53 protein-coding genes (2 of these 53 cut by a window edge) are annotated in these 57,490 nt (G+C 58.4%); 38 read left to right on the top strand and 15 right to left on the bottom strand.

Annotated features, from left to right (window positions below):
• Both KEHDKFFH_RS11770 and argF read right to left on the bottom strand, forming a co-directional pair.
• Positions 1 to 1,041, bottom strand: the 5' portion of a protein-coding gene (locus tag KEHDKFFH_RS11770; protein ID WP_104322100.1) for an ABC transporter ATP-binding protein. 33 nt of this gene lie to the left of the window's left edge; only the first 1,041 of its 1,074 coding nucleotides appear in the window; its start codon is at positions 1,039 to 1,041; its stop codon lies off the left edge, out of view.
• A 4-nt stretch (positions 1,042 to 1,045) separates the two neighbouring features.
• Positions 1,046 to 1,960, bottom strand: coding sequence for an ornithine carbamoyltransferase (gene argF / locus KEHDKFFH_RS11765; protein ID WP_104322099.1), 915 nt, complete (start codon positions 1,958 to 1,960; stop codon positions 1,046 to 1,048).
• A gap of 237 nt (positions 1,961 to 2,197) precedes the next feature.
• On the opposite strand from argF, the gene grxD reads away from it, so the two are divergent.
• Complete coding sequence (gene grxD, locus KEHDKFFH_RS11760; RefSeq protein WP_008176261.1) at positions 2,198 to 2,524, top strand: Grx4 family monothiol glutaredoxin; 327 nt, start codon at positions 2,198 to 2,200, stop codon at positions 2,522 to 2,524.
• A 12-nt stretch (positions 2,525 to 2,536) separates the two neighbouring features.
• On the opposite strand, the gene KEHDKFFH_RS11755 is transcribed toward grxD, so the two are convergent.
• The 5 genes from KEHDKFFH_RS11755 to KEHDKFFH_RS11735 all read right to left on the bottom strand — a co-directional run bounded on the left by KEHDKFFH_RS11755 (position 2,537) and on the right by KEHDKFFH_RS11735 (position 8,656).
• A complete protein-coding gene (locus KEHDKFFH_RS11755) occupies positions 2,537 to 3,289 on the bottom strand; it encodes an energy transducer TonB family protein (protein ID WP_104322098.1) in 753 nt (250 codons plus the stop codon).
• 5 nt (positions 3,290 to 3,294) lie between these two features.
• Entirely contained in the window at positions 3,295 to 5,520 is a 2,226-nt protein-coding gene (locus KEHDKFFH_RS11750; protein WP_104322097.1) for a DUF1631 domain-containing protein, read from the bottom strand.
• A 195-nt stretch (positions 5,521 to 5,715) separates the two neighbouring features.
• Positions 5,716 to 6,318, bottom strand: a complete 603-nt coding sequence (locus tag KEHDKFFH_RS11745; RefSeq protein ID WP_064227100.1) for a Yip1 family protein — start codon at positions 6,316 to 6,318, stop codon at positions 5,716 to 5,718.
• A gap of 159 nt (positions 6,319 to 6,477) precedes the next feature.
• On the bottom strand, positions 6,478 to 7,764 hold the full coding sequence (locus KEHDKFFH_RS11740; RefSeq protein ID WP_104322096.1) for an HlyC/CorC family transporter: 1,287 nt from the start codon (positions 7,762 to 7,764) through the stop codon (positions 6,478 to 6,480).
• 85 nt (positions 7,765 to 7,849) lie between these two features.
• Entirely contained in the window at positions 7,850 to 8,656 is an 807-nt protein-coding gene (locus tag KEHDKFFH_RS11735; RefSeq protein WP_104322095.1) for a cytochrome C assembly family protein, read from the bottom strand.
• Between the two features lie 182 nt (positions 8,657 to 8,838).
• On the opposite strand from KEHDKFFH_RS11735, the gene ffh reads away from it, so the two are divergent.
• The 13 genes from ffh (at position 8,839) to ung (ending at position 22,398) form a co-directional block, all read left to right on the top strand.
• Positions 8,839 to 10,230, top strand: a complete 1,392-nt coding sequence (gene ffh, locus KEHDKFFH_RS11730) for a signal recognition particle protein (RefSeq protein WP_104322094.1) — start codon at positions 8,839 to 8,841, stop codon at positions 10,228 to 10,230.
• A gap of 163 nt (positions 10,231 to 10,393) precedes the next feature.
• A complete protein-coding gene (rpsP, locus tag KEHDKFFH_RS11725) occupies positions 10,394 to 10,633 on the top strand; it encodes a 30S ribosomal protein S16 (protein ID WP_064227103.1) in 240 nt (79 codons plus the stop codon).
• 27 nt (positions 10,634 to 10,660) lie between these two features.
• On the top strand, positions 10,661 to 11,188 hold the full coding sequence (rimM, locus tag KEHDKFFH_RS11720) for a ribosome maturation factor RimM (RefSeq protein ID WP_104322093.1): 528 nt from the start codon (positions 10,661 to 10,663) through the stop codon (positions 11,186 to 11,188).
• Between the two features lie 3 nt (positions 11,189 to 11,191).
• Positions 11,192 to 11,938: a tRNA (guanosine(37)-N1)-methyltransferase TrmD gene (trmD, locus tag KEHDKFFH_RS11715; protein ID WP_104322092.1), complete on the top strand. Its 747-nt coding sequence runs from the start codon at positions 11,192 to 11,194 to the stop codon at positions 11,936 to 11,938.
• 37 nt (positions 11,939 to 11,975) lie between these two features.
• Entirely contained in the window at positions 11,976 to 12,332 is a 357-nt protein-coding gene (gene rplS / locus KEHDKFFH_RS11710) for a 50S ribosomal protein L19 (RefSeq protein WP_048495327.1), read from the top strand.
• Between the two features lie 109 nt (positions 12,333 to 12,441).
• Positions 12,442 to 13,344, top strand: coding sequence for a site-specific tyrosine recombinase XerD (xerD, locus tag KEHDKFFH_RS11705; protein WP_104322091.1), 903 nt, complete (start codon positions 12,442 to 12,444; stop codon positions 13,342 to 13,344).
• A gap of 135 nt (positions 13,345 to 13,479) precedes the next feature.
• On the top strand, positions 13,480 to 14,205 hold the full coding sequence (locus tag KEHDKFFH_RS11700) for a DsbC family protein (RefSeq protein ID WP_422385693.1): 726 nt from the start codon (positions 13,480 to 13,482) through the stop codon (positions 14,203 to 14,205).
• Positions 14,206 to 14,350: 145 nt separating this feature from the next.
• A complete protein-coding gene (locus KEHDKFFH_RS11695) occupies positions 14,351 to 15,652 on the top strand; it encodes a homoserine dehydrogenase (protein WP_104322089.1) in 1,302 nt (433 codons plus the stop codon).
• Between the two features lie 11 nt (positions 15,653 to 15,663).
• Positions 15,664 to 17,064 (top strand): threonine synthase, encoded by a 1,401-nt coding sequence (thrC, locus tag KEHDKFFH_RS11690; protein ID WP_104322088.1) that lies wholly within the window; start codon positions 15,664 to 15,666, stop codon positions 17,062 to 17,064.
• Between the two features lie 6 nt (positions 17,065 to 17,070).
• Complete coding sequence (gene recJ, locus KEHDKFFH_RS11685) at positions 17,071 to 18,807, top strand: single-stranded-DNA-specific exonuclease RecJ (protein ID WP_104322087.1); 1,737 nt, start codon at positions 17,071 to 17,073, stop codon at positions 18,805 to 18,807.
• Between the two features lie 170 nt (positions 18,808 to 18,977).
• Positions 18,978 to 20,073, top strand: a protein-coding gene (prfB, locus tag KEHDKFFH_RS11680) for a peptide chain release factor 2 (protein ID WP_104322086.1) whose coding sequence is annotated in 2 segments (ribosomal slippage) — positions 18,978 to 19,049 and positions 19,051 to 20,073 — 1,095 coding nt in all. Because the reading frame shifts where the segments join, the coding sequence is not laid out codon by codon here.
• Positions 20,074 to 20,124: 51 nt separating this feature from the next.
• The gene (gene lysS, locus KEHDKFFH_RS11675) at positions 20,125 to 21,660 is read left to right on the top strand and encodes a lysine--tRNA ligase (RefSeq protein WP_104322085.1); all 1,536 of its coding nucleotides are present in this window, start codon (positions 20,125 to 20,127) and stop codon (positions 21,658 to 21,660) included.
• Positions 21,661 to 21,663: 3 nt separating this feature from the next.
• The gene (gene ung, locus KEHDKFFH_RS11670) at positions 21,664 to 22,398 is read left to right on the top strand and encodes a uracil-DNA glycosylase (protein ID WP_104322084.1); all 735 of its coding nucleotides are present in this window, start codon (positions 21,664 to 21,666) and stop codon (positions 22,396 to 22,398) included.
• 165 nt (positions 22,399 to 22,563) lie between these two features.
• Here ung and KEHDKFFH_RS11665 read toward each other — a convergent pair whose 3' ends face one another.
• The 5 genes from KEHDKFFH_RS11665 to nadB form a co-directional block, all read right to left on the bottom strand.
• On the bottom strand, positions 22,564 to 23,397 hold the full coding sequence (locus tag KEHDKFFH_RS11665; RefSeq protein WP_104322083.1) for an HDOD domain-containing protein: 834 nt from the start codon (positions 23,395 to 23,397) through the stop codon (positions 22,564 to 22,566).
• Between the two features lie 125 nt (positions 23,398 to 23,522).
• On the bottom strand, positions 23,523 to 24,518 hold the full coding sequence (gene ygfZ, locus KEHDKFFH_RS11660) for a CAF17-like 4Fe-4S cluster assembly/insertion protein YgfZ (protein ID WP_104322082.1): 996 nt from the start codon (positions 24,516 to 24,518) through the stop codon (positions 23,523 to 23,525).
• A gap of 21 nt (positions 24,519 to 24,539) precedes the next feature.
• On the bottom strand, positions 24,540 to 25,004 hold the full coding sequence (locus KEHDKFFH_RS11655) for a hypothetical protein (protein WP_104322081.1): 465 nt from the start codon (positions 25,002 to 25,004) through the stop codon (positions 24,540 to 24,542).
• The gene (locus KEHDKFFH_RS11650) at positions 24,988 to 25,260 is read right to left on the bottom strand and encodes an FAD assembly factor SdhE (RefSeq protein WP_104322080.1); all 273 of its coding nucleotides are present in this window, start codon (positions 25,258 to 25,260) and stop codon (positions 24,988 to 24,990) included. The genes KEHDKFFH_RS11655 and KEHDKFFH_RS11650 overlap by 17 nt, the downstream gene beginning before the upstream one ends.
• Before the next feature lie 40 nt (positions 25,261 to 25,300).
• The gene (gene nadB / locus KEHDKFFH_RS11645; protein WP_192875781.1) at positions 25,301 to 26,905 is read right to left on the bottom strand and encodes an L-aspartate oxidase; all 1,605 of its coding nucleotides are present in this window, start codon (positions 26,903 to 26,905) and stop codon (positions 25,301 to 25,303) included.
• 134 nt (positions 26,906 to 27,039) lie between these two features.
• On the opposite strand from nadB, the gene rpoE reads away from it, so the two are divergent.
• From rpoE to pdxJ, 13 genes are all read left to right on the top strand, one after another.
• On the top strand, positions 27,040 to 27,726 hold the full coding sequence (gene rpoE / locus KEHDKFFH_RS11640) for an RNA polymerase sigma factor RpoE (RefSeq protein WP_277872179.1): 687 nt from the start codon (positions 27,040 to 27,042) through the stop codon (positions 27,724 to 27,726).
• Positions 27,727 to 27,741: 15 nt separating this feature from the next.
• Positions 27,742 to 28,302, top strand: a complete 561-nt coding sequence (locus KEHDKFFH_RS11635; RefSeq protein ID WP_104322078.1) for a sigma-E factor negative regulatory protein — start codon at positions 27,742 to 27,744, stop codon at positions 28,300 to 28,302.
• 20 nt (positions 28,303 to 28,322) lie between these two features.
• Positions 28,323 to 29,342, top strand: coding sequence for a MucB/RseB C-terminal domain-containing protein (locus KEHDKFFH_RS11630; RefSeq protein ID WP_241956486.1), 1,020 nt, complete (start codon positions 28,323 to 28,325; stop codon positions 29,340 to 29,342).
• Positions 29,339 to 29,788, top strand: a complete 450-nt coding sequence (locus KEHDKFFH_RS11625) for a SoxR reducing system RseC family protein (RefSeq protein WP_104322077.1) — start codon at positions 29,339 to 29,341, stop codon at positions 29,786 to 29,788. The genes KEHDKFFH_RS11630 and KEHDKFFH_RS11625 overlap by 4 nt, the downstream gene beginning before the upstream one ends.
• A 135-nt stretch (positions 29,789 to 29,923) precedes the next feature.
• Positions 29,924 to 31,348 carry a DegQ family serine endoprotease gene (locus tag KEHDKFFH_RS11620; RefSeq protein WP_104322076.1) on the top strand — a complete coding sequence of 475 codons (1,425 nt, stop codon included), beginning with the start codon at positions 29,924 to 29,926 and terminating at the stop codon, positions 31,346 to 31,348.
• Positions 31,349 to 31,476: 128 nt separating this feature from the next.
• Positions 31,477 to 34,203 carry a bifunctional diguanylate cyclase/phosphodiesterase gene (locus tag KEHDKFFH_RS11615; protein WP_104322136.1) on the top strand — a complete coding sequence of 909 codons (2,727 nt, stop codon included), beginning with the start codon at positions 31,477 to 31,479 and terminating at the stop codon, positions 34,201 to 34,203.
• A gap of 104 nt (positions 34,204 to 34,307) precedes the next feature.
• Entirely contained in the window at positions 34,308 to 36,110 is a 1,803-nt protein-coding gene (lepA, locus tag KEHDKFFH_RS11610) for a translation elongation factor 4 (RefSeq protein ID WP_104322135.1), read from the top strand.
• A gap of 12 nt (positions 36,111 to 36,122) precedes the next feature.
• Entirely contained in the window at positions 36,123 to 36,929 is an 807-nt protein-coding gene (gene lepB / locus KEHDKFFH_RS11605; protein ID WP_104322075.1) for a signal peptidase I, read from the top strand.
• Positions 36,930 to 36,955: 26 nt separating this feature from the next.
• Positions 36,956 to 37,345 (top strand): DUF4845 domain-containing protein, encoded by a 390-nt coding sequence (locus tag KEHDKFFH_RS11600; protein WP_064227123.1) that lies wholly within the window; start codon positions 36,956 to 36,958, stop codon positions 37,343 to 37,345.
• Complete coding sequence (rnc, locus tag KEHDKFFH_RS11595) at positions 37,342 to 38,031, top strand: ribonuclease III (protein ID WP_064227124.1); 690 nt, start codon at positions 37,342 to 37,344, stop codon at positions 38,029 to 38,031. The genes KEHDKFFH_RS11600 and rnc overlap by 4 nt, the downstream gene beginning before the upstream one ends.
• Entirely contained in the window at positions 38,031 to 38,948 is a 918-nt protein-coding gene (gene era, locus KEHDKFFH_RS11590; protein ID WP_008176182.1) for a GTPase Era, read from the top strand. Before rnc ends, era begins: the two co-directional genes overlap by 1 nt.
• 7 nt (positions 38,949 to 38,955) lie before the next feature.
• A complete protein-coding gene (gene recO, locus KEHDKFFH_RS11585) occupies positions 38,956 to 39,684 on the top strand; it encodes a DNA repair protein RecO (protein ID WP_104322074.1) in 729 nt (242 codons plus the stop codon).
• Positions 39,674 to 40,414, top strand: coding sequence for a pyridoxine 5'-phosphate synthase (pdxJ, locus tag KEHDKFFH_RS11580; protein WP_104322073.1), 741 nt, complete (start codon positions 39,674 to 39,676; stop codon positions 40,412 to 40,414). The genes recO and pdxJ overlap by 11 nt, the downstream gene beginning before the upstream one ends.
• Before the next feature lie 12 nt (positions 40,415 to 40,426).
• Here pdxJ and KEHDKFFH_RS11575 read toward each other — a convergent pair whose 3' ends face one another.
• Positions 40,427 to 43,300 (bottom strand): ATP-binding protein, encoded by a 2,874-nt coding sequence (locus tag KEHDKFFH_RS11575; RefSeq protein ID WP_104322072.1) that lies wholly within the window; start codon positions 43,298 to 43,300, stop codon positions 40,427 to 40,429.
• A gap of 225 nt (positions 43,301 to 43,525) precedes the next feature.
• Between KEHDKFFH_RS11575 and cysM the strand changes: the two genes are divergently transcribed.
• The 5 genes from cysM to KEHDKFFH_RS11550 all read left to right on the top strand — a co-directional run bounded on the left by cysM (position 43,526) and on the right by KEHDKFFH_RS11550 (position 49,425).
• Positions 43,526 to 44,419, top strand: coding sequence for a cysteine synthase CysM (gene cysM / locus KEHDKFFH_RS11570; RefSeq protein WP_104322071.1), 894 nt, complete (start codon positions 43,526 to 43,528; stop codon positions 44,417 to 44,419).
• Positions 44,420 to 44,445: 26 nt separating this feature from the next.
• A complete protein-coding gene (rlmD, locus tag KEHDKFFH_RS11565; protein WP_104322070.1) occupies positions 44,446 to 45,795 on the top strand; it encodes a 23S rRNA (uracil(1939)-C(5))-methyltransferase RlmD in 1,350 nt (449 codons plus the stop codon).
• A 57-nt stretch (positions 45,796 to 45,852) separates the two neighbouring features.
• A complete protein-coding gene (gene relA, locus KEHDKFFH_RS11560) occupies positions 45,853 to 48,090 on the top strand; it encodes a GTP diphosphokinase (protein WP_104322134.1) in 2,238 nt (745 codons plus the stop codon).
• Positions 48,087 to 48,944, top strand: coding sequence for a nucleoside triphosphate pyrophosphohydrolase (gene mazG / locus KEHDKFFH_RS11555; RefSeq protein WP_104322069.1), 858 nt, complete (start codon positions 48,087 to 48,089; stop codon positions 48,942 to 48,944). Before relA ends, mazG begins: the two co-directional genes overlap by 4 nt.
• A 136-nt stretch (positions 48,945 to 49,080) precedes the next feature.
• Complete coding sequence (locus KEHDKFFH_RS11550) at positions 49,081 to 49,425, top strand: hypothetical protein (protein ID WP_008176163.1); 345 nt, start codon at positions 49,081 to 49,083, stop codon at positions 49,423 to 49,425.
• Between the two features lie 31 nt (positions 49,426 to 49,456).
• On the opposite strand, the gene KEHDKFFH_RS11545 is transcribed toward KEHDKFFH_RS11550, so the two are convergent.
• Positions 49,457 to 49,690, bottom strand: a complete 234-nt coding sequence (locus tag KEHDKFFH_RS11545; RefSeq protein WP_104322068.1) for a hypothetical protein — start codon at positions 49,688 to 49,690, stop codon at positions 49,457 to 49,459.
• 104 nt (positions 49,691 to 49,794) lie between these two features.
• On the opposite strand from KEHDKFFH_RS11545, the gene ppc reads away from it, so the two are divergent.
• The 6 genes from ppc (at position 49,795) to KEHDKFFH_RS11515 (ending at position 56,840) form a co-directional block, all read left to right on the top strand.
• Complete coding sequence (gene ppc / locus KEHDKFFH_RS11540) at positions 49,795 to 52,440, top strand: phosphoenolpyruvate carboxylase (protein ID WP_104322067.1); 2,646 nt, start codon at positions 49,795 to 49,797, stop codon at positions 52,438 to 52,440.
• A 111-nt stretch (positions 52,441 to 52,551) separates the two neighbouring features.
• Positions 52,552 to 53,922 carry an HDOD domain-containing protein gene (locus tag KEHDKFFH_RS11535; protein ID WP_104322066.1) on the top strand — a complete coding sequence of 457 codons (1,371 nt, stop codon included), beginning with the start codon at positions 52,552 to 52,554 and terminating at the stop codon, positions 53,920 to 53,922.
• A gap of 201 nt (positions 53,923 to 54,123) precedes the next feature.
• The gene (gene adk / locus KEHDKFFH_RS11530; RefSeq protein WP_008176153.1) at positions 54,124 to 54,777 is read left to right on the top strand and encodes an adenylate kinase; all 654 of its coding nucleotides are present in this window, start codon (positions 54,124 to 54,126) and stop codon (positions 54,775 to 54,777) included.
• Between the two features lie 34 nt (positions 54,778 to 54,811).
• On the top strand, positions 54,812 to 55,507 hold the full coding sequence (gene tsaB, locus KEHDKFFH_RS11525) for a tRNA (adenosine(37)-N6)-threonylcarbamoyltransferase complex dimerization subunit type 1 TsaB (protein ID WP_104322065.1): 696 nt from the start codon (positions 54,812 to 54,814) through the stop codon (positions 55,505 to 55,507).
• A 134-nt stretch (positions 55,508 to 55,641) separates the two neighbouring features.
• On the top strand, positions 55,642 to 56,004 hold the full coding sequence (locus KEHDKFFH_RS11520) for a UDP pyrophosphate phosphatase (protein WP_104322064.1): 363 nt from the start codon (positions 55,642 to 55,644) through the stop codon (positions 56,002 to 56,004).
• On the top strand, positions 56,004 to 56,840 hold the full coding sequence (locus KEHDKFFH_RS11515; protein ID WP_104322063.1) for a class I SAM-dependent methyltransferase: 837 nt from the start codon (positions 56,004 to 56,006) through the stop codon (positions 56,838 to 56,840). The genes KEHDKFFH_RS11520 and KEHDKFFH_RS11515 overlap by 1 nt, the downstream gene beginning before the upstream one ends.
• Before the next feature lie 6 nt (positions 56,841 to 56,846).
• Here the strand turns inward: KEHDKFFH_RS11515 and plsB are convergent, their stop codons facing one another.
• A protein-coding gene (gene plsB, locus KEHDKFFH_RS11510; protein WP_104322062.1) for a glycerol-3-phosphate 1-O-acyltransferase PlsB crosses the window boundary here: on the bottom strand, positions 56,847 to 57,490 show its 3' portion. Its footprint extends 1,825 nt past the window's final position; only the last 644 of its 2,469 coding nucleotides appear in the window; the start codon falls outside the window, past its right edge; its stop codon occupies positions 56,847 to 56,849.

The raw sequence follows: 57,490 nt of genomic DNA, 5'->3' as shown, positions 1-57,490 counted from the left end.
CGCCTCGACCCGCACCGGGACATGCTCGCCCAGATTGAAATCCAGATGGCTTCGGAACAGGGCCTCGAACTCGGTGTCCTCGGAACATCGGAAACGGTACAGGGTTGAAGTGCCGGCAAAGGTTTTCTCAACCACCTTCGGTTGCAGATCCGAGTCGGGGTCATGAACGATGTCATCAGGGCGGATCAGGACGTCAACCAGAGTGCCGGGCTCCCATTTGTAGGCCCGGTTACCATGGATAACCCCCAGCTCGGACTCAATGGTGTCCGGCCCAAGGGCCGTGCCGGGGATAAACCCACCCTGGCCCACGAAGCTGGCAACGAACCGATTCGCTGGTTCGTGGTACAGGTTGTAGGGGACGTCCCACTGCTGGATCCTGCCATCGCGCAACACCGCGACCTGATCGCACATGGCAAAGGCTTCCTGCTGGTCGTGGGTGACCAGGATAGCGCTGATACCCAGAGTCTTCAGGATTTCGCGAACATCCAGGCTCAGCCGCCGGCGCAGATCTGCGTCCAGGTTGGAAAACGGCTCATCCAGCAGGATCAGGGTGGGCTCGGGTGCCAGGGCGCGGGCCAGCGCAACTCGTTGCTGCTGACCGCCGGACAATTCATGGGGGTAATTGTCGGCCAGGTCCTGCAAGTGCACGACATTAAGCTGCTCCATAACCTTCTGGCGCTTTTCCACCTTGTTCAGATTACGCAGGCCAAACCCCACGTTGTCGGCAATGGTCAGGTGCGGAAACAGGGCATAATCCTGAAACACCATGCCAATCCGCCGTTTTTCCGGGGGCAGGGTGCGCCCGGGCAGGCTGATGGCCTGGGACTGCAGGCAGATTTCGCCGCCGCTCAGTGGCAGAAAGCCGGCGAGGGCGCGCAGTATCGTGCTTTTGCCGCAGCCGCTGGGGCCGAGCAGACAACCGATGTCGCCATGACTCAGGGCAAAACTCACATCCTTGACCACGGAATCCCCGCCGTAGCCGCAGGACAGGTTGTTGACCTCAAGCAGCCAGTCTGCCGGAGATTGCGCGGTTATGCTCATGAAGTCAGTCCAGCCGGTTCAGGATGAGAAATTCAAGCAGGGCCTTCTGTGCATGCAGGCGGTTTTCGGCCTCGTCCCAGACCACGGAAGCGGGATGTTCCATCATATCTGCCGAGATTTCCTCGCCCCGGTGGGCAGGCAGGCAGTGCATGAAGAGCGCATCTTTGTCGGCTACAGCGAGTAGCTCCGGGTTGATCTGGTAGCCGCTGAACGCTTTTTCACGGGCCTTCTGCTCGTCTTCCTGGCCCATGGAGGCCCAAACATCCGTCACCAGGAGCTGGGCGTTACGTGCCGCCTCTGCCGGATCCCGAAACACGTTGACCCGGTCTTCGTGGCTTTTGATCAATGACTCGGCCGGTTCGTAGCCTTCGGGGCAGGCAATGTTCAGATTGAAATCAAACTGGGCGGCGGCGTTGATGTACGAGTGGCACATGTTGTTCCCGTCGCCGATCCAGGCCACCGTGGCACCACGAATGCTGCCACGGTGTTCGCGGTACGTCTGCATGTCGGCCAGCAGCTGGCAGGGATGAAAATCATCGGTCAGGGCGTTGATAACTGGCACCCGGGATGCAGCGGCGAAGCGCTCCACGGTTTCATGGGCAAAGGTGCGGATCATCACGGCATCCACCATGCTGGAGATAACGATGGCAGAATCTTCAATAGGTTCGCCGCGACCAAGCTGGGTGTCCCTCGGCGACAGGAACATTGCGGAGCCGCCGAGCTGGGCCATGCCGGCTTCGAAAGAAACCCTCGTTCGCGTGGACGATTTCTCGAAGATCATCGCCAGGACCCGGTTTTTCAGGGAGTCCCGAGCCTTGCCTTGCCGCCATTCGTTGCGCAATGCCGAGGCATGATCAACCAGGCTTTCAAGCTCGGTGGTTGTCATGTCATTCAATGTCAGAAAATGTCTTGCCGCCATGCAATGGCCCTTATCTCAACGAACCCCGCAGCTGGCGGGATTGCGTGAACGTTGGCTGAAAAATGGGGCATCAAGTCTAGCCCTTCGGGGCAGGTATGACAACGCTGTAACGGGGCTGGAACTGCCGGTGTTGCGCGAGGTCAAATCAAGGTGTTTGGTGAGGGGTTCAGCACCCGTGTACAATGACGTCAAGAAAATTGCCGTGTGGCAAGACTGTTCCAACAGAGGTGAATGTTCATGGATATCAATGAAACCATTAAAAGCCAGCTCGAAGAGAATCCGATTATCCTGTACATGAAGGGCAGCCCCCAGGCACCCCAGTGTGGCTTCTCGGCCAAAACCGTTCAGGCTGTAATGGCTTGCGGCGAGCGCTTTGCCTTTGTGAATATCCTGGATAACCAGGAGCTTCGTGAGGCCCTGAAGGTATATTCCAGCTGGCCGACCTATCCCCAGCTCTATATCAACGGTGAGCTGGTTGGCGGTTGTGACATCGTTCTGGAAATGTCCGAGAGCGGTGAACTGGCCAAGCTCGTGAAAGAGGCGGCGAAGCAGGCAGAGGCCTGAGATCGTCGCTGGTCAGAGCCGTTTCGGGGTGAACAGCAGTTCGACCTCGAAGCGGTTCCGACTCCCGCCATTTCTCGGTGGTTGGGGGTAGGGGCTTGCCGCCAGAGCGGCCCGGTATGCAGCCTCGTCAATATCCTTGATACCCGTCGATCTCAGTACCCTTGCCCGGGTCAGGGCGCCATTTCCGAGCAGTTGCAGTTCCACTTCCATGGCCACTGTCTTGGTCAAATCCCGCATTGCCGGCACTCTCAGCTTCTCCAGCTCCCGGGCCAGGTGGATGGCCAGCTTGACCACGTAAGGGTCCAGTTCAGCCGGTGACTCCGTTATCCGTGTAACCTTCTGTTCCGGGTTTTCCGGAGACGGTTCTGATTCTGCTCCAGCAGAGGCGTTGGTGGTTGACTGTGAAGCTTGGCTGTCCGGGGTACTGGTATTGGCTTGCTCACTCGGCGCGGGGGTTTCCGTTTGACGGGTGGTGATAATCTCGGGTTCCGGTGGAGATGCGGGTCGAGGGGGATCAACCTCAAAAGGCGGGATCCGCGCTGCGTCCTGGCTCGGGCTGGGGTTTTCAGGCATGTTGGCGACGGTTTTAAGTGCGCCTCGGGGCACCAGCTCAAAACGGACACTTTCCTTGTGAGTGGCTGCCTGTTCTTCCATGGGAGTCGGGATGCCCGACAGCAACAGGGTGTGAAGGAAGAGTGCCAGAGATACTGCAAGCCCCAGCCGGTACGTGGCCGGCAGGGCATTGGGACTGCTGTTGTCAGGCATTGGCGTCAGGCGGTCTTGCTCCGCAGGGTGCCGACGACCGCATCCAGGGCCCGATCAATCAGTGCGCCCTGCTCAAGCAGGGTCAACCGGCCGCGCCGCATTTCGTGAGCCAGTTCAATCCGGGTTTTCTCAATAACCTTCAGCCCCATCCGGTTCACAAAGACGAAGCAGTCTGCTTCCTCGATGATCGCTGATAGCTTGCACCGGAAGCTGGCACCATTGACGAGACGGAACTCTACCCAGTTGCCGATTTCTATACTGTCAATCTGGGCCACGTACTCGGAGATAGCAGCCTCTTCCAGCTCCTGCTGACGTTCAACAGCCGTCTGGTGAACGGTGGCAATCTCCTCTTCTTCCGGCTCTTCAGGCGAATCCTGAAGTGCTTCAATGGCGGCATTGGTGCGGAATGCTTCGGCCAGTTGATGCTTGAGCTGGCCCATCATTTCATCCAATCTGGATGAGTTATAGGACACTTCTTCCAGTCCTGATCGCAGCGACTTCAGCAGGCCCGGCACTACACGCACCCACTGGTCTCTCTCATCGTCTTCCTGATGAGGGTGAAGGCACCAGATAAGATCGTCGACAACCTTGACGGTTGCGTTCCATCGATGCTCCACATCGTCCCGGAGATAGGCAAGAAACATCACACGGCTCCAGCCATTCATCAGGATGTCATGGATGGATTCCGGCAGTTTATAGCGGGAGACTTTCTGCTTGAGAAGGTTGTCGACGGTTTGTTGGGCTGTCTGGGATTTGATTCGACCCCGCTCTGATTCCCGGGTTCGCTGCTCCACCAGTGACGCCTTGCGGTTCTCACGTTCGAGAAATTGCTCGAATTCCTGGTTCAGGGTTTCAAACAGCGCAACGTCGCCGTCAAATTCGTTGAGAATCCTTTGCACAATGTTGTGAATCTGTCCGTAGAGTTTGTCTTTGGTTTTTTCGTCGCTGCTACTCCAGCCGATGCCTGCTCTCGCCAGCGAATTCAGAAGCCGTCTGGCCGGGTGCGTAGCCTGGCTGAAGAAACTCTTGTCCCGGATAACCACTTTCAGGATTGGAATCTGCAGCCGGCTTATCAATACCTGAACCGGAGCCGACAGGTTGTAATCATCGAGAATGAACTCGAACAGCATGGAGACGAGGTTAATGAGGTCTTCATCAATCTCGTTAAGCGCCGGTTTTCGGCCATCTCCAGTATCGGTCTGGGAAAGGAGCTGTTGTACCAGCTGACGCAGATCAACGCTGACCGGTTCGCCAGCGCTCAGGTTGCCCCGATCCTGCCGGGTGCCTGACAGCGGCAACGAATTCAGAAGACTTGCCAGCTCGGAGTCGCCCACTACCCTTACATTCGGGTCTGACGCGCGGGGAGGTATGCCCGCATTGGCCCGCTGAAGCGCCAGCATTTGTCTGATCTGTTCAAAAACCGCGCTACTGCTACCGGCCTGTCCTGTCCGTTCTGTCGCTGAGGCGTCCGGCGCTTTCTCCTCTTTCGGCGCATCGGCCGACTGGGCCTTGGAGGCGTCATGTTGCTGTCCGGCTTTGCCGTGATAACGGAAGTTGGGAATAATGCCGGCCTGGATCAGTATACGGTTGGCTTCGTCCAGAAGCATGCCCAGGTTGGAGACAACGTAGCGGTCAAACTGTTTGAGCAGAATCAGGCGTTCCCGAATCTGGATTTCCAGAGCCTGTATGGCTTCAGTGAACGCACTGCACAGGTGTTCTGGCGCCATGGGATTCACCGGTGATTCGTCGGTGGCTTCCGGATACACCTGGCTGAAGCGGGTCTGGAGTTGAAGCAGCGGCCCCTGAAAGTGCGCTTTCGCCTTGGTGATCATGGCATTGAGCGCAACCTGCTCTTCGAGGTCGTCATTACCGACCAGGGCGAGGGTGTCTGCGCTGGCCTGCTTGCTCAGGTTTTCTTCCTGAAGCGGGCCAGTATGAGGAGGGTTGGCGAAGTACTGAGCAACCGTGTTCTGAAAATGCCGCTCTACACCCTTCCGTTTGATGCGTATTTCACGCATCGCTTCGAAATACCGGTTCTGTTCATTGTTGCTGCGGGCATTGTTGGCCAACTCGAACAGTGAATCGTCGACGGCGTCGAAGGCGCCCTGCAGCAAATCACCGAGTCCGGCGACAACGGTGTCCCGGATGCGGGTGACCTCCGCAGGAACCGGTCTGTTACTTCCGGCTTCCCTGTGCTCACGGAGGTAATGTATGCCGGACTGCTTGTTCATGGCAGACTCCTGTTTACGCCTCAACCGGATACATGACCGAGCGGGTAATCCTTGAATTCTCGTTATTGGTTAAATTTACCGCATTTTTCCCAAAGTTAACATGACCAAACGCTAACCTGGGAGCAAATTCAAAAAAACAAGGGGTGCCGAAAAGGCACCCTCATGCATATTACTGACTTGCCGAAGGATTTGTTTTCAGCTCACATAAACCGGACCGATGCCCATGCTCCAGATGACGACGCTGATAGCAAGCAGAGCGACAAACATAACCAGGCCTACTGTCAGGACCGCAGAGGCGAACATGAAGCCCTTGTCCGCCGGTATCTTCATCAGGATAGGGAGGCCTTCGTACAGCAGGTAGACGGCGTAGGCAACCGCCACCAGGCCTGCCAGCATGTTTACCCAGATGTTCGGATAAGCGGCGATGACTCCGATCAGGAAAATGGGGGTCGCCGTATAGGCGGCGAGGGCCACACCTCTGGGAGTTCGCTCGACCGCGTCATAAGTGGCCGCAAAGAAATCGATGAACTTGCCCAGTACAAAAATCCCGGCAAGCATGGCGCCATAAAAGAGCACCGATAGCTGCAGCGCGCTCGTCATCGACAGTTTTGTAATCTGGCCGTCTCCAATCTGCCAGCCCACCTGGGTTGTTCCGAAGAAGCCGGCAACGGCGGGAATCAGTGCCAATAACAGAATGTGACCTGCGTATAGTTTCGTGACGGACTCGGATTCATTGCGAATCGCCTCCCATTCCTGATCAGGATGGGCGAGCAGGCCAAACGTGTGTGTCAGACTCATGGACGTATTCCTTGTGATTGTTTTTGTTTCGCACGCTCCTTCAGTGTTGGTGGGGGATCAGCGGGGGTCAAGCTGGCGGTTAAATTTTGATCTTTCAAGAACAGGAGGCGCTATAACCGAAGGGTCTATAGCGCCAATCGGAGGGAAGTCTTCGGGAATCTAATGTTTAAGTGAAAGTGAGCGCTTTTTACGCTTTTTCGGGTGCACGATGGCTGCTTTTACAACGTTGTCCTTGATTTGCAACACCTCTACCCGATGACCGTCCACTTTCAGGCAGACGTTGGTGTCGGGAATGTTCTCCAGGGTTTCTGTAATCAGGCCATTGAGGGTTTTCGGTCCGTCGGTGGGGAGCTTCCAGCCCAGGGTCTTGTTGATGGTTCGAACGGCAGAGGTGCCGTCGATAATAAAAGTGCCATTATCCTGGGGAATAATGTCCGGGCTGGTGGCGGCGTAATCCGTTGTGAAGTCGCCGACGATCTCTTCAAGTATGTCCTCAAGGGTGGCCAGGCCCAGAACGTCGCCATATTCGTCTACTACCACACCAAACCGGCGGCGACCCTTCTGGAAGTTGATCAGCTGGGTGTTCAGGGGCGTGCTTTCCGGAACGAAATAGGGTTCCTGGCAAAGCTGCATGATCATGGCCTTGTTGATCTCCTCCTGCTGAAGCAGCTTCGAAGCGCTGCGCAGGTGGAGTATGCCCTGGATGTTGTTGATGTCGCCCTTGTAAACCGGAAGCCGGGTGTGCTGGCTGCTGCGCAATTGACGCAGGATTGTGTCAGTGTCGTCCTCCAGATCGATCCCTACGACCTCGTTGCGTGGCACCATGATGTCGTTCACGGTGACTTTTTCGAGATCCAGGATGCTGACCAGCATATCCTTGTGCTTGGCCGGAATCAGGGCTCCGGCCTCGTTCACCAGTGTTCGGAGTTCTTCGCGACTCAGGTGGTCGTTTGCAGCATCCGCAGCAGAAACGCCCAGCAGCTTGAGAATGCCTCCGGTAAACAGGTTTACTGCCCAGACAATCGGATAGAGGATCTTCAGCAGGGGCCCCAGTATGTAGCTGGCGGGAAATGCGATTTTCTCGGGAAACAGCGCTGCCAGGGTTTTCGGGGTGACTTCCGCGAAAATCAGAATCACGATGGTCAGCAGGATGGTGGCGATCGCGATGCCGGCATCGCCCCAGACCCGTATCGCGATAACGGTCGCAATCGACGAAGCAAAGATGTTGACGAAGTTGTTGCCGATCAGGATCACGCCGATAAGCTGGTCGGTGCGTTGCAGCAAACCCTGGGCGCGCTTCGCACCCTTGTGGCCAGTTTTGGCCATGTGTTTGAGGCGATATCGGTTGAGGGACATCATTCCGGTTTCGGAGCTTGAGAAGAAACCGGAGAGCAGGATCAGTCCGACCAGGAGAATAAACAGCGCGGTGAGCGATGTTTCGTTCAAAAGAGGTGTCCTTATATTGCTGACAAGTAGCGAAAATAGGGTTTTGGCGAGCGTTGTGTCAAGAGAATACCGGGAGTTCCGGGGGTCAGCCGCCGCGCTGGAAGATCAGTTCCAGCACAAACTTGCTGCCGTAGAAGGCCAGCATCAGCAGTGCGCAGCCTGCGAGGGTCCATCGGCTTGCAGTAATGCCACGCCAGCCTTTTGTGTAACGGCCGATCAGTAGCGCTACGAAAACCAGCAGAGAGAGGATGGAGAACAGGGTCTTGTGAGCGAGGTTCTGGGCAAAAAGGTCCTCTATAAAGAGGGCCCCCGTCACGATTGCCAGAATCAGCATTACTACACCGGCCCAGACCATTTCAAACAGTAGCGATTCCATGGTCTGCAATGGCGGCAGGTTGCGAACCAGTAGGCTGTTGTAGTTGTGCTTGAGTTGGCGATTCTGGAAATATAGAAGAACCGCCTGGATGGCCGCCAGGGTAAAGAGGCTGTAGGCTGTGACTGAAAGTGCAATGTGGGAGAGCATGCCGTAGCTTTGCTCTGACACAAGTCTCGAAGGTCCATGGGTGACCAGGGCAAGTATGATGGTGAGGCCGGCCAGGGGATAGACACCCAGGAACAGGCTTTGTACTGGTTTTTTGAGGTTGAGGCCCAGCAACAGGAACACGATCAGCCAGGAAATCAGAACCGAGCTTTTGAAAAAGCTGAAATCGAAACCGCCGTCATGGTGGACCGTCTGGCCAATGAGAAGTCCGTGGCTGGTCAGGGCGAGAACGCCAATCAGGGTGGTAATGGCAAGATTGCTCTGAACCCGGCCCCTGAAATGCAGGGCCTGCAGCGCGGTACCGACGCTGTAAAGAAAAAGAGAGGTGACCGCGAGAATCAGCGTTCCCATGACTTCCTTATTAACCACTGTTCTGACTGGGGATCGGCGCTGGTTTCCGCCGATTTGACCGGGCTGGTCGTTTCAGGGCGATAGTCTGGTTATAATGTCGCGATTATGCAACTGGAATCAAGGAGTCGTCGCCGGCTCTGTCGATTCACGCACTCAATTTATCCGGGGTACGGAAGAGCAACATGTTTGAGAACCTCCAAGACCGACTTTCCGGCAGTCTGCGCAAGATTTCCGGCCAGGCGCGCCTCACTGATGACAATATAAAGGACACTCTCCGGGAAGTGCGGATGGCGCTGCTGGAGGCGGATGTCGCCCTGCCGGTGGTGAAGGACTTTGTGGAGGGCGTCCGCAAGCGAGCCATTGGCCAGGAAGTGCAGCGTAGCCTGACGCCGGGCCAGGTCTTCGTAAAAGTTGTCCAGCAGGAGCTGGAACGGGTGATGGGCGAGGGCAACGAATCCCTCAACCTGAACGTCCAGCCGCCGGCAGTGATTATGATGGCCGGTCTGCAGGGTGCGGGTAAGACCACCACGGTCGCCAAGCTTTCCCGCTTCCTCAAGGAGCGGCAGAAGAAGTCCGTGCTGGTGGTCAGTGCTGACGTCTATCGCCCTGCCGCGATTCGTCAGTTGGAGACTCTTGCTGGCGAGGTGGGTGTCGAGTTCTTCCCGAGCAGTGCCGATCAGGATCCCGTGGATATCGCCGAGGGCGCGATTGCGGCTGCCAGGAAAAAGCACATTGATGTGGTGATTCTTGATACCGCCGGCCGGCTGCATGTCGATGAACAGATGATGGGCGAGATCGGCCGGCTGCATAAGGCGGTCAATCCGGTTGAGACCCTGTTCGTGGTTGACGCCATGACCGGTCAGGATGCGGCCAACACCGCCAAGGCGTTTAACGATGCCCTGCCACTGACGGGTGTGGTTCTGACCAAAACCGATGGCGATGCCCGTGGCGGTGCCGCCCTGTCTGTTCGTCATATTACCGGCAAGCCGATCAAGTTCCTGGGTGTGGGTGAAAAGTCCGATGCCCTTGAGCCGTTCTACCCGGACCGGGTCGCGTCCCGGATCCTTGGCATGGGGGACGTGCTCTCACTGATCGAAGAGGCGGAGCGCAAGCTGGACCAGAAAAAGGCCCAGAAGCTCAGCAAGAAAATCAAGAAGGGCAAGAGCTTTGACCTGGAGGATTTTCGCGATCAGCTGCAGCAGATGAAGAACATGGGTGGCATCGGCGGCCTGCTCGATAAGCTGCCGGGTATGGGTCAGATGGCACAGGTGGCCCAGCAGCAGGTTAACGACAAGTCCATGGGGCAGATGGAAGCCATTATTTGCTCGATGACCCCGAAAGAGCGTCGTTATCCGGATGTGATCAACAATTCCCGCAAGCGTCGGATTGCCACCGGGTCTGGAACCCAGATCCAGGATGTGAATCGTCTGCTGAAACAGCACAAGCAAATGCAGAAGATGATGAAAAAGTTTGGCAAGAAAGGCGGTATGGCGAATATGATGCGCGGCATGGGTGGCATGATGCCCCCGGGCGGCGGTGGGGGAGGCGGTATGCCTCCGTTTGGCCGTATGTAAAAAGCCTTACATGGAAAACGGGGAAACAACTGGTTTTGCTGTTTTCTTTGGCGCTTTTTTAGCATAGAATAGCGCCCCTTTCGAGTATGGGTCTTCGCGTCAGCTGGTGTTCAGCAGGCGTGAATCGTACAAAGTTCGTTCAACAGAACAGGATATTGGTTAAATGGTAATTATCCGTTTGGCTCGTGGTGGCTCTAAGAAGCGCCCGTTCTACCATCTGACAGTCACCGACAGCCGCAAATCCCGCGACGGTCGTTTCATTGAGCGTGTAGGTTTCTTCAACCCGGTTGCCCGTGGTCAGGAAGAGAGCCTTCGCGTCGATCGTGAGCGTGTCGATTTCTGGCTCGGTCAAGGCGCGCAGACCAGCGAGCGCGTTGCACAGCTGCTGAAGGCTGCTGGGTAAGACAGTACTGATACCGGGGTTTATGGCATGACACAGAATTCGCAGGAAACTGTGATCGGCCGCATTACCTCGGTGTTTGGGGTCAAGGGGTGGCTCAAGGTCTTCTCCTACACCGATCCCAAGGATGGGATACTTAACTATCCCGATTGGACGCTTGATCTGGATGGCAAACGTATTCCGGCCAAGCTTGAGGAGGGTCGCCGCCAGGGGCAGGGGATCGTCGTCAGGCTGAAAGGTATTAACGACCGTGATCTGGCCCGCACATACTGCGGTGCTGAAGTCAGGGTTTCGACAGCTGAGTTGCCGGAACTCCCTGAAGGGGAGTTTTACTGGTTTCAGCTGGAAGGTCTTGATGTGTATACGGTCGATGGTGAGTGCCTTGGTAAAGTGCACCATCTTATGGAAACCGGATCCAACGATGTTCTGGTGGTACAGGCCACGGCAGGTTCCATCGATCAACGTGAGCGTCTGATCCCTTATCTGCCTGGCGAGGTGGTCCAGAATGTTGATCTGGATTCAAAGCGCATGGTGGTGGACTGGGATCCGGAGTTCTGACGGGTGTGGATTGGCGCAGTCAGTCTGTTCCCGGATATGTTCAGTGCGGTAACGGACTACGGGATTACGGGAAGGGCAGTCCGGGATGGTCTTTTGACTTTCCGGAGCTGGAATCCCCGTGAGTTTACCCACGACCGGCATCGCACGGTAGACGACCGGCCATATGGCGGTGGCCCGGGTATGCTGATGAAAATTCAGCCTCTCCGGGACGCAATCCATGCGGCAAGGGAAGCGGCACCCGGAAAACCCTGTGTGGTTTACCTCTCGCCTCAGGGCGAGACGCTGACTCAGTCCGTTGTTGAGTCGCTTGCGGCAGAGCGGCAGCTGATTCTGGTAGCGGGCCGGTACGAGGGTGTTGATGAGCGCCTGATAGCGACAGAAGTCGATCGGGAAGTGTCACTGGGTGATTTCGTGCTTTCCGGTGGCGAACTGGCAGCGATGGCTGTTATCGATGCGGTTACACGCCTCATCCCCGGAGCGCTGGGTCATGCGCAGTCGGCAGAGCAGGATTCTTTCGCCGACGGTTTGCTGGATTGTCCGCACTACACCCGGCCCGAGGTTTACGAAGGTCAGGCGGTGCCGGATGTTTTATTGGGCGGTCACCATGATCAGATCCGGCGTTGGCGGCTGAAGCAGTCGCTGAGGCGAACCCGGGAGCGACGCCCCGACCTGCTGGAAAAGCGGGTGTTTACGGACGAAGAGCGTGAGCTGCTGGAAGAGATTTTGAACGAACCGGGTGCCTCTGAATGATCAGGGCATTAACAGATTGGGTATCAGGAGCATTACGATGAGCGGCAAGAACAACATCATCAGTCAACTTGAAGCAGAACAGATGACCAAGGAAATCCCTGCGTTTGCGCCGGGCGATACCGTGGTCGTTCAGGTTCGCGTAACCGAGGGTAACCGTGAGCGTCTTCAGGCGTTCGAGGGTGTTGTCATCGGCAAGCGTAACCGTGGCATGAACTCCTCTTTCACCGTACGTAAGATTTCCTACGGTGTTGGTGTTGAGCGTACCTTCCAGAGCTTCTCCAAGCTGATCGACAGCATCAGCGTGAAGCGCCGTGGCGATGTTCGCCAGGCCAAGCTCTACTACCTGCGCGACCTGTCTGGTAAGGCAGCTCGTATCAAGGAAAAGCTGGGCTGATCAGCAAAGCGCTGAACAGCAGGCAGAAAAAGGCAGCCCCTGGCTGCCTTTTTTGTGTCTGAGGTTCCGGTATGCTTGTCGTGAGACGTTCGTAGTCTGGGAGTTTGCCATGAGAGCGGAAGATGAGTCAGTCATTGTCCGGTTTGTTGATGCCATCTGGCTGGAAGACGGGCTGGGCGAAAAGACACGGCAGGCCTACCGGAGTGATTTGTCTCGATTGGCGGAATGGCTGGAGAATCAGCCTGGCAAACCCGCATTGACCGATGTTCGCCGAACCGATCTTCTGGCGTGGATGTCGCGGGGGCTGGCGGAAGGGGTCAAGAGCTCCACGGCGGCCAGGCGGCTGTCCGGACTTCGGCGTTTTTACCGCTTCCTGCTGCGCGAAGGGCTGATCGCTGAAGACCCGACCCTGCGGATCGACAGCCCCAGGTTGCCCCGGCGTCTTCCGGATTCGCTGACGGAAGAAGAGGTGGATGCGCTGCTGTCCGAGCCGGATCCAGCCGTTGCCATTGAGCTTCGGGACAAGGCCATGCTCGAGATACTCTATGGTTGTGGCCTGAGGGTTTCCGAGCTGACAGAGCTGCGGGTTGATCAGGTAAATCTGCGCCAGGGCGTAGTTCGGATCACTGGTAAGGGTGACAAGGAACGGCTCGTGCCCCTGGGGGAGGAGGCGGTGGATTGGCTGTTGCAGTACATGAAGGAAGGCCGGCCGGAGCTTCTGAAAGGCCGCTCCTGCGACGCGCTTTTCCCTGGCAATCGGGCGGCGGCGATGACCCGCCAGACGTTCTGGCATCGCATCAAGCATTACGCCGTGCGAGTTGGTATTCGCAAACACCTGTCACCCCACACGCTCAGGCACGCGTTTGCAACGCATCTGCTCAATCATGGCGCGGATCTGCGGGTTGTCCAGATGCTGCTGGGTCACTCGGACCTGTCAACAACCCAGATCTATACCCATGTGGCCCGTCAGCGGCTCCAGTCGCTACATCAGGCACATCATCCCAGGGGTTGATGGACCGGCTGTTTGCGCTGGCGGAGGTGAACTTTCCTTTCATGTACTTGTCGCATTGAATTGATTCCCGGCCTGTGCCAATACTGCCCGGGTGTTTTAACTGCTCTCTGAAAAAGGTTGTTTGTCAGAATGAAAATGAAAACTGCGGTTGTGGCATTTGCCTTCGGTTTCGGCTCACTGATGATGGCGAATGTCAGTGCCGGTGAAGTCGAAGATCGGATTTCCGAGCGCCTGACCGAGGCCGTCCCGGGCCTTCAGGTGATGTCGGTAAAGGAGTCCGAGGCAAAGGGGCTCTACGAAGTCCAGAGCAATAATGGCGACACGATTTACGCGACCGAGGATGGCCAGTATCTGATGACGGGGGATCTTCTGAAGATTACCGATCAGGGCATCGCCAATGTCACGGAAGCGGTCCGCACGGAGGCCCGTCGCGAGATGATGGCGGATTTCGATGCCAATGGAGTGATCAGCTTCCCTGCGGAAAACGAAAAGGCGGTCGTGAGTGTGTTCACTGATATCGACTGTCCTTATTGCCGGAAGCTGCATGACGAGGTTCCGCAGCTCAACGACTATGGCATTACCGTCAATTACTATGCATTCCCCCGGTCCGGGCCCAATACCGCTTCTTTCAGAAAATACGAGTCGGTCTGGTGCGCTGACGATCAACAGGCGGCCATGGACGCAGCCAAGGCAGGCCGAAAGGTCGCCGACGCAAGCTGTGAAAACCCGGTGCGTGAGCAGTTTGAGCTCGGTGGTCGGGTTGGCGTAACCGGCACGCCCGCCATTGTGCTGGAAGACGGCAACATGGTTCGTGGCTATGTCCCGGCGCAGCGTCTGGCCGAGGGGCTCGGGCTGCTCTGATAGCCGTCCGGACACGCCGTCCGGGCTTCGTTCTACGGTATTTACGATGGATCCGATTCAGGGCTTATTCAGGGAGGCCTGAATCGGTATACTATGCCCGCCTAACATAATTCATCAGCACCCCTTCGGGATCAGAGGTGAGAGTTTGAAAGACGTCAGTGTCGGAATCTGCGGATTGGGAACCGTCGGCGGCGGTACCTTTAATGTCTTGACCCGCAACGCCAGGCTGATTGCCGGCCGGGCCGGGTGCAATATCCGGATTACCCGGATTGCCAGTCGACGGGCCCGCGAGGATATGGACCTCGGGGATGTGCCCTTCAGCACCGACATTTATGACGTGGTGAACGATCCCGGCGTCGATATCGTGGTGGAGCTCATTGGTGGCTATGACGCCGCGCGGGAGCTGGTGCTCGCGGCTATCCGTAACGGCAAGCATGTGGTTACTGCCAACAAGGCCCTCATCGCTGTCCACGGTAACGAAATTTTCGAAGCGGCCGAGAAAGCTGGCGTTGTGGTGGCCTACGAGGCGGGTGTTGCCGGTGGTATCCCGGTCATCAAGGCCGTACGTGAAGGCATGGCGGCAAACCGCATCGACTGGATTGCCGGCATTATCAACGGTACCGGGAACTACATTCTGACCGAAATGCGTGCCGGTCGGGAATTTTCCGAAGTTCTCAAGGAAGCCCAGGACCTGGGTTACGCGGAAGCGGATCCGACCTTTGATGTGGAAGGCATTGATGCCGCCCACAAACTGACCATTCTGGCATCCGCCGGATTTGGTGTGCCCCTGCAATTCGAAAAGGGCTTCACCGAAGGCATTTCCAAGATTACCCCTTACGATATTGCTCACGCTGAGCTACTGGGCTATCGCATCAAGCACCTCGGCATTGCCCGTCGTCGGGATGATGGCATTGAACTTCGCGTTCACCCGACCCTCGTGCCCCAGAGCCATCTGATTGCCCAGGTTGATGGCGTCCTTAACGCTGTCCTGGTGGATGGCGATGCCGTTGGTCAGACTATGTATTACGGTCCTGGCGCAGGGGATGAAGCAACAGCGTCGGCTGTCATTGCGGATATCGTTGATGTTGCCCGTGCCGTGGCGACAGAAAGCAGCCTCCGTGTGCCATATCTTGGTTTCTCACCGGATGCCATGGAAGACCTCGATGTGCTGTCGATGGAAGACATCCAGTCTGCCTACTACCTGCGCATTACTGCACTGGATCGTCCGGGCGTGCTGGCAAAGATTGCCTCCATTCTGAGCGAGCATGGCATCAATATCGAGTCGATCATGCAGAAGGAATCCGAGCTGAAAGACGGTCGTATTCCGGTGATCATCCTGACCCACACCGTTCAGGAACGGCAGATCAACCGTGCGATTGAAGAGCTGGAAGCCCTGTCCGATACCGATGGCCAGGTTGTTCGCATCCGCGCTGAAAACTTCAACTGACAGGTACGAACGTGAGATACATCAGTACGCGGGGTGAAGCGCCCGCACTGGGCTTTGAGGATGTTTTGCTGACCGGTCTGGCGACAGACGGCGGCCTCTACGTTCCCGAATCTCTGCCACATTTCAGTCTGGAAGAAATCCGAAGCTGGCGCGGGCTTTCCTATAGTGAGCTGGCGTTCAAGGTCATGCATCCCTTCGTGGATGACGCCGTTCCCGCAGACGATTTTCGCAAGATGCTGGACGAGACCTATGCGGTCTTCGCCCACAAGGCCGTGGCCCCGCTGGTCCAGCTGGATACCAACGAATGGGTCATGGAGCTGTTCCGCGGCCCGACCCTGGCGTTCAAGGATTTCGCCCTGCAGCTGTTGGGGCGCCTGCTGGACTATGTTCTGGAAAAGCGCAAGCAGCACGTGGTTATCATGGGGGCGACCTCCGGTGATACCGGCTCGGCCGCCATCGAAGGCTGCCGTCGTTGCGAGCACGTGGATATTTTCATCCTGCATCCGCACCAGCGTGTGTCCGAAGTCCAGCGCCGCCAGATGACCACCGTTCAGGGTGACAACATCCACAACATTGCGGTGCGTGGCAACTTCGACGATTGCCAGCGCATGGTGAAGGAGAGCTTCGGCAATCAGTCGTTCCTGGGTGGCAAAACCCAGCTGGCAGCCGTGAACTCCATCAACTGGGCCCGGATCATGGCCCAGATTGTTTACTACTTCCACGCCTCTCTGGCCCTTGGCGGTCCGGATCGCAGCATGGCGTTTTCGGTGCCCACCGGGAACTTCGGCGATATCTTCGCTGGTTACCTGGCCAAGAAGATGGGGCTGCCGATCTCCCAGCTGGTCATTGCCACCAACCGTAACGACATCCTGCATCGTTTCATGAGTGGCAATAAATACGAGCAGCATCAGCTGGAGCACACCCTGTCCCCGAGCATGGATATCATGGTGTCGAGCAACTTCGAGCGTCTGCTGTTTGATCTGCATGGCCGTGACGGCCTGGCGGTAAAAAACCTGCTGGAAAATGCCGCCAAAGGCCCGGTCAGCATTGAGGACTATCGCTGGAAGCACGCACGCAAGCTGTTCGACAGCGACGCGGTGGATGACAAGACCACCTGCGATACCATTCGCGAGATATACGAACAGAACGAGTATCTGCTTGATCCTCACACTGCCATCGGGGTTCGTGCTGCGCGCAACTGTCGCCGTGATCACGCGGTACCGATGATCACCCTGGGTACTGCACACCCGGCCAAGTTCCCGGATGCTGTAGCCGAGTCCGGCCTGAGCGTTAAGCCGCCTCTGCCGGCTCATATGGCCGACCTGTTCGAGCGGGAAGAGCGCTACACCGTGCTGGATAACAACATTGCCGGTGTGCAGGAGTTTATTGCCAAGCACTGGAAAAACGCCTGATCGGGTATGACACCAAAAAAGATCCTGCGTCGCCCCCAGCCCGAGTCATTCCCGGACTGGGGGCAAAACCTGCCTCCCTTGCTTCGCCGCCTGTACGCCGCCCGTGGCGTAACCTCTGATGAGCAACTGAGTTACACCCTCAAGCACCTTGCTTCACCATTGTCACTTCGGGGCATCGACCGGGCTGTTGAGCTTCTTGCCGAAGCTATCAACCAGCAACAGCGGGTTCTTGTGCTCGGAGATTTTGACGCCGATGGCGCCACCAGCACGGCCGTCGCGATGCTTGGCCTTTCAATGCTGGGTCTGCAGAGCATCGATTTTCGCGTCCCGAGCCGGTTTGCCGATGGCTATGGCCTGACGCCAGGGATAATTGAGCGTTTGCGTGATGAGGGTCAGCTTCCAGACCTGATGGTTACCGTTGATAACGGTATATCCGCCGTTGAGGGTGTCAGAGCGGCAAAAGAACTTGGCGTGAAAGTGGTGGTGACGGATCACCACCTGGCCGGTGAAGAGCTCCCGGATGCCGATGCCATCGTAAACCCCAACCAGCCGGGCTGTCCTTTCCTGAGCAAGAACGCCGCCGGTGTTGGTGTCATGTTTTACGTGCTCACCGCGTTGCGCAAGCAGCTCCGTGAAACCAATCGCCTGCCTGACCCGGAACCCAATCTTGGAAGCCTGCTCGATCTGGTGGCCCTGGGCACGGTCGCAGATGTCGTCCCCCTCGATCACAACAACCGGATCTTCGTGGAGCAGGGCCTGCGCCGGATACGTCAGGGCGAGGCCCGACCGGGCATCTTAGCGCTGCTGGAAATTGCGGGCCGCGACCACACTGCGATCAGCTCAACGGACCTTGGATTTGTGGTTGGGCCCCGTCTGAATGCGGCGGGCAGGCTTGACGACATGAGTATCGGCATTGCCTGCCTGCTGGCAGACAGCCCGGACGAGGCCCGGCGACTGGCCCGGGAGCTGGACACCTTCAATCGGGAGCGCCGGACCATCGAGAAGGATATGAAAGCCCAGGCTCAGGATCTGCTGGCTTCCATGTCTCTGGATCTTGAAGGGCTACCCTGGGGCCTCGCCCTGTTTGATCCTGACTGGCATCAGGGGGTCATCGGCATTCTCGCGGCCCGAATTCGAGAACAGACCCACAGACCAACCATTGCCTTTGCTCCGGACGACAATGGCGAAGACATCAAAGGCTCTGCTCGCTCCATTCCCGGCTTGCACATCCGGGATGTGCTCGCGGTGGTCGATTCCCGCCACCCCGGCATGATGAAAAAGTTTGGTGGCCACGCCATGGCTGCCGGCATGACCCTCGCCAAAGCGGATCTGGATGCCTTCTCCGAAGCCTTCGATCACGCCGTTCGCGACACGTTGTCGGCGGAAGATCTGGAAGCCGCGATCACCACCGACGGGCCTCTTGGGCCAAACGAACTTTCGCTGGACACCGCGGCATTGCTCAAGCGGGCCGGCCCCTGGGGGCAACATTTCCCGGAACCCCTGTTCGACGGCGAATTCCGGGTGGTCAGCCAGCGAATCGTTGGGGAGAACCACCTGAAACTGGTACTGCAACCAGCTGAGGGCGGCGGAATTATCGACGGTATAGCATTCAATACCGGCCCGGAAGTGCCCGACTACACCCGCACCGGGGCCCGGGTGGTTTACAAGCCGGATGCCAATACCTTCCGGGGGCGGACCAATCTGCAGTTGCTGGTGGATTATCTGGAGCCGCTTGGTTCCTGATTTTGGCCTGGTTGTCGGATTACGCTGCGCTAATCCGACCTACAAGCTCCTATGGCCTGCCTCCTGCATGCCCCCAATCGCCGGAAAACCACGGCTGATTTAAAAAGCAATTTCGGGTAGAATCCGCCCTCTGTTTTTACTCTCCATTTTCTAGAGCGAGTAAGGGTTTCATGGAAATCAATCCCATTGTGACGAAGATTAAAGAGCTTCGTGAGCGCACTGAAGCGCTCAGGGGGTATCTTTGACTACGATCAGCGTAGTGAGCGACTGACCGAAGTTGAGCGCGAACTGGAGCAGCCGAGTGTCTGGGACGACCCGGAGCGGGCTCAGGCTCTGGGCAAAGAGCGTGCGGATCTTGAGCTGATCGTCAAGACCATCGACAACCTCACCTCCGGGCTGGAAGACGCCGAGGGCCTGTTGGATATTGCCGCAGAAGAAGAGGATGAGGGCACCGTTGCAGAGATCGAATCAGATCTAGAGGGCCTTGATAAAGAGCTCGAGAAGCTCGAATTCCGCCGCATGTTCTCCGGCGAAATGGACTCCAACAACGCCTACCTCGACATCCAGGCCGGCTCCGGTGGCACCGAAGCCCAGGACTGGGCCAACATGCTCCTGCGTATGTACCTGCGCTGGGCGGAGCGTCGGGGCTTCAAGGCCGAGATTGTCGAGCTGATGGAAGGTGAAGTGGCCGGCATCAAGAGTGCCACCATTCACATCCAGGGCGACTATGCCTATGGCTGGCTGCGCACCGAAACCGGCGTGCACCGGCTGGTGCGTAAATCGCCTTTCGATTCCGGCAACCGCCGGCATACTTCGTTCTCTTCCGTGTTTGTGTCACCGGAAGTGGATGACAGCTTCGAAATTGAAATCAATCCGGCGGATCTGCGGGTGGATGTCTATCGTGCCTCCGGCGCCGGTGGTCAGCACGTTAACCGGACCGAGTCGGCGGTACGTCTGACTCACAACCCCACCGGTATTGTTGTGGCCTGTCAGGCTGGCCGAAGCCAGCACCAGAACAAGGACCAGGCCATGAAACAGCTCAAGGCGAAGCTGTTTGAGCGTGAGATGCAGGAGCGTAATGCCGAGAAGCAGAAGGCCGAGGACGCCAAGGCCGATATCGGCTGGGGCAGCCAGATCCGCTCCTACGTTCTGGATGACAGCCGTATCAAGGATCTGCGCACCAAGGTTGAAACCAGTAATACCCAGTCGGTGCTGGACGGTGACATTGACAAGTTCATCGAAGCCAGCCTGAAGATGGCGCTGTAACCAGCGCCTTTGCCACGCTAACCCGGACAACCCGATTCCTAGTGAGCCAAAATGACTGATCAAACTCAGAATGCCGCACAGCATGAGGACAACAAGCTGATTGCCGAGCGCCGCGCCAAACTGTCAGAGATGCGCGACCAGGGCAATGCCTTCCCGAACGACTTCCGTCGTGACGCCACCGCCGCCGAACTGCAGGCGAAATATGGTGATAAATCCAAGGAAGAGCTGGAGTCCCTCGGTATCAAGGTGGCCATTGCCGGCCGCATGATGCTCGACCGCAAGGCATTCAAGGTGGTTCAGGACATGACCGGCCGGATCCAGATCTATGCCTCCAAGGATGTCCAGAAAGACACCAAGCACTGGGATCTGGGGGATATCGTGGGTGTGCGCGGCACACTGTCCAAGTCGGGCAAGGGCGACCTGTACGTGACCATGGATGAGTACGTGTTGCTCACCAAGTCCCTGCGCCCGCTTCCCGAAAAGCACAAGGGCCTGACCGACACGGAAGCCCGTTACCGCCATCGCTATGTCGACCTGATGGTCAACGAGGACAGCCGTCGGGTGTTCTATGCGCGCTCGAAGATCATCAGCGCCATGCGTCAGTACTTCACCGACCGGGACTTCATGGAAGTGGAAACCCCGATGCTACAGGTGATCCCGGGCGGTGCCACAGCGCGCCCATTCGTGACCCATCACAACGCCCTGGGTATCGATATGTACCTGCGCATTGCGCCGGAACTGTTCCTGAAACGCCTCGTGGTTGGCGGCTTTGAGCGGGTATTCGAGATTAACCGGAACTTCCGAAATGAGGGCCTTTCCACCCGTCATAATCCGGAATTCACCATGGTTGAGTTCTATCAGGCCTACGCGGACTACAACGACCTGATGGATCTGACCGAGGACATGCTCCGCACCATCACCCAGAAAGTGCTGGGCACGACCACGGTTGTGAACACCCGCACCCTGGCGGATGGCAGCGAAGAAACCATCGAGTACGATTTCGGCAAAACCTTCGAGCGCCTGACCGTGGTCGACGCGATCCTGCGCTACAACCCGGACATCAAACCGGAACAGCTGGCGGACGACGCCAGTGCCCGCCAGGTGGCGAAAAACCTTGGTATTCATCTCAAGGATGGTTGGGGCCTGGGCAAAGTCCAGATCGAGATCTTCGAGGCGACCGCCGAGCATCGCCTGATGCAACCGACGTTTATCACCGAGTACCCGAAAGAAGTGTCGCCCCTGGCCCGCTGCAAAGACAGCAACCCGTTCGTCACCGAACGCTTCGAGTTCTTCGTGGGCGGTCGCGAAATTGCCAACGGCTTCTCGGAGCTGAACGACGCCGAAGACCAGGCCGAGCGCTTCCAGGCCCAGGTGGCCGAGAAAGATGCCGGTGACGACGAAGCCATGTTCTACGATGAAGACTACGTGATGGCCCTGGAATACGGCCTGCCGCCCACCGCCGGCGAAGGTATCGGAATCGACCGGCTGGCCATGCTGCTGACCAACTCGGCGTCAATCCGCGACGTTATCCTGTTCCCGGCCATGCGCCCCGAGCACAAGGCCGACAGCCGGAAAGACGAGGACTGATCCATGAGCCCGGTTGAGGTACTGGCCAGCCAGCTCAGGCCCGACCGGGGCTGGAAAGAGCATCTCTCGGAAGAATTCCGCCAGCCCTACATGCAGGGCCTGGCGGAATTCCTCGCCGCCGAGGAACAGGCAGGCAAAGCCCTGTTCCCCGCCAGCCAACACTGCTTCAACGCCCTGAACAGCACGCCGCTGGATAACGTAAGAGTGGTCATTCTCGGCCAAGACCCCTACCACGGCCCCGGCCAGGCCCACGGCCTGTGCTTCTCCGTGCGCCCGAACGTGGCCATTCCGCCCTCGCTGGTAAACATCTTCAAAGAAATCCAGGACGACCTGGGCATCGCTCCGCCGGACCACGGCTGCCTGCAACCCTGGGCAGAGCAGGGCGTGTTGCTTCTCAACAGCGTTCTGACCGTCGTCCAGGGCCAAGCCGGCGCCCACCAGGGCAAAGGCTGGGAAACCTTCACCGACAAAGTCATCGAAACCATCAACCGCGAACGGGAAGGCGTGGTATTCCTGCTCTGGGGCAGCTACGCCAAAAAGAAAGGCCAGCACATCGACCGCAGTAAACACCTGGTCCTCGACGGCCCCCATCCCTCGCCACTGAGCGCTTACCGGGGCTTCTTCGGTTGTAAGCACTTCTCGAAGGCGAACAACTGGTTGGCTCAGCAGGGAAAGCCCACGGTTAACTGGGCGCTGCCAAGCAAATCTGAGTTGATCGAGAGATACAAGAAGAGCTGAAAGGACAGGTCAGGAGCGCCCTTCCAATTTTTGATCGGTGTGGGGGTGGCAGTTTTTCCCGACAGGAAAAGCTGTCTGAGCGAAGCGAGTTCTTTTCCCGAGGGAAAAACTGCCACCCCCGCGCCAGCCCCCAAAAGCGAAGGGGCCAAGGGACTACGGCAGGTATTACTGAAGCAGCGCCATAGCCGCTTCCATCTGGGCGTTCAGATCCTCTTCCTCGCTCATGTCGACATTCGGATCCAACCCAAGACGATCAAAGGCCGAAATCTTCGTCCAGTCCATCTCCGTCCACGGATGCTCCGAACCCGCAACCAACTGCAGATTGGCAACCATCACCAAATCCGCATAATCGGGCGACGGCACCTCGCGGTTGAAGTTGGCGTATTCCAGGGGAACATTCTGAAGCTCCTTCGGGAAATCCCACTTCTTGAGGATGGTCGCCCCGATCTTCGGATGCAGCTCATCAACCACATTGTCCAGCATGATACTGCTGATCTGGATATCCTGGTCTTCAACATAGCGCAGGATCGGCAGCACACCGATCAGATGCACCAGACCTGCGAGCGTGGCCTGGTCCGGCTTGAGTTTAGTGTAGTGTTGCGCCAGAACGTGGCATACACCGGCCACTTCGGTACTGGTCTGCCAGGTGGCACGCATGCGCTTGTCAATCATGTCGGAGGTGGCCTGGAACATCTGCTCCATCGCCAGGCCCATGGCCAGGTTGCTGGTGTAGGCCATGCCCAGTCGGCTTACCGCCATGTTCAGGTTCTCAATGGCCCGGCTGCCGCGGAACAGCGGGCTGTTGGTCACCCGGATGATACGTGCCGACAGGGCTGTGTCATTGCTGATGACCTTTACCAGGTCCGCTATTGAAGAATCCTCGGATTGCGCAATGTCTCTGACCTGAAGGGCCACCTCCGGAAGGGTGGGGAGCACCAGCTTGTCATTTTCGATGGCTGCATTGAGATCGGCTTTGATGGTTTCAACAATATTCGACATGGTCAGTAAAGGTCCGCTTAAAGAATTCGAAAAATGGCCAGAATGCCTGAGCCAGTGTCCGAACAATCAAATATGTGAGCTACTGCATAGCAAAATAGCAAATTCTGGCGCGTTTGCCTGTCAACTTATGTATCTGATTGTGCGCTTTTTTCCCGTTCGGGTACCGAGTAGGGCAGTGGCATTGGCATCAGCACCGCCTCCGGCAGGCCATCCGGATGCAGGGCTTTTTCGGCTGCATCGTGGCGCACAACAGCGAGCAGCTCTACGCTACCGTCCCGGTATTTTACCGAGTTCACAACCTCTCCCACTGACCGTTCGCCAGCAACCAGGGCGCTTCCGGGGGCGGGCAGATCTTCGCCCTGTTCAATCCGGAAGCGGAACAGGCTCTTCTTCAGTTGTCCGAGAAAATGCATCCGGGCAATCACTTCCTGACCGGTATAGCAGCCTTTCTTGAAATGCACGCCGTCCACATGCTGCCAGTTCAGCATCTGTGGCACGAAAGACTCCTGTGTGGCGGCGGTGAGAGAGGCCACACCCGCAGCAATCTCGGATGCCTGCCAGTCTGCCAACGACATACGGGGGCTGGCCGGAAATGCTACTTCGCTGTCTTGAGTTTGCCAGAACTCGAAGCGGGTCGTGCCCTCGGCTGTCGGTTGCGTTTTCACGAGGATGCCGTCACGAAGTGCGCAAGAGTCGCCCGGTTCCTTCAGGCTGTCCAGTGCATTTTCGGCGAGCTTTTCGGCCAGCTCGTTGCCCAGTATCCCGACAATCCTGGTTTCCTGGACCAGCTCCATAGTGGTCCCGCGAAACAGCATCAGGTATTTGCGCAAGTGGCTGATGATGTCATCGGCGAGCTCGGCGGGAAAGTCCATCAGGATATCTTCACCTGCCCGGACCATGCGGGTAAGACAGTAGGCACGCCCCTTGGGTGTTGCCGCGGCCGCTCGTGGTGAGCGATCCGGAGTTACCTCGTCCAGGTTCTGGCTGAACTGGCCCTGAAGAAACTTGTTGGTGCCGGGGCCGCTGATGCGCACAACCACCCGGTCGTCGAGGACCGCCCAGCCGCTGTCGGGCAGCGGATAGTCGGCAACGGCTGATACAGGAGAGTCTGTGTCGGTCATGGCGTGCTCCAGATCGGTGAATCAGGTGGATGATCGCCCGGACCGGCCCAGTCTGAGCCATACCCTCAGGCGACGGAAATCGTCTGCCGCAACGTTACCCGGTTTGCCGGGTGACGGCGCCAGTAGAATCATGGTGTAAGACTGAAATCTGGTGCCGGTCGGTCGCAGTTTCAAGAGTGCCAGGCCGGACCAGATCCGACTGGACGCCAGCGGAAGCACCTGAACCTGCCGGTTGTCTCCGGTTTTGGCGTACATCTTTCCGTGTTCAATCAGCAGGCCGTGCACAGAACTGCCGCCCAGCAGTAATCCGTTGGACCGATACTGCAAGGTGGCGCCGCCCAGGGCAATCGGCGCTGCGGCAAGAAGCCAGATTTTGCCGGCCAGCGCCGCGATCAGCAGGAAGGCCATTAGCAGCAACCAGGGCAGCACTGCGAGAACGCCAACCGGCAATGAGGGGGTGAGCGTCAGCTCAATCCGGCTGGACACGTTTGAGGATGATGTCGACCATGCGTTGAAGGTCCGGATCTGCCGGGCGGCTGCGCTGCATGAACCACTCGAACATGTCATTGTCCTCGCAGGTGAGCAGCTTCTTGTAGCGGGCCTGGTCTTCGGCGTCGAGATCGCGGTAGGCCTCTTCCATGAATGGAATCAGGAGGTTGTCCAGCTCCAGCATGCCGCGACGGCTGTGCCACCACAGGCGGTTGAATTCTGCTTTTTCGGAAGATGCAGGTGTCTCTGACATAGTGTTTTCCATTGAATCGTGTGTAACAGTCAGCGTTCGCTCAGGGCGCAAGCGTTCGGTAGGTCGTGGGAACCAGTACGGTATCACGGACCTCATTGAGCAGTCCCGGATAATCCAGCGTGTAGTGCAGTCCGCGACTTTCCCTGCGCTGCAGTGCCGAGCAGATGATCAGGTCTGACACGGTGACCAGGTTACGAAGTTCCAGCAGGTCGTTGGTCACACGGTAATTGCTGTAGAACTCTCCGATCTCGGCGGACAGCAGGTCCACCCTGTGCTTGGCCCGCTGGAGGCGCTTGGTGGTCCGCACAATGCCCACGTAGTCCCACATGAAATGTCGCAGCTCGTCCCAGTTGTGGGAGATAACAACGTCTTCATCAGAATCTCGGACCTGGCTCTCGTCCCAGTCCGGGGCTTCCGGCGGTGGCGGAATGTCGGCTTCCCGGCGGGTGATATCCGCGGCGGCGGCACGCCCGTACACCAGGCACTCCAGCAGGGAGTTGCTGGCCATGCGGTTGGCGCCATGAAGTCCGGTGAAGGCGGCTTCGCCCACCACATAGAGCTGGTTGACATCGGTTCTGGCCCGCTCGTCACTCATGATGCCGCCACAGGTATAGTGGGCAGCGGGCACCACGGGAATGGGCTCGCGGGTGATATCAATGCCAAAGCCAAGGCACTTCTCGTAGATAGTGGGGAAGTGGTGCTTGATAAAGTCGGCGGGCTTGTGGCTGATGTCCAGATACAGATGATCAGCACCCAACCGCTTCATCTCATGATCAATGGCGCGGGCGACGATATCCCGCGGTGCCAGTTCACCGCGTTCGTCAAAGCGGTCCATGAACCGCGACCCATCAGGCAATTTCAGAAGACCCCCCTCCCCGCGCACGGCTTCCGTGATCAGGAAGGATTTGGCGTGGGGATGGTAAAGGCAGGTGGGGTGGAACTGGTTGAATTCCATGTTCGCTACCCTGCAACCGGCACGCCAGGCCATGGCGATTCCGTCTCCGGAAGCGCCGTCAGGGTTGGTCGTGTAGCGGTATGCCTTGGAAGCGCCACCGGTGGCAATGACTGTGAATCTTGCCCGGAACAGCTCTACGTGGTTGTCCTCAAGGTTCAGGATGTAGGCACCGACACATCGGTTGCCCGGCAGGGACAGTTTGCGATTGGTGATCAGGTCCACCGCCACACGACCGGACATAAGTTCGATGTTGGGTCGTGCCTCTGCCTGGGAGGTCAGCGTGGTTGAAACTGCGTGGCCGGTGGCATCGGCTGCGTGAATAATGCGCCGGTGGCTGTGACCGCCCTCCCGAGTCAGGTGGTAGTGGGCATCCTGATCCCGGGTAAAATCGACACCGGAATCGATCAGCCAGTCGATGCTCTCCTTGCCGTGCTCCACCGTGAAACGCACGGCGTCCTCATGGCACAGGCCCGCGCCAGCGTTCAGGGTGTCAGTAATGTGGTTTTCGGTGGAATCCTGATCATCCAGAACCGCAGCGATCCCTCCTTGCGCCCAGAGGGTTGCGCCGCTGCTGATCTGCGCCTTGCTCACCACGCAGACCTTCAGATGCCCTGGCAGATTGAGGGCGACGGTGAGGCCGGCAGCTCCGCTGCCGATAATGAGAACATCATATTCGAAGGACTGTGGCATCGGGTCGTTATCGCAGGCCATAATGTGGACGTGTATTGAACTAAACTTTACGCTTGCTGTCTATTTGGCCTGACAGGGTGAGCCGCCTGACAGGTGGCCGAGCCCGTTTCATTAACGGACGCCGGATAGCATCAATGACGCAGCGCAACTTGGTACAGGCCGGACAGCTGGCCATCAAATCAGGGAACCCCGGCAACCAGTCCATGACTCCTGATACAGAGAAACGTCAAGGCGACCACCCGGATAGCCAGACGGACCTGCAGTTGGTCCGCAAGGTCCGCAATGGTGATCGTGCCGCCTTTGATCTACTGGTGGTCAAGTACCAGTCCAGGGTTGCGTCTATCATCAGTCGGTACGTCTACGACAGCCAGGAAGTCATGGATTTGACCCAGGAAACCTTTGTCAAGGCATACAGGGCGATCGAGCGTTTCCGCGGAGACAGTGCCTTCTACACGTGGCTGTACCGGATTGCCGTGAACACCGCGAAGAACTATCTGGAGTCCCGGGGTCGTCGCCCGCAGGGCAGTGCCGACTCGGCCGAAGCGGAGAATTTTGATGACGGCTCCCGACTCCGGGATACCGCATCGCCGGAACGACTTCTGCAACGGGAACAGCTCCAGAAAGAATTGAACAGGGCTATTGCCCAGCTTCCCGAGGAGCTGCGTTCTGCCTTTCTGCTCAGGGAGTACGATGGCCTGAGCTATGAGGATATCGCTGGCATTCTGGAGTGCCCGATCGGTACCGTCCGTTCACGAATTTTCAGGGCCCGGGATGCGGTTGATAAGCATCTTGGACCTTTACTCAATCACTCCGTGACGTAATTGAGGTTGCATCCCATGGATGATCGTCTCAGAGAAACACTGTCCGCCATGATGGACGACGAAGCCGACGAGCTTTCGGTACGTCGCCTGCTTTCACACGATAGCCAGGACGAGGTTCGGGCGCAGTGGCAGCGTTGGCAGGACGTGCGGGACCTTATGCATGATGGCCACTCCCCGGCCCATGGTATGGATGTCAGTGTTGCCGTCCGTGAATTGCTTGACGGCCGTGGCTCCGGGATGGCCCGGCCAGAGCCCGTTGTTCAGGACAGTAAGGCGGGCCGATGGCACTGGCCGGCGGCCGCCATGGTGGCCATGGCGCTGCTGGTTGGATTTGGGGCTGGCGCCGGCTGGGATTCGTCCGGAGCCGGTCCGGTTCAACCCGTAACAGCAGCCGCACCGGAAACGACTGTTCAGGACCAGCCGGTCAGGGAGATCGCCTTGCAGGGGCTGGATGAGGAACAGTGGGAATACATGAGTCGCTACCTGCTGGAACACGCACAGCACAACAGCGTTGGTGCCGGGCGGGGTGCGGTCGGCTACGCCCGGCTGGTCAGCGCCAACGGTGCCGGCTACTGAACTCCGGAGCAAGTGTAATCATGCCTCAAGCCTTCATTGATTTTTCCCGAAGCCGTGCGCTGTCAGTGCTCGTGGGGCTTCTCCTCACGATTGCCGGACCGCTGGCGGCTGCTGCGGATGAAGATGAAGCCGCCGCCTGGCTCGAAAGGCTTGGGCCGGCGCTGAATATGACCTCCTATCGGGGTGTGTTCGTCTACGCCCGCGGTGAGAGTGTGCACTCCATGCAGATTGCGCATCGCTATAATGATGGTGTTGTTGAAGAGCGTCTGGTGCTGCAGGACGGCGGCAGCGGCGAAATTGTTCGCAAGGGCATGAACGTGGTCTGCGTGCTTCCTGAAACAGGCCGGATACAGCTTGATCAGGTCATTCCCTCGGGGCCGTTTGCCGAGGCATTCACCAGCCAGCTGGTGCCGGTTAGCCGCTGGTACCGGGCAGAGATGAAAGGTGACGATCGGGTTGCGGGATATGAGGTGGTTTCTGTAGCGCTGAGTGCTAAAGATTCCTACCGCTATAGCCATCGGCTCTGGCTGGAAAAATCCACCGGGTTGCTGGTGAAGAGCCATGTCCGGAACGCTGAGGGCGAGGTGCTCGAGCAGTTCCAGTTCACCAGCCTGTACATCGGTGAGGATATTCCCGACAGCGAATTTGTGATTCGCACCCAGGGCAGGGAAATCTCCAGAACCCTGGACGACCCCCCTGCCTCGGCATCCGTGGTACAGCGTATGGAAGGATGGCAGCTTGGCTGGCGCCCGGAAGGATTTGTACCCGCCGCAGCGCCCCGCTCGGGCAAGGGGCAGGCCGTCGCTTTCTCCGATGGCCTGGCAGCTTTCTCAGTGTTCGTTGAACCGGCTGGTCCTGTAACGATGCCCACGGGCGCCTCCAAAATTGGTGCCACGACAGTTTACATGCACCAGGTAAAGGAAGGAGACAACGCCTTCCTGGTCACTGTTGTGGGTGAACTGCCACCGCAAACAGCCCGGCAGGTCGCCGAGTCGGTCCGTATTGAAGACTCGCTGGCCCTGGGTGCGGGTGAATCGTGATTACCGAAACCGGGAAGGTTGTCGCGCTCAAGGGCGACCGGGTCTGGGTCCAGACGATTCGAACCAGTGCCTGTCAGAGTTGTGCCGCCCGCAATGGCTGCGGCCAGAAAGTCCTGGCGGCGGCCTCCGGCGGACGCGCTAACCAGATTCTGGTTGCGAACTCGGTCGATGCAAGGGTTGGCGATGAAGTCACCATCGGTATTGATGAACAGGCGTTGCTGGGTGCTTCGCTTCTGGTTTACGCCTTGCCGCTGATCCTGATGGTCGTTGCCAGTGTCCTCGGTCACCAGCTCTTCGGTGGGCACGATGGGGCAGCGATGCTGGCTGCTGTTGCTGGCCTGGCCCTGGGCTTTTTTGCTGGGCGAAAATTGCAACGCGCAGGCGGCACGGATTATGAGCCCCGTCTGGTCCGGGTAAACCGGATTGCCTCTGAAAACTGTCTGTAAATCCTACGGTTTTGTAAGTTGAAAATCGGTGGGGTGAACCCAAAATTTACGCGTATATGCTAGAACAACAGGGGGTACCACATGTCGAGTGCAACAGCAGTTGCCCAACCGTCACGGAATTTTATACCCGGAAGGATGCCGGCTGTTTTGTTTCTCGTGCTGTCCGCCATGGTGTTGGTGGGCTGGAGTCAGGCCAGTGCAGCCAGAAGCTTGCCGGACTTCACGGAGCTGGTTGAGGAGAACGCGGGTGCTGTTGTGAATATCAGCACAACGACCGAACCCCGACGCGGGCATTCCCGTTCCCCGGGAATGCCGTTTGATGAGCGGCAGCTCGAGCAACTGCCCGAGTTTTTCCAGGATTTCTTTCGCGGCCCGCAGTCTCCGTTTGGTGGCGGGCCGGGTAACTCCCAGCCCCGCCGTTCCATGGGCTCCGGCTTCATCGTATCCTCGGACGGCTACGTACTGACCAACAATCACGTGGTTGAAGGCGCTGATGAGATCATCGTGCGCCTGAACGACCGTCGCGAACTGCCTGCAACCCTGGTTGGAACCGATCCCCGTTCAGACATGGCCGTGCTGAAGATTGAAAACGGGGATGATCTGCCCGTCGTGAAGGTAGGCCAGTCCCGGGATCTGAGAGTCGGTGAATGGGTGTTTGCGATTGGCTCGCCCTTTGGATTCGACTACACGGTGACTGCCGGCATCGTCAGCGCTTTGGGCCGGTCATTGCCATCAGAAAACTATGTGCCCTTCATCCAGACCGATGTTGCAATCAACCCGGGCAATTCAGGCGGGCCCCTGTTTAATCTGGACGGTGAAGTGGTGGGTATCAACTCCCAGATCTATACCCGCTCTGGCGGTTTCATGGGGGTCTCGTTTGCCATTCCTATCGATGATGCCATGAATGTGTTCCGACAGCTGCGTGACAAGGGTTCTGTGTCCCGCGGCTGGCTCGGGGTGCTGATTCAGGAGGTAAATCGTGACCTGGCCGAGTCCTTTGGTCTGAAGCGGCCCCGCGGTGCGCTGGTTGCCGAAGTGATGGCAGACTCACCGGCGCAGGCGGCAGGCCTGCAGGCGGGGGATATCGTTCTCAGCTATGACGGTGATGAGGTGGAGCTTTCCTCTGACCTGCCGCCCATGGTGGGTCGCACTCCGGTAGGTGAAACCGCCGAGCTGAGAGTGCTTCGTGGTGGCAAGGAGATCGAGCTTCAGGTTGAAATTGGCCGCCTCCCCGAGGAAGGAAGCCAGCAAGCTGCAGCGCCTTCCGGTGACAGTGGTGGTCTCGCGTCTGCGCCTTTGGGCATGATGGTTGAACCGCTGCCTTCGGACATGGCCGACTCCATGGGCGTTGACGGCGGCGTTGTGGTCAATAACGTTGCCCGGGGTGCTGCGTCTGAGGCCGGCATCCGGGCGGGCGATGTGATCACTGAAATCAACCGCCAGAAAGTGACCTCGGTACAGGAGTTTCGCGAGGCTGTCCGGTCGCTGCCTGAGGGCAAGGCGGTGTCGGTCCGGATAGTTCGCCAGGGCCGGGCACTGTATCTGGTGATGAAGCCCTGATATTGCTCTGCTGAGCCAAATTATCGGATTAAGTAAGCCCCCGCAGGTCTCGGAAACGACACCTGCGGGGGCTTTTGTTATACTCAGCGATGAAATAAAAATGAGTGGCCATGGAACGGACCAGCCAGATGATGAACAGACAGGAACTCTCTCTTCGCAAGTTACTGGAATTTCGCAACGCCTGGGTCGCCTGGCTGATTTTTGCTGTTGCCATTGCTGTCACCATGCTGCTCTGGCAGGTGTCCATTCGGCTGGTTGAAGATCGCACGGAGGCTCGCTTTCGCACCCAGTCCCTGCAACTGAAATCCGCCATTGAAGAACGCTTGCTGAACTACGAGCAGGTGCTGGCGGGTAGTGCCGGTCTGTTTGCGGTGACCGGAGATGTTTCCCGTGACCAGTGGCGCGAATACGTCGACAAGGTGGACATCAATCGTTACTACCCTGGCATTCAGGGTATCGGTTATGTTCGCCGGATCGGTGTCCGCCAGATGGCCGATCATATTGCTTCTGTCCGGGCGGAAGGGGTGCATAATTACCTGGTGAACCCGCTGGGCAGTGGCCCCTATTACTACCCCATGGTTTACCTGGAGCCGGGCACTGAGCGCAATCGCCGGGCCCTTGGCTACGATGCCTTCAGCGATCCCATTCATCGCCAAGCCATGGAGCGGGCCCGGGATGATGCCATCCCCACGGTGACTGCCAAGGTGGTGCTGGTCCAGGAAGAGCTTGGTGAAGACCAGGCAAGTTTCCTGATGTACTACCCGGTGTACCAGGGCGGAACCGTGCCCGAGATCCGGGCCGAGCGTCGCATGATGCTGGCAGGTTACGTGTTCAGTGCCTTCCGGATGAACAACCTGATCGACGGCATTGTCGGCCTGATCTCGCCGTTTCTTGATGTCCGGATCTACGATGCCGGAGTGGTGGGGCGGCAGAACCTCATGTACGGCTCCAATCTGGGTTCCCTCGACAACGAATTCAGTTTCCAGATGAGCCAGACCATCAGTCACGGTGGTCGCGATTGGCTGTTGCAGACCCGTTCCACGCCTGCCTTTGATTTCCTGGCCGCGGATCCGCGTCCTCCGATCGTTCTGGGCAGCGGCCTGGTCATCAGTGCCTTGCTGTTCCTCTTCGTGCTCGCACTGATCCGGTCACGTCTGATGGCGCAGATCAGTGCCGGTCGCTATCGGGCGATTACCGAGGGCGCTGCCAACGTCACTCTGGTGATGGACCGAGCCGGGCAGGCCCTGTACGCCAGTCCGTCCAGCCTCGACATTCTTGGTTTTGAGCCGGACCAGGTTCAGTCCCTGGACTTTGAAGAACTGGTTCACGGCGACGATTGGCCTCAGCTACAGAAAGGCTTTGACGATTCCGTGCAGTCGCCGGGTAAACAGATGCCGGTGATCCGGGTTCGTATTCGCGATGCTGAAGGGCAGTGGCGGGATATGGAGGGCACTTTTACTGCCATGTTGTCGGTGCCTGGCGTTAATGGGGTTGTGCTTAGCCTGCGGGATCTGACCCAGCTCAAGGCTGCCCAGTCCGAACTGCACCGGTTGGCATTCTATGATCCGCTCACAGGGCTGGCAAACCGGCAATTGTTCCGTGACCGGCTGAACCATGTAGTCAGCCGTAGCCGCCGAAGCGGTGAGCCGGCCGCTCTCATGTTCCTGGATCTGGACGGGTTCAAGCGTATCAACGATACCCTGGGTCATGATTCCGGGGATGAACTCCTGCGTCAGGTGGCCCAGTGGCTGGTGGGTTGTGTCCGGGAAGAAGACTCGGTTGCCCGGCTCGGTGGCGACGAATTCGTGGTGCTGCTGTCACGGATCACTGATTCAGACGCCGCTGGCAAGGTGGCAGAGACCATCCTGCGCAGTCTGTGTCAGCGGATCCGGCTGAATGATCACGAAGTCGGCATCACGGTCAGTATTGGTATTACCATGATTCCGCACGACAGCGAGGATGCCGGGACCCTGATGAAGTATGCCGATCTGGCCATGTATCGTGCCAAGGAACTGGGCCGCAATACCTTCCAGTTCTTCACGCCGGCCATGAATATCAAGGCGGCGCGCCGGCTCCTGCAGCAGGAAGAGTTGGCCACGGCCCTGGAAGGTGATCGCTTCGTGCTGCACTACCAGCCGAAGATTGATCTGGCCAGTGAGCGGGTCATCGGGGTCGAGGCGTTCCTGCGCTGGCATCATCCGGAGAAAGGGCTGGTCTCGGCCCAGCAATTCATCGGTCTGGCCGAGGAAACCGGCCTGATCGTGCGCCTGGGCGAATGGGCCCTGAGGCAGGCCTGTATTCAGGTGCAGGCACTGGAGCGGGCCGGTTTTGAATCACTGAAAATGGCAGTGAATCTGTCCGTGCGTCAGCTGACCGACTCGGGCTTCCTGGATATGATCCGCCAGGTTATTACCGAAACCGGCGTCTCGCCCGAGCGCCTGGAGCTGGAAATGCCGGCGGAACTGCTCAATGAAGATCCGCGAATGCTCCGGGAGTTGCTGGTGTCGCTCCATGATCTGGGGGTCTGTCTGATTCTCGATGATTTTGGTACCGGTGCCTGTTCGCTCGTCTCCTTGCAACAGCTGCCGCTGGATGTGATCAAGATCGATCACCGGTTCATCCGCGATATACCCTACAACGTCAGTGCGACCGATGTTGCCTCCGCAGTAATTGCCCTGGCTCGCAAGCTCCACCTCACAGTGGTTGCTGAGGGTGTGGAAACCCCGCAGCAGCTGAGCTTCCTGAAAACCCACGGCTGTGCCCAGTGTCAGGGCAACCTGTTCAGCTATCCCCTGGACGAGGATGCGCTCATTGGTTTCCTGATCCGGCAGTACGAAAGGCCGCTGATTTCCTGATCATGGCAATGGCGGCCGGTAACCGGTAAAATCACGCCGTTCCCGGACCCCGGTAGCGGTCCCTCCGGGCTCAATCCTTCGTCTTAACTGAGTATTCATTGTCTGTGACTGAACTGAGCCGAATCCGTAACTTTTCCATCATTGCCCACATCGACCATGGCAAATCCACGCTGGCAGACCGTTTTATCCAGGTTTGCGGCGGCCTGACCGACCGTGAAATGGCCGAGCAGGTCCTGGACTCCATGGATCTCGAACGTGAGCGAGGGATTACCATCAAGGCCCAGAGTGTCACGCTGAATTACACAGCCCGTGACGGCCAGGAATACAAACTGAACTTTATCGACACCCCGGGCCATGTGGATTTTTCCTACGAGGTTTCGCGGTCGCTTTATGCCTGCGAAGGGGCGTTGCTGGTGGTCGACGCAGGGCAGGGCGTTGAAGCCCAGTCGGTGGCCAACTGCTATACCGCCATTGAGCAGGGCCTCGAAGTAGTGCCGGTTCTGAACAAGATGGACTTGCCCCAGGCCGAACCGGAACGGGTAGCGGCGGAAATCGAGGACATCATCGGCATTGAAGCCTCTGATGCGGTTCGCTGCAGCGCCAAAAGTGGTCTGGGTGTTGAGGATGTGCTGGAAGATCTGATCAAGAAAATTCCGCCGCCGAAGGGCGACCGGAGCGCACCACTGCAGGCGCTGATTATCGATTCCTGGTTCGACAATTATCTGGGCGTGGTGTCTCTGGTAAGGGTGACCGAAGGCACCCTGAAAAAGGGCGACAAGATCGTCATCAAGTCCACCGGCAAGGCCTGGAATGCCGACAAAGTGGGCATTTTCAATCCCAAACCGAAAGACACTGACATGCTCGAAGCCGGCGATGTCGGCTTCGTAGTGGCAGGCATCAAGGATATTCATGGTGCGCCCGTGGGCGACACCATCGTGCATCAGAAATTCGCCGAGCAGACGCCGATGTTGCCGGGGTTCAAAAAGGTTAAACCCCAGGTGTACGCCGGGTTATTCCCGGTCAGCGCCGACGACTACAACGATTTCCGGGATGCCCTGGAAAAACTGACCCTGAACGATGCTTCCCTGTTTTTCGAGCCGGAGAACTCCGATGCCCTTGGCTTTGGTTTCCGCTGTGGTTTCCTGGGCATGCTGCACATGGAGATTATCCAGGAGCGGCTGGAACGGGAATACGACATTGACCTGATCACAACGGCGCCAACGGTTATCTATGAGGTGGTTACCAAACAGGGTGAGACCCTGTCGGTAGACAACCCGTCCCGGCTTCCGGATATTGGTTCCATTGAGGAAATGCGTGAGCCGATTGTGGAAGCGAATATCCTGGTGCCCCAGGAGCATATCGGTAACGTAATAGCCTTGTGCGAGGAAAAGCGTGGCGTCCAGAAGAACATGCACTTCATGACGACCCAGGTCCAGCTCACCTATGAGCTGCCGATGGCCGAGGTGGTGATGGACTTCTTTGACCGTATCAAATCGGCCAGCCGCGGCTTTGCCTCTCTGGATTATCATTTTACCCGATTCCAGACCGCCAATCTGGTGCGGCTGGACGTACTGATCAACGGTGAGCGTGTTGATGCCCTGGCCCTGATCGTGCACAAGGAGCAGGCCCATCACAAAGGTCGCCAGCTGATAGAGAAGATGAAAGAACTGATTCCGCGACAAATGTTCGATATTGCCATTCAGGCTGCCATCGGTAACCAGGTGGTATCGCGGGTCACGGTCAAGGCACTGCGCAAGAACGTAACCGCCAAGTGTTACGGTGGTGATGTGAGCCGGAAGAAGAAACTGCTGCAGAAGCAGAAAGAAGGTAAAAAGCGCATGAAGCAGCTGGGTAATGTCGAGGTGCCTCAGGAAGCGTTTCTTGCCGTACTGAAAGTAGATAAATAAAAGGCCTCCTGGATGGATATCGATTTTCCCCTGGTACTGGTGGTACTGACCTTCGCAACGGGTCTGATCTGGCTGGCGGACAAGCTGTTTCTTCGTGATCGTCGTCTTGCTGCCTACCGTGCCAGTGGTGCTGCCGGAGACGTGGGTGATGGCTCATCCTCGGAATCCGAGGAACCGAAAGAACCCTACCTGGTCGACCTGAGCCGATCGTTTTTCCCGGTGTTGGCGATTGTCCTGGTGCTGCGCTCCTTTCTGGTAGAGCCGTTCCAGATCCCATCAGGGTCCATGCTGCCTACCCTGGAAGTGGGCGACTTCATCCTGGTGAACAAATACGCCTATGGGATGAGACTGCCTGTTGCCGGGACCAAAGTGGTCCCGGTTGGCGATCCGCAGCGCGGCGATGTGATGGTGTTCCGTTACCCGGAAGACGGCCAGACCAACTACATCAAGCGGGTAATCGGCCTGCCCGGTGATCATATCCGCTATCGTGACAAGCAGTTGTTCATCAATGGTGAGCGGGTGGAAACCCGATTTATCGCCAGACTGCCGCCCATGGAGCTGCGCCGTGAAGATCTGGGTGAAGTGGAGCACGACATTTTCCTGACCATGGGGCGGCCCGGCGGCAGTGGTGAGGGCGAGTGGCTGGTGCCCGAAGGCCATTATTTTGTCATGGGTGACAATCGCGACAACAGTAATGACAGCCGCTACTGGGGCACGGTCCCGGACGAGCTGGTGGTGGGCAAGGCCTTTGCCATCTGGATGCACTGGAAATCCCTTACCAGTCTGCCATCCTTTGATCGTGTGGGCGGAATCGAGTAACTCGGACTATCTGGAGCGCAGTCGTAATGAAGAAAAACAATCTTTCCGGCATGGGCCGTCAGCGCGGTGCCTCGGCATTGACCATGATGGTGATGGTGCTGTTTTTTGGCGGCCTGCTGACGCTGGTTATCAAGCTTGGCCCCGCCTATCTGGATGACATCACCATTCAGGAGGCGCTGGAAAGCCTGGACGGCACCGAAGGTCTATCCCAGATGGGGCCGGCCCAGGTCCGCACGCTGATCAACAAACGGCTCAGCGTGAACAATGTCCGGGGATTTGATGCCAAGAATATTTCTGTCGATAAAGACGGCGATCTGGTCGTCATCAATGTTGATTACGAAGTGCGAAACAACCTGTTCAGTAATGTGGACACGGTGGTTCACTTCAAGCACCAATATGAGATGAAGGGCAAGTGAGTTCACAACCGGATCTGGATCAGTTACAGCGGCGCATCGGCTATCAGTTCAAATCGCCGGAGCGGCTTCTGCTGGCACTTACCCACCGGAGTTTCGGAAATCAGAATAACGAGCGCCTCGAATTCCTCGGTGATTCCATTGTGAACATGGTTATTGCCGAGTATCTGTTTCTGCACTTCGAAAAAGCCCGTGAAGGCCAGCTGAGTCGCCTGCGGGCCCGCATGGTGAAGGGCGTAACGCTGGCTGAGATTGGGCGCGAGTTCCAGCTCGGCAGTTACCTGCGCCTGGGCTCCGGTGAACTGAAAAGCGGCGGGTTCCGCAGAGAATCCATCCTGGCTGACGCGGTGGAGTCCATCATTGGTGCGATTTACCTGGACAGTGACTTTCACACCTGTCGGGAGCAGGTCTTGCGTTGGTTCGAGCACCGGTTGGAGAAGCTCGACTTGCAGGATACCCAGAAAGACCCCAAGACCCGCCTGCAGGAATACCTTCAGTCCCGCCAGTTCCCACTGCCACGCTATGACGTCATTTCCGTGGACGGTGAAGCCCACAACCAGACATTCCATGTATCCTGTGCGCTGCCCTCGCTGGACCGAAAGACCACCGGGACCGGCAGCAGCCGCCGCGTGGCCGAGCAGCAGGCAGCCCGTAACGCCCTGAAAGAACTGGGCGTGGAGAACCAGTAATGAACGATATTACCCGTCCGGAAAACCCGGACAGTCGCTGCGGTTTCGTGGCCATCGTCGGCCGCCCGAATGTGGGCAAGTCTACGCTGCTGAATCACATCCTCGGGCAGAAGCTGAGCATAACCTCCCGCAAGCCACAGACCACCCGTCATCAGGTGCTTGGTATCAAGACCGTGGGGCCGGTGCAGGCGATCTATGTGGACACGCCGGGCATGCATGAGGAAGAGCCCCGGGCCATTAACCGCTACATGAACAAGGCCGCCACGTCGGCGCTCATTGATGTCGATGTGGTGGTGTTCGTGGTGGACCAGTTAGCCTGGACGACCGCGGACGAGATGGTGCTTGAGAAACTCAGTCGGCTGAAATGCCCTGTGATCCTGGCGGTGAACAAGGTCGACAAGATCGAAAAGCGGGAAAGCCTACTGCCGCACCTGGATATGCTCTCGAAAAAGCGTGAGTTTGCCGAGATCATTCCGCTTTCGGCCCTCAAAGAGACCAATCTTGAACCTCTGGAAGAGGCGGTGGGGCGTTTCCTGCCGGAGAGTATCCACTTCTACCCGGACGATCAGATCACCGATCGCAGTGAGCGTTTCCTGGCGTCGGAGATTGTCCGGGAAAAAATCACCCGCCAGTTGGGGGCCGAATTGCCTTACTCGGTTGCAGTGGAGATCGAGGAGTTCAAGCGGGAGGGCAAGACCCTGCATATTTCCGCCCTGATCCTGGTCGAGCGTGAAGGCCAGAAGAAGATCATCATCGGCGAAAAGGGCGAGCGGATGCGCCGGATCGGTCAGGAGGCGCGCACGGATATGGAGCGCATGTTCGACAGCAAGATCATGTTGAGGCTCTGGGTCAAGGTGAAGCGTGGTTGGGCAGACAGCGACCGGGCCCTGAAGAGCCTGGGCATGAACGACCTCTGAGGCGGCTATGAAGGGGCCTGAGCTGCAGGAACCCGCTTATGTCCTTCACCGCCGGCCCTGGCGGGAAACCAGCCTGATGGTGGATCTCTTTGCCCTGAACCATGGCCGGATGACCGTCATTGCCCGGGGCGCCAACAGTGCCAAAAGTCCTCTGAAAGCCCAGCTACAGCCCTTCCAGCCGCTTTTGGTGGACTGGGCGGGTCGGGGCGACCTGAAAACCCTGACCCAGGTCGATGTGCGAACCGGCCCGACAATCACCCGGACAGTCTCGCTCTACAGTGGCCTCTACCTGAACGAACTGTTGCAGCGGGTTCTGCCCGCTGCTGATCCCCATCCGACCCTCTTTGCAGCCTACATAGATGCCCTACGGCAGCTGTCCGACACCACGGACGTGGAGCCGGTGCTACGGCGGTTCGAACTCGCTTTTGCTGCCGCCCTGGGTTACGACTTTGCCTGGGATGTTGCCACCGATACGGGGCAATCCGTCGAGCCTGACCGGGAGTATTGTTATGATCCGGAGCAGGGCATTGTTTCCGGGCTGTCGGCCGGTGTGCGACTGCGGAATCTGCCCGGGGAAGTCTTACTGGATCTGGCCCGGGATGATCTGCAATCGGACCGCTGTCGGCGGCTGGCGAAGCGGGTCATGCGGGTACTGATCGATTACCTTTTGCAGGGGCGCCCCCTGAACAGTCGCAGCCTTTTCACTCACCTTCGGGGAGAATCCCATGAATCCTAGAGTACTGCTTGGCGTCAATATTGATCACGTTGCCACCCTCCGTCAGGCTAGGGGGACCCGGTATCCGGACCCGGTGCAGGCAGCACTGATGGCCGAGGAAGCCGGGGCGGACGGCATCACGATCCATCCCAGGGAAGACCGGCGTCATATCCAGGATCGGGACGTGCTGTTACTCAAGGAAGTGCTCCATACCAAGATGAACCTGGAGATGGCAGTTACCGATGCCATGCTGGCGTTTGCTGAGCAGGTCCGGCCGGAATGTGTCTGCCTGGTGCCGGAGAAGCGTGAGGAATTGACCACCGAGGGCGGTCTGGATGTGGAGGGTCAGGAATCCCGGGTGGCCAAAGCCTGTGATCGCCTCGCCCGGATTGGCGCCGAAGTGTCATTGTTTATTGATCCGGACCCGGCCCAGATTGATGCCGCAGTGCGTTGCGGCGCGCCGGTAGTCGAACTTCACACCGGAGAGTATGCCGACGCCGAAACGCCAGAGGCTGAAAACGCTGCGTTCAAAACCATTGCCGACGCGGTGGCCTATGCCCGCAAGAAAGGGCTTATCGTCAATGCAGGCCACGGCTTGCACTATCACAACACCGAGCGGGTAGCGGCGATCCATGGCATCAACGAACTTAATATTGGCCACGCCATTATCGCCCGCGCGGTTTTTACCGGTCTGAAAGAAGCGGTCCGGGATATGAAAGCCATTGTTGATCAGGCCCGGAGCCGGGCCTGATTCGAGGTAGCATCAGGTCGTTTCGGCGGCCTCGTGGCGTTCGCGGAACAGCTGTTGCCAGTCGGTCTGGTCGCTCCAGATCTGCAGTCGCTCCATGGCTGAGAGCAACTGGTCTTTCTGATGCTCAAGATCCGGGGCAGAGCATTTGATCGCAGTTTCCAGGTGGTTGGCTGCGGCCCGCAGTTCCGGTACGCCACAGTAGCGGGTGGCGCCATGGAGTTTGTGAACGCACTCCAGCAGCTCATCCATATTGTCGTCGGCCCAGAGTTCCGGGATCCGCTCCCGATCCACGTGGACCTGTTCCAGCAGCATGCTGAACAGTTCTTCCGCCAGATCAGCCTTGCCGGCTGCCAGCTGAATGCTCTCGTCGACGCTGACGCAGTCCTGCTGCATTTTGCGGGTTGACGGCCGGAGGGCTCGTCGGGTGTCGCGGATTTCCGGCACGGGAAGCCGGCCGTTGCTTCCGTTCTTCGGGCAGACGTAACCAGTGTACTCATGGATGATTTCGGTAAGCTGGCCACTGCTGATCGGTTTGGGCATGTAGCCATCGAAGCCCTGCTTGCTCAGCCGTTCCTGCTCGTCCGCCAGGGCATGGGCGGTCAGGGCAATGATCGGGGTCCGGTGATTGCCGGTATCCATTTCTCTCAGCCTGGCCGTGGTTTCCACGCCGTCCATGCCGGGCATCTGCAGATCCATGAAAACCAGGTCGAAGGGTTTCTGTCTGGCCTTGCTCAGGGCTTCGAATCCGCTGGAAGCGCTTTCGGCGTCCAGTTGGCAGTCTTCCAGCAGGGTCATCACCAGCTTCAGGTTGGCGTCATTGTCATCCACGGCCAGTACCCGGGGAACATTGGCGGTGGTCACGCGTTTGGCGGAAATCTCGTATTCGGGCACCCGCCCGCTGGAATTGATGCCGTGCACCAGCAATAGAAGCTCGTCGTACAGTGAGTCGCGGCACACCGGCTTGGTGAGATGGCCACTGGCAAGCCCCGACAGTGGCGTGTCGTGAGTTTCCAGGGTGGGGGTCAGCAACAGTGTCCGGCAATCCCGTTCGATCTCAAGGGTACGGACAAGGCTGCAGTACTGGCTGGAATTGAGCAGGTGCCGGGTAATGCCGACAATGGCCACGGCGTAACCGGCCTGGCTTTTCTGGGCTTCCTCAATGTGTTCCTGCAGTGCACCGGGGGAGGCCACCCGGTCGACCACCATGCCCCAGTCCCGCAACAGGTGTTCCACGGCCAACCCGGTGGTTTTCTGTTGTTCCAGGTAGATGACCCGCTCCCCACGCAGGGCATCCCGCGGGGCAATGGCCTCACCGCTGGCGGCAAGCTCTGAGGTGAGGGTGAACCAGAAGGTCGAGCCCTTGCCAAGTTCGCTTTCGAGCCCGATCTTACCACCCATCTCCTCGACCAGGCGCTTCGAGATGGCCAGCCCAAGGCCGGTGCCGCCGTATTGTCGGGCAGTCGAAGCGTCGGCCTGGCTGAAGGCGTTGAACAGGGATTGTTGCTGGGCCCGGGAGAGGCCCACGCCGGAATCCGTGATGCTCAGGCGCAGGGTAACCCGGTTGGTGTCGGTCTCTTCCTCTTCCAGGCTCGCCCGCAGGACCACCTCGCCGGTCTGGGTAAACTTGATGGCGTTGTTGACCAGGTTGGTGATTACCTGTTTGACCCGCAGGGGGTCGCCCATGATGTTGTCTGGCACGTCGTTGTAGACCAGGGGTACCAGATCCAGGTTCTTGGCATGGGCGGCCGGCGCCAGCATGACCATGACTTCCTCGACAATATCCCGCAACTGGAAGGGCACCCGGTCCAGAATCAGCTTGCCGGCTTCAATTTTTGAGAAGTCCAGGATGTCGTTGATGATGGTTAGGAGAATCTCCGAGGATTTCCTGATGGTACTCAGATGGTCCCGTTGCTGCCTTGGCAGGGGGCTCTTCAGGAGCAGCTCGGTGAAGCCGATAATGCCGTTCAGCGGCGTGCGGATTTCATGGGACATGTTGGCCAGGAACTCTGACTTGATCCGGCTCGCTTCCAGCGCCTCCTTCCGGGCAAAATCCAGTTCAATGTTCTGGATTTCGATGGTCTCCAGCGTTTCCCGCAGATCTTCCGTGGCCTGGTCGATGTTCTGCTGCATTTCTGCCTGGGCCTTGCTCAGTTCCTCGGCCATAGCATTGAGCCCGGATTCCAGCTGTTCGAACTCCGGCCCGGCGCCAGTATAGACCCGGGTGTCCAGCTTGCCTTCCTTGAGTTTGGCAACGGCTTCGTTCAGCTCGAACACGGGGTTGGTGAACGCACGGCTCAGCCGCAGGGCAATGGCCATACTGAGAATGACGCCCCCGAGAATGAGCAGAAGGGAAATCAGCAGGGCCTTGTACGTCTCCTTTTCGGTGCGGATATGGGACATCTCCACCACCACCCAGCCGAGAGGCTCCCGCAGATTCGACATGGACTGGCGGGCATCCGGGTCGAGCATGCTTTCGATCATCAGATCCTGGAGAAAAACAGGGGTAATGAAGCGGGTGCTGTTTTCCCGGGATATCCGGGTTGCGTGCTCGGCGGTGAGTTCCCCGGACTGCACGGTCTCGGAGCTTCCCGGCCCGGTATGAAGCAGGCGCGAGCCGTCACTGCCAAAGAAGGTAATGGAGCGCACGTCCTGCTCTTCCAGGAGGGCATTGGAGAGACTGCTTAGCAGGCTGCGGTTGGCGGTAAACAGGCCATACTCGGAACCGGCCGCGAGCTGACGGGAGAGTGACTCGCCCCGATCCTTCAGCAGGCTTTCTATATTGTTAACCCAGCTATAGGTGAAGAACAGCCCCAGCATCAGGGTGGTCAGCAGGGTGGGAACCAGCGTCACCACCAAAACTTTCTTGCGAATGCCCCAACGTCGCATACCGTGTTCCTGAATTATTGCTTTTGTCCGCGCTGCAGAGCGGAAAACGTCCGTGTTAAGAATAGCTGATCCGGAACGGGATAACTGTGGTATCAGTCCCGGCAGTACCGGAAAATCCCGTGGCGGATATAGCCTCCGGTCATGGATATAGCGAGAAGCTGTATTGGGAGACCGGGGCGATAACGCGTATCATGCGAAGCCAAAAGTGTACCACAGGGTTATCATATGCATTTTCCCACCATCGAAGATTATGTCGGGCACACCCCTCTGGTTCGCCTGCAGCGTCTCCCGGGTGAGACGAGTAACGTGATTCTGGCCAAGCTGGAGGGAAACAACCCTGCCGGCTCGGTCAAAGACCGCCCGGCTATCAGCATGATCCAGGAGGCGGAGCGTCGGGGCGACATAAAACCGGGCGACACTCTGATCGAGGCGACCAGTGGCAACACCGGCATTGCCCTGGCCATGGCGGCTGCGATCAAGGGTTACCGCATGGTGCTGATCATGCCTGCGAACATGAGCGAGGAGCGTCGGGCATCCATGCGCGCCTATGGTGCGGAAATTGTCACGGTCACCAGGGAAGAGGGTATGGAGACTGCCCGTGACCTGGCCCTGAAGATGCAGGCGGAGGGCAAGGGCAGGGTGCTGGACCAGTTCAGTAACCAGGACAACCCCCTGGCGCACTACCGCACGACCGGTCCCGAAATCTGGGAACAGACCGGCGGGCGTGTCACCCATTTTGTCAGCTCCATGGGCACCACCGGCACCATCATGGGCGTGTCCCGTTACCTCAAGGAGCGCAACCCGGATATCCGCATCATCGGGCTGCAGCCAAAAGAAGGCGCTTCGATCCCCGGGATTCGGCGCTGGCCGGAAGCCTACCTGCCGAAAATCTACGATGCCGCACGGGTGGACGAGGTACTGGACATTAGCCAGGAAGAGGCTGAAAACACCATGCGGGCCCTGGCGTCTGAGGAAGGCATTTTTTGTGGCGTCTCCTCCGGCGGTTCGATCGCGGCCGCGCTCAAGCTCTCGCAGCAGGTTGAAAATGCCATCATCGTGGCCATTATCTGTGACCGCGGCGACCGCTATCTTTCCACCGGTGTGTTCCCCGGCGCCTGAATACGACTTTACCAAGAGACCCGAGTATGAGCAGACGACGCAGGAAGGTTCTTCCGAAAGAGCCCGTGCGCTGTGAGATTGAGACCCTGAGCCACGACGGCCGGGGTATCGCCCGTCAGGACGGCAAAACCCAGTTTGTGGATGGAGCCCTGCCGGGTGAAACGGTGATGGCGAAAGTGGTGTCCAGCCGAAGCAAGTTCGACGAGTTGCGCACCGAAGAGGTTCTCGAAGCTGCGCCGGATCGCCAGACGCCACCCTGCGAGTTTGCCGATCTGTGCGGTGGCTGTAGCCTCCAGCATATGAGTGGCGATGCCCAGATCGAGTTCAAGGAAAATACCCTGCGGGAGCATTTTGCCCATTTCGGGGGCATTGAGCCCGAACAGTGGATTGAGCCGCTGCGCTCGGAAGACAGCCTCGGCTATCGCCGCAAGGCCCGCCTCGGGGTTCGTTACGTCAAGGCCAGGGAGTCCGTTCTGGTGGGGTTCCGGGAGAAGCGCAACAGTTTCCTGACCGACATAGATCGTTGCGTGGTGCTGGATCCCCGCATTGGCGACCGCATCCTGCCCCTGCGCAACATGCTGCACGACCTGGACGCATACAGCCGAATCGCCCAGGTGGAGGTTGCCTGTGGCGATGATGTGGCAGTGATGGTGTTCCGGAACATGGATGATCTCTCGGCCGGTGATCGGGAAAATCTCATCGCCTTTGGTCAGGCCCACGATTTGCATATCTACCTGCAACCAAAAGGCCCCGACACGGTGCATCGGATATGGCCCGAATCCTCTGGCCGGGATGATGAACGGCTGAGCTACAGGCTGGAAGAATTCGACCTGACCATGAAATTTCATCCCATGGACTTTACCCAGGTCAATGCAGGCATTAACCGCGCGATGGTACACAGGGCCGTGGAATGGCTGGATGTCCAGCCGGGTGAGCGTGTCCTGGATCTCTTCTGCGGTCTGGGGAACTTTACGCTGCCCCTGGCCCGGATGGGAGGACAGGTAGTTGGCGTGGAAGGCGACGAGACCATGGTCGTGCGGGGCCGGGAAAATGCGGAACTGAATGGTCTGGACAATGTCGATTTCCAAGGTGCCGATCTGCACGGAGACTTCACCGGCCAGAGTTGGGCGAAGGAAGGGTTCGACAAGATCCTGATTGATCCGCCTCGCTCCGGTGCCGAGGAAATCTGCAAATACCTCACTGCCTTCGGTGCGCGGAAGATAGTCTATGTCTCCTGTAACCCGGCTACCCTTGCGCGGGATGCGGGCGTTATGGTGCGCAACGGCTATCGCCTGGTGCGCGCGGGTGTGATGGACATGTTCCCCCACACCACCCACGTGGAATCCATCGCGCTATTCGAGCGGGATTCCGGCTGACGATGTTGTGGGCAGTCAGGGATGGCTGCGGAAACCATCAGGAATAACAAGACTGATATGGTAAAAGTTCGCGAAGACTACGCAATGACTGGCGATGGCCAGGTGGATATCGAGGGCTGGGTTCACCAGATAGCCTCGCAGACCCACCTGGAAGACCCGGATCAGTTCCGGCAGGCCTGCGAAAAAGCGGCGGAGATCGATCTCCAGGCGTTCCGGCAGGACCGGCAATGGGCCCCTGGTTCCAGCAGCTTCCGGATCGGCATTGAGATGGCCCAGGTGCTGGCGGAGCTGCACCTGGATCAGGCCAGCCTGGTGGCGGCGATTCTTTACCGCGCAGTACGTGAAGAGCGTGTTCCCCTCGAGATGATCCGCAAGGAGTTTGGCGACGAGGTGGCAGGCCTGATCAACGGTGTGCAGCAGATGGCGGCTATTTCGTCCATCCATCACCCGCTGAAAGGCAACGTTCTGGGGCAGAGTGAAGGCCAGTTGGACAATGTCCGCAAGATGCTTGTCACCATGATTGACGACGTCCGGGTTGCCCTGATCAAACTGGCCGAGCGGACCTGCGCCATCCGGGCGGTCAAGGATGCCCCGGAAGAAAAGCGTATGCGTGTGGCACGGGAAGTGTTCGACATTTATGCGCCACTGGCCCATCGGCTTGGCATCGGCCACATCAAGTGGGAGTTGGAGGATCTGTCTTTCCGCTACCTCCATGAGTCTGCGTACAAAAAGATCGCCAAGCTGCTTGATGAAAAGCGGCTCGCCCGCGACAGCTACATCAAGCGGGTGCTGGAGACCTTGCAGACCGAACTGAAAGCCTATGGCATTGAAGGCGAACTGTCTGGCCGCGCCAAGCACATCTACAGCATCTGGCGGAAAATGCGGCGCAAGGGTATCGATTTCTCCCAGGTCTACGATGTCCGCGCCGTGCGTATTTTGGTACCGGAAGTGCGCGACTGTTACGCCGCCCTCGGCATTGTCCACACATTATGGCGCCACATTCCCAACGAATTCGATGACTACATAGCCAACCCGAAGGAAAACGGTTACCAGTCTCTGCATACGGCGGTGATCGGGCCGGAGGGCAAGGTTATGGAAGTTCAGATTCGCACCCACAAGATGCATGAGGAGGCGGAGCTGGGTGTCTGTGCCCATTGGTTGTACAAGGGTATGGACAAGGGCAACAAGTCCACAGGCTACGACGCCAAGATCAACTGGCTGCGCCAGGTGCTGGAGTGGCAGGAAGAACTGGGCGATCTGTCCGGGCTGGCCGACCATCTGAAATCCGATGTGGCTTCAGACCGGGTGTATGTCTTCACGCCCGAGGGCCATGTTGTGGATCTGCCCCAGGGGGCAACGCCGGTGGACTTTGCCTATCGGGTGCATACCGAGATTGGTCATGCCTGCCGTGGCGCCAGGGTGAACAGCCGGATTGTCCCGCTGACCTATCCGCTGAAAACCGGCGACCAGGTGTTCATCCTGACCTCCAATAATCCGGCCCCCAGCCGCGACTGGCTGAACCCGAGTCTGGGTTACATCCAGACATCCCGGGCCCGGGCCAAGGTGACACACTGGTTCAAACAGCAGGATCGTGGCCGCAATATCGTTGATGGCCGTGCAATCCTCGAAGACGAGTTCAAGCGTCTGTCCCTGTACGACGTGGATCTCGGTGAGCTCGCGAAGAAGGTCAATTATCAAAGTGCCGAGGACATGTTTGCCGCCACGGGTGCCGGCGACCTTCGCCCCACTCATGTCGCCAATGTGGCCCAGCAGATGCTGGAGCCCAAGTCCGAACAGCTGGATCTGAAGCTCAGCACTCAGCGCCGCAAGCCCTACGATACCGAATCGGATATCCAGATCCTGGGCGTTGGCAAGCTCAAGACCCAGGTGGCGAAATGCTGCAAACCCCTGCCGGGTGACGCGATTGGTGGCTACATTACGGTCGGCCGGGGCGTTACGGTGCATCGTCAGGACTGCCTGACGTTCCTGAACCTGCGTGAGTTCGAGCCCAACCGGATCATTGAGGTGAGTTGGGGTGGCCGGCCGGCAGCGGTCTATCCGGTTGATATCGAGATTGAGGCCTATGACCGGTCCGGGCTGCTGCGGGACATCACCCAGGTCCTGTCGGCCTCCAAGAGTGATGTACTGTCGCTCAATACCCTGAGCAACAAGGACGAGAACACGGCCACCATGACCGTGACGGTCGAGATTTCCAGCCTGGAGCAGCTGGCGAGGTTGCTGGCGCAGATTCGCAACCTGCCCAATATCATTGATGTAAGGCGTAAACGCGGATGAGCTATACCATCGAGGATCTGAAAACCCTGATGGCCCGTCTCCGGGACCCGGAGACGGGCTGTCCCTGGGATACCAGGCAATCCTACAAGACCATCGTGCCGCACACGCTGGAGGAAGCTTACGAAGTTGCCGATGCCATCGAGCGTGAGGATTACCCGCATCTGAAAGACGAGCTGGGAGACCTGCTGTTTCAGGTAATCTTCTATACCCAGCTTGGTCGCGAAGATGGCCATTTCGATTTTGATGGTGTGGTCGATCATCTGGTGCGCAAACTGGTGCGCCGACATCCCCACGTTTTTCCGGAAGGGACCCTGGAAAGTCGAATCGATCCGGATAACCGGCCGGATGAGGCCTGGATCAAGGAAAGCTGGGAGCGCATCAAGGCCGAGGAGCGGGCGCTGAAGCCTGCACCGGAAGCCGGCGCATCGGTGAGCCGGCTTGATGGCATCGCCCGTACCCTGCCAGCCATGGCTCGGGCCGAAAAGCTCCAGAAACGGGCGGCCCGCCACGGCTTTGACTGGCCTGATATCGGCCCCGTCTTCGACAAACTCCATGAGGAAATCGACGAGCTCAAGGAAGCCTGGGAAGCGGCGCACACGGGCGCGGGCGATCCGGATGCCGTTGAGGATGAGCTGGGCGATCTTCTTTTCGTCTGCGTGAACCTGGCACGGTTCATGAAGGTTAACCCTGAGCAGGCCCTCAATCGAACCAACCACAAATTCGATGCCCGCTTCCGGGCGATCGAACGTGTACTTGAACGCGAGGGCCGCGACATGGACGAAGAATCACTGGAGGCGCTGGACGCCGTCTGGCAGGCGGTTAAAGGCGTGGAGCGGGGAGAAAACGGGGACTGAACAGGACGGATCGGTAAGTACAATCCGTTACCAATTTTCTCGCCCCCAGACCGACGGCTTCGTCTACACTTCCGGAAACGGACGCACAGTTTTCGTGCGCCGTGCGCCATCAATAAGATGCAGGAGTGAAGGCACCATGAAAATCAAAGATCTGGTCAACTACTGGGACAAGCATGCGCGTGGTCGGCTTACCCGAGACGCCTACTTCATGGCGTTGTCTGACCAGCATCACAAGCGCCTCGAAAAGCTCGCAGCGCTTTATCCGATGAAGTCACCTCAGGATCTGATGCGGGATCTGATTTCTGCAGCACTGGACGAAATGGAAACCAGCTTTCCTTACGTTCAGGGTACAAAGGTGGTGGCGTATGACGAGGATGGTTTCGAGATCTACGAAGATCAGGGTCTGACGCCAAAGTTCGTCAGCCTGAGCCAGAAGCACATCCAGCGCCTCAAGGCTCGTCAGTTGGAATCAGTAGCCTGACTAAAGGGCAGCGAACGCTGCCCGTCGTTACTTACTTATCCTTCCCTTCCAGCTTGTCCTTCAGCGGGCTCTGGCGAACCAGATCGTCCAGGGCCGCGCCAATCATATCGTTCAGAATATCGCTCTCACTGCGGTCCGGGTAAAGCTCTGCCAGTGCAGCCACGCGAGCAGCATCTTCCAACGGCAGACGCAGGTTGTAATCGTGGGTGCGTTCCACAGACTCTTTTTTCTGTTCCCAGTGTTTGGGCAAATCAGTGACCTTCATGATGACTCCTTGCAGCTACAGGCTTGAATCGCCAATAGACTTTCTCGACTGTTCCTTAGTATCGTAAGTTTACTTCGCCTCCGTCAATTCAAAAGGACGCCAATGTGACTGAGCTACATCCCGAACTCCGAGAAAACGTACGAATGCTGGGCGAACTGCTGGGCCAGAGCATACGGCGGTATCCCGGACAGGATTGCTATGAGCTGATCGAGGAAATCCGGGCGGCCGCCAAGGCTGACCGTCGCCAGGAAAGCGGTTCCGGCCAGCGGCTGGTGAACCTCCTGGGCAAGCTGAGCGATGACGAGCTGCTTCCGGTAACCCGGGCTTTCAACCAGTTTCTGAACCTGGCCAACCTGGCCGAGCAGTACCATGGCATCCGTCGCAAGCGGGGCCATCAGTCCGATCTCATGGTTGAATCGCTGGGTGAGGTGTTTGAGCGGCTGAAGAACGGCGATGTCACGCCGGAGGAGTTGCACAAGCGGGTTGCCGATTTACGCATCGAGTTCGTACTGACGGCGCACCCCACTGAAGTAGCCCGTCGCACCCTGATAATGAAATACGACGAAATGTCGGATTGCCTGGCACGGCTCGACCACGACGACCTGATGCCCGCCGAACGGGAAGAAATCGTCAACCGCCTGTCCCATCTGGTGACGGAAGCCTGGCACACCGACGAGATTCGTCATGAGCGACCAACCGCAGTGGATGAGGCCAAGTGGGGCTTTGCGGTGATCGAGAACAGTCTGTGGCAGGCGTTGCCCCAGTTCCTGAGGAGCCTGGACACCTCGCTGGAGGATGCGACGGGGAAGGGCCTTCCATTACACGCATCACCCATCCGGATTGCGTCCTGGATGGGCGGTGATCGCGATGGCAATCCGAATGTTACCCACAAGGTTACCCGTCGGGTCTTCCTTCTCGGCCGCTGGATGGCAGCGGATCTCTATCTTCGCGATATTCAGGCGCTGCGGGCGGAGCTGTCCATGTGGCAGGCAAGCGACGAACTCAAGGCAGTCGCCGGTGATTCCCGGGAACCCTATCGTCATGTGCTCGCCGAACTCCGCGAACGGCTGATCAAAACCCGGGACTGGGCCGAGGCGAGCGTCAATGGCGAGACTGCCGATGCCAGCGGTATTCTGTTTGAAAACGAGGATTTCACCGGCCCCCTGGAGCTCTGCTATCGGTCGCTGGTTGAGTGTGGTCTGGAGGATATAGCCAACGGCCCGCTGCTGGACACCATCCGGCGTGCACACACCTTTGGCCTTCCGCTGATCCGGCTGGACATTCGCCAGGAGGCGAGCCGTCATGCGGAGGCCGTGGCCGAGATGGTCGATTATCTCGGCTTGGGGGATTATCTGTCCTGGTCAGAGCAGGAGCGTCAGGCATTTCTGGTGCAGGAGCTTCAGGGCCGACGTCCGCTGGTCCCCCGCAATTGGGAGCCCTCTGAATCCGTTGCCGAGGTGCTGGCGACCTGCGAAGTGGTGGCGCAACAAACCCCGGAGGCCCTGGGGTCCTATGTGATTTCCATGGCCAGCAAGCCTTCTGATGTGTTGAGTGTGATTCTGCTGCTGCGGGAATCCGGGATGAAGTTTCCAATGCGGGTCGTCCCGCTTTTTGAAACCCTGGATGACCTGCGTGGCGCGCCGGACAGCATGTCTCAACTGTACGAGGTCGAATGGTACCGGGAATATTGCCAGGGCCGGCAGGAAGTCATGATCGGCTATTCCGATTCCTCCAAGGATGCCGGCCAGTTGATGGCGGCCTGGGCCCAGTACCAGGCGCAGGAAAAGCTTACCCATGTGGCCCACCAGTATGGTGTCCATCTGACCCTGTTCCACGGTCGGGGTGGTACCGTTGGCCGCGGTGGTGGACCTGCCAACCGGGCGATTCTGTCCCAGCCACCGGGCTCGGTAAACGGCAGCTTCCGAATCACCGAGCAGGGGGAAATGATCCGGTTCAAGTTCGGTTTGCCCCGGCTGGCAGTTCAGAGCCTGACGCTCTACACCACCGCGGTTATAGAAGCCACACTGGCCCCGCCCCCCAAACCGGAGGACAGCTGGCGGGAAACCATGGACTGGCTCACCGAGCGGTCCCTGAAAGCCTACCGGGATGTGGTTCGGGAGAATCCGGATTTCGTGCCCTATTTCCGCCAAGTCACGCCCGAGCAGGCCCTCGGTAAACTGGCGCTTGGTAGCAGGCCGGCTCGGCGAAAGGCCACCGGGGGCGTGGAAAGCCTGCGGGCCATACCCTGGATTTTCGCCTGGACCCAGATGCGGCTGATGCTGCCTAGCTGGCTCGGTAGTGACGTCGCGCTCGAAGAAGCGGCCAAGGATAACCGGCTTCCGGTATTGAGGGAGATGATGCAGGGCTGGCCGTTCTTCCGCACCTACGTGGATATGCTGGAAATGGTGCTGGCCAAGGCGGATCTGCGCATCGCCAGCTATTATGAGCAGACCTTGTTGGACGATGACCGGTTAAAAGCCCTTGGGGAGAGCCTCAGGACCCGACTCGTGGGATGTATTGAGCGGCTTCTGGAACTCAAGGAGCAAACCGATTTGCTTGAGGCGGAGCCCGTGTTCGCGCACTCTATGCGGGTCCGCAATCCCTACACGGATCCACTGCATTACCTGCAGGCCGAACTGCTGCGGCGGGATCGGCAAAGTGAGGGCAAGGGCGAGGTGCCGGAGCTGGTGGAGCGAGCTCTGAAAGTCACCATGGCGGGCATCGCTGCGGGCATGCGCAACACCGGTTGATCACGTACGCTAATGATATGGCCTGGACGTAGTGCCGAAAAGAGCGCCGTAAAGAGTGCCGGGAAAAGGCCGGGTAGCCTGGCCACTGACGAAGAACAAAGGGAGTAAGCTGTGGCTCTGGCTGCACGATTGGAACGTTTTCTCGCCCGCAAGGGCATCAGCTATCAGGAATTGCCTATAGATCAGGTGGCCAGCCTGGATGCGGCGGTTATGGCCTCGGGCCTGTCGCAGGACGCCTTTATTCAGGCCACCTTGCTGATCGACATTACCGGCGTCGTGATGGCTGTGCACAAGTTTGACAGTTCCCTGGACCCGGATGCCGTCCACCAGTTGACTGGTCGGCGCCTGCAGCCGCTGACCGCTCGTCAGACCATGCGCCTGTTCGGGGATTGCGATCCCGGCTTCACGCCGCCGATCGGGCAGGCTTACGAACTGCCCGTGATCGTTGATGAGGATGTGATTCAGGCGGATCAGGCCGTGTTCTCCAGCGGTACTGATCATTCGCTGATAAAAATGGATGGTCGATCGCTCCGGTTGGCGCTGGCAGGTGCCAGGGAAGGGCACCTGGTTATCCGGGGGCCGGGCAATGGCAACCGAGAGGCGCTCACGCTCGAGGAAGTGGCCGACAAACTTCAGAAACTCTACCGTCTGCCACCAATGCCGGCCCTTGCCCTGCGCATTCTGCGGTTGACCGCCAATACCGACGCCACTGCCCGGGAGCTCGCCGAGCTGATCGAATTTGATCCGAGCCTGACCGCGCAGATTATGCGCTATGCCCGGTCTGCACTGTTCAATTACCCGGGCCAGATCAATTCGGTACAGGAAGCGGTCACTCGTGTGCTGGGGTTCGACCGTGTGGCCCACATCGCCCTGGGTATTGCCTCCGTTCGCGCTTTTGAAGTGCCCCGCCAGGGGATTCTGGGAATGGATAATTTCTGGCGCCACTCGCTGTATTGCGCGTTCCTGTGCCAGATCATTGCGCCCCGATGCGGTGCCGAGAAAGGTCTGGGTTATCTGTGCGGGCTGTTGCATAACTTCGGCCTGTTGCTGGTCGGGCATCTTTTCCCGGCAGAATTCGATGAACTCAATGAGCTTCGCGAAAGCAATCCTGAGGCCAGCATGCACTCTCTCGAGCAGCAGGTGTTCGGGCAGGGCAATGGCCAGGAAATCCTGTCGGTGGGCCATGGCGCCATTGGCGGGATACTGCACCGGTTGTGGCAACTGCCGGACCCGGTGGTCAAGGCGGCCGGTGTTCATCAGCAGTCCGGTTACCACGGCGAGCATGAGAACTATGTCCTGATGGTTCAGCTGGCCAATGCCCTGCTGAAGGATCGGGGTATTGGCGATGAGTTCAACCCCGACGACGTGCCGGCTTTGCTCGAAGGCCTGGGACTGCGACCGGAGGTTCTGGAAGACCTGAATGCAGAGCTTGATCGCGTGGCTCCGGATCTGGACGTACTGGCCAGCTCCCTGTCATCCTGACAATCTGTCGTTATTCGCTGGGAAATGCGCACTTCCGGTGCATGATACGGAGGTCGACTTTCTCTGACGTGGCTGACTTCGTATAATGCGCCTTCGCCGTTTCCGGCTGACACCTGTTCCGTGCAGGAGAGGCTGTCGCAAAGGCACAGGTTTTTGCCACAGCTTTTCAAATGATAAAGACTAAAACGGGAGCACAGCGTTATGCGAATCATCATGTTAGGCGCACCGGGCGCAGGCAAGGGAACCCAGGCCCAGTTCATTACTGAACGGTTTGATATTCCCCAGATTTCCACTGGTGACATGCTGCGGGCGGCGGTAAAAGCCGAGTCCGAGCTGGGCAAGCAGGTCAAGGAAGTCATGGCAACTGGCGGACTGGTGTCTGACGACATCATCATCGCGCTGATCGAAGAGCGCATCCAGCAGCCGGATTGCAAGAACGGTTTCCTGCTGGACGGCTTCCCGCGGACCATCCCCCAGGCCGAGGCCTTGAAAGACCAGGGGATTGCCATCGACTACGTGGTTGAAATTGCCGTGGACGACGAGGAAATTGTCAGTCGTCTGTCCGGTCGCCGGGTGCATGAAGGCAGCGGTCGTATCTATCACGTGAAATACGATCCGCCCAAAGTAGAGGGCAAGGATGACCAAACCGGCGAGCCGCTGGTTCAGCGTGAGGACGACAAGGAAGAGACGGTTCGCAAGCGTCTGAAGATCTACCACGACCAGACCGCTCCGCTGGTCGGCTATTACCAGGACTGGGCATCGAAAGAGCCCGCCGCGGCACCCAAATACGTCCGTGTGGAGGGCGTTGGCAGCCTGGACAGCATTCGCGACCAGATTCTGTCTGAACTCAAGTAAGTCATTGGCATCCTGACCTGAGGTTTTCACACCTGTGAAACTGTTGGCACTGGATACGTCATCAGAGGGCTGCTCGGCAGCCCTTCTTGTTGATGGCGAGATCTCCGAACGCTTCGAGCTTGCCCCCAGAGGCCACACCCGGCTGCTGATGCCAATGGTGCAGGAGCTGCTGGCTGAGAAAGACCTGGCCCCGGCAGAGCTGGACGCCCTGGCATTTGCCTGCGGCCCTGGCTCTTTCACCGGGGTGAGAATCGCCACCGGTGTCGTGCAGGGCCTTGCCTGGGGGCTCGATATCCCGGTGGTGCCCGTGTCGTCACTGGAGGCGGTTGCTCTGGGGGCCATTGATGCCCTGGAGGTCCCTGAGGACACCGGCATTGCGGTGGCATTCGACGCCCGTATGGGAGAGGTATATTGGGGCTGTTTCGCCGCCCGGTCAGGGCTTCCGGTGGCGCTGGCGCCGGAACAGGTCTGTCCGCCGGAGGCGGTGACGCTGCCCGCGGGCGCTGAACGCTGGTTCGGAGCAGGTCCGGGCTGGCAGTACCGCTCCGCCATGCCCGAGGAGGTATCCGGGAGTGTAGAGACCGTCGACGAAACCCTGGTGCTCCGTGCAGCCTGGGTTGCGCGCCTGGCAGTGATCGCCTACGAGCAGGGAAGGGCGGTGCCGGCGGAGCAGGCCCAGCCGGTGTATATCAGGGATGAAGTGGCCTGGAAAAAGCTGCCTGGCCGATAGTCGCAATGGACGGCCTGGTTTAATCCGGGTAGGTCGTGTTGGGTAGAAAGTGATCAGTCGTCTTTTCTTCCAGGCGATAATCTTCCATACTTCCAGTTCACGTTTTCCTGTCATCCGGCCAGCGGTATCTGAACATGATTGGCGGTATTAATCCGGGTAACAATTTCAATTTCCAGACCGGCAACAACAGTCCGGCCAGGGAGCGCAGCGATGCGGCCCGAGCGCCTGCGTCGACGCCTGAAAAAGCACCCGATGCCGCCCGTCGTGACCTCGCTGACGGCCGTCAGGGCTTTGTCAGCGACCGCAATGCTACTGAAAGCCTCGAGCGGCGTGTTGAGGCCCGTCGTGCCTCCGAAGATGTCCGACTGGAGCGATTCCGTGCTGACGAGGTTTCCCTGCCAGCCGCCAGGGCTCTGTCGACATTTGCCTCTGTAGCCGCCGCCGGTCAGGAAACTGGCGGCGATGGTAGCCTGGCCGGAATCGACATTCTGGTCTGATGCCTGACTCCTCTTCCGAATCGTCTGCCGTTTCTGCCCTTTGCCAGAACACCGTCGCCGTTGCCCGCAGCGCACTGGGAGACCGATTCCAGGCCGAGGCTCTCGCTGAGTCTCTCGGCCTGAATAATCTCGGTGTCGTGCGACCAAAAGATGTCCGGGATTTTCCGGTTCTACTATTCCTTGATGAGCAGGGCCTTGGCCTGCAGGTGACCGGCAAGGGCGCACCCGGACCGGTGCGTGCGGAATTTGTTACCGGCAAGATGGGGTACCGTCGCGAACATGGCGGTGGTGCCGGTCAGTTGGTGGCCAAGGCGGTCGGCCTGCAGAAAACCCGTGCGACGCTGCATGTGGTTGATGCGACCGCAGGGCTGGGCCAGGATGCCTTCGTTCTGGCCAGCCTCGGTTGCCGGGTCACACTCTTTGAGCGCAATCCTGTTATCCATGCGCTGTTGGCTGATGGCTTGGCGCGGGCCGCCCTGAACGTTGATTGTGCAGCCATTGTCGAGCGCATGCGATTGCTGGAAGGCAGCAGTATTGACTGGTTGGCGCAAGCTGATGCCGAGGCCGCTGATATTGTCTACCTGGACCCGATGTTCCCCCATAGGGACAAGTCAGCACTGGTGAAAAAGGAAATGCAGGTTTTTCGAACCATCGTGGGGGACGACGAGGATTCCGGGCAGTTGCTGGCAGGCGCTCTTGAGCGTGCCCGTTACCGGGTTGTGGTCAAGCGGCCCCGAAAGTCCCCGGCGATTGAGGGGCCCGAGCCGACCACTCGTATTGAAGGCAAAAGCAGCCGTTATGATGTTTACTCCATCAGGGCGCTGCCATCCCAGTGAGCGCGGTCAGGCGCCCATCATGGTGACCTGCTGGATCGCCTGTCGCTTCTCGACACTCAGCACCAGGCGGGCATCGTCTGCCACCTCATCCAGCCCTTCCCCGTAGCACAGCAGGCCATTATCGTCGGTGGTGATAACCCCATTGTTCTGCATATTGGCAATGAAGTTCCGGAACAGACTCTTGTCAAAGAACTCCGGTGCGTTGAGACCGAACAGGATGGACATGCGTTCGGCCAGCAGCGCACTCTGCTCTTCCAGTTCGGCGGCACTGATCTTTCCTGAGCCGTATTTGCGCAGAATGCCCAGGGCAATGTGGTAGCGCTCGACGGTCTGGATGATAAAGCGGGACAGAACCCTCAGCCTTAGCATCGCCTCGGTACCCTCTTCTGGTCGACCGATCCGGTCATCATCCAGCGGCTTCAGCAGGCCCTGTTCAATAAGAATATCAATCCACTGATTGATCACGTTTTTGGCTTCATCCGGCTGGTATTTCAGGAACAGCTCGGACTGAAGATACGGGTAGGCTACGCTGGCGAGGAACACGATCTTGTCTCGCCCCAGTGAATCCTTGTTTTCAAACAGGCTGGCAATCAATGAGGGCAGTGCGAACAGATGCTGGATGTTATTCCTGTAGTAGGTCATCAGGATGG

It is taken from the genome of Marinobacter maroccanus (assembly GCF_002933275.1).
Lineage (GTDB): Bacteria > Pseudomonadota > Gammaproteobacteria > Pseudomonadales > Oleiphilaceae > Marinobacter > Marinobacter maroccanus.
The sequence above is the reverse complement of the archived record's forward strand: the minus strand, read 5'-3'. Positions and strand labels throughout refer to the sequence as shown.

Excerpts from the sequence above, each read along its gene's own strand:
- argF (WP_104322099.1), bottom strand. The coding sequence starts at position 1,960 with ATGGCGGCAAGACATTTTCTGACATTGAATGACATGACAACCACCGAG.
- grxD (WP_008176261.1), top strand. The coding sequence starts at position 2,198 with ATGGATATCAATGAAACCATTAAAAGCCAGCTCGAAGAGAATCCGATT.
- KEHDKFFH_RS11755 (WP_104322098.1), bottom strand. The coding sequence starts at position 3,289 with ATGCCTGACAACAGCAGTCCCAATGCCCTGCCGGCCACGTACCGGCTG.
- KEHDKFFH_RS11750 (WP_104322097.1), bottom strand. The coding sequence starts at position 5,520 with ATGAACAAGCAGTCCGGCATACATTACCTCCGTGAGCACAGGGAAGCC.
- KEHDKFFH_RS11745 (WP_064227100.1), bottom strand. The coding sequence starts at position 6,318 with ATGAGTCTGACACACACGTTTGGCCTGCTCGCCCATCCTGATCAGGAA.
- KEHDKFFH_RS11735 (WP_104322095.1), bottom strand. The coding sequence starts at position 8,656 with ATGGGAACGCTGATTCTCGCGGTCACCTCTCTTTTTCTTTACAGCGTC.
- ffh (WP_104322094.1), top strand. The coding sequence starts at position 8,839 with ATGTTTGAGAACCTCCAAGACCGACTTTCCGGCAGTCTGCGCAAGATT.
- rpsP (WP_064227103.1), top strand. The coding sequence starts at position 10,394 with ATGGTAATTATCCGTTTGGCTCGTGGTGGCTCTAAGAAGCGCCCGTTC.
- rimM (WP_104322093.1), top strand. The coding sequence starts at position 10,661 with ATGACACAGAATTCGCAGGAAACTGTGATCGGCCGCATTACCTCGGTG.
- rplS (WP_048495327.1), top strand. The coding sequence starts at position 11,976 with ATGAGCGGCAAGAACAACATCATCAGTCAACTTGAAGCAGAACAGATG.
- xerD (WP_104322091.1), top strand. The coding sequence starts at position 12,442 with ATGAGAGCGGAAGATGAGTCAGTCATTGTCCGGTTTGTTGATGCCATC.
- KEHDKFFH_RS11700 (WP_422385693.1), top strand. The coding sequence starts at position 13,480 with ATGAAAACTGCGGTTGTGGCATTTGCCTTCGGTTTCGGCTCACTGATG.
- recJ (WP_104322087.1), top strand. The coding sequence starts at position 17,071 with ATGACACCAAAAAAGATCCTGCGTCGCCCCCAGCCCGAGTCATTCCCG.
- lysS (WP_104322085.1), top strand. The coding sequence starts at position 20,125 with ATGACTGATCAAACTCAGAATGCCGCACAGCATGAGGACAACAAGCTG.
- ung (WP_104322084.1), top strand. The coding sequence starts at position 21,664 with ATGAGCCCGGTTGAGGTACTGGCCAGCCAGCTCAGGCCCGACCGGGGC.
- KEHDKFFH_RS11665 (WP_104322083.1), bottom strand. The coding sequence starts at position 23,397 with ATGTCGAATATTGTTGAAACCATCAAAGCCGATCTCAATGCAGCCATC.
- ygfZ (WP_104322082.1), bottom strand. The coding sequence starts at position 24,518 with ATGACCGACACAGACTCTCCTGTATCAGCCGTTGCCGACTATCCGCTG.
- KEHDKFFH_RS11650 (WP_104322080.1), bottom strand. The coding sequence starts at position 25,260 with ATGTCAGAGACACCTGCATCTTCCGAAAAAGCAGAATTCAACCGCCTG.
- nadB (WP_192875781.1), bottom strand. The coding sequence starts at position 26,905 with ATGCCACAGTCCTTCGAATATGATGTTCTCATTATCGGCAGCGGAGCT.
- rpoE (WP_277872179.1), top strand. The coding sequence starts at position 27,040 with ATGACGCAGCGCAACTTGGTACAGGCCGGACAGCTGGCCATCAAATCA.
- KEHDKFFH_RS11635 (WP_104322078.1), top strand. The coding sequence starts at position 27,742 with ATGGATGATCGTCTCAGAGAAACACTGTCCGCCATGATGGACGACGAA.
- KEHDKFFH_RS11630 (WP_241956486.1), top strand. The coding sequence starts at position 28,323 with ATGCCTCAAGCCTTCATTGATTTTTCCCGAAGCCGTGCGCTGTCAGTG.
- KEHDKFFH_RS11620 (WP_104322076.1), top strand. The coding sequence starts at position 29,924 with ATGCCGGCTGTTTTGTTTCTCGTGCTGTCCGCCATGGTGTTGGTGGGC.
- KEHDKFFH_RS11615 (WP_104322136.1), top strand. The coding sequence starts at position 31,477 with ATGATGAACAGACAGGAACTCTCTCTTCGCAAGTTACTGGAATTTCGC.
- lepB (WP_104322075.1), top strand. The coding sequence starts at position 36,123 with ATGGATATCGATTTTCCCCTGGTACTGGTGGTACTGACCTTCGCAACG.
- KEHDKFFH_RS11600 (WP_064227123.1), top strand. The coding sequence starts at position 36,956 with ATGAAGAAAAACAATCTTTCCGGCATGGGCCGTCAGCGCGGTGCCTCG.
- era (WP_008176182.1), top strand. The coding sequence starts at position 38,031 with ATGAACGATATTACCCGTCCGGAAAACCCGGACAGTCGCTGCGGTTTC.
- recO (WP_104322074.1), top strand. The coding sequence starts at position 38,956 with ATGAAGGGGCCTGAGCTGCAGGAACCCGCTTATGTCCTTCACCGCCGG.
- pdxJ (WP_104322073.1), top strand. The coding sequence starts at position 39,674 with ATGAATCCTAGAGTACTGCTTGGCGTCAATATTGATCACGTTGCCACC.
- KEHDKFFH_RS11575 (WP_104322072.1), bottom strand. The coding sequence starts at position 43,300 with ATGCGACGTTGGGGCATTCGCAAGAAAGTTTTGGTGGTGACGCTGGTT.
- cysM (WP_104322071.1), top strand. The coding sequence starts at position 43,526 with ATGCATTTTCCCACCATCGAAGATTATGTCGGGCACACCCCTCTGGTT.
- rlmD (WP_104322070.1), top strand. The coding sequence starts at position 44,446 with ATGAGCAGACGACGCAGGAAGGTTCTTCCGAAAGAGCCCGTGCGCTGT.
- relA (WP_104322134.1), top strand. The coding sequence starts at position 45,853 with ATGGTAAAAGTTCGCGAAGACTACGCAATGACTGGCGATGGCCAGGTG.
- mazG (WP_104322069.1), top strand. The coding sequence starts at position 48,087 with ATGAGCTATACCATCGAGGATCTGAAAACCCTGATGGCCCGTCTCCGG.
- KEHDKFFH_RS11550 (WP_008176163.1), top strand. The coding sequence starts at position 49,081 with ATGAAAATCAAAGATCTGGTCAACTACTGGGACAAGCATGCGCGTGGT.
- KEHDKFFH_RS11545 (WP_104322068.1), bottom strand. The coding sequence starts at position 49,690 with ATGAAGGTCACTGATTTGCCCAAACACTGGGAACAGAAAAAAGAGTCT.
- adk (WP_008176153.1), top strand. The coding sequence starts at position 54,124 with ATGCGAATCATCATGTTAGGCGCACCGGGCGCAGGCAAGGGAACCCAG.
- KEHDKFFH_RS11520 (WP_104322064.1), top strand. The coding sequence starts at position 55,642 with ATGATTGGCGGTATTAATCCGGGTAACAATTTCAATTTCCAGACCGGC.
- KEHDKFFH_RS11515 (WP_104322063.1), top strand. The coding sequence starts at position 56,004 with ATGCCTGACTCCTCTTCCGAATCGTCTGCCGTTTCTGCCCTTTGCCAG.